This is a genomic window from Acinetobacter sp. Lyrl_1, assembly GCF_051948795.1.
GTDB lineage: Bacteria > Pseudomonadota > Gammaproteobacteria > Pseudomonadales > Moraxellaceae > Acinetobacter > Acinetobacter towneri.
The window spans coordinates 1-44,717 of sequence record NZ_JAYJLK010000019.1 but is presented as its reverse complement, the minus strand read 5'-3'; the positions used below and the strand labels follow the sequence as shown (position 1 = coordinate 44,717).

Genomic DNA, 44,717 nt, shown 5'->3' with positions numbered 1-44,717 from the left:
CAATAAAAAAGGGCAGTTTGCCCAATTTTATTTTTCGATGTGTTTGTATTCATCTTGAGAGTGTCAGTTTAGTTTGATGACATTGCCACTTTAATTTTTTCCATGGCATTTTTTTCGAGCTGACGAATACGTTCTGCTGAAACATTATATTCTGCTGCCAATTCATGCAGGGTCGATTTATCATCATCTAACCAGCGACGCTGCAAAATATTACGTGAACGATCATCCAACTGCTCCATAGCTTCATGCAGAGCAGAAGTGCTTTGTTCTTCGTAGTCTTCGTTTTCGACTAAACGTGCAGGGTCGTAACGGTTATCTTCCAAATACAATGCAGGTGCAACATAAGTTGAACCTTCATCGTCATCATCGCCCTGTGCTTCAAAAGCTGCGTCATAAGCCGTTAAACGACCTTCCATTTCCAAGACTTGTTCTGCAGTCACATTTAAGTCATTGGCAATAGATTGTGCTTCTTCAAGCGTCAGTTTCTTGCTAGATTTTTTGAGGCTACGCAAATTAAAGAACAATTTACGCTGTGCTTTGGTGGTGGCAATTTTAACAATACGCCAGTTACGAATAACATATTCGTGAATTTCAGCTTTAATCCAATGCACGGCAAATGACACCAAACGCACGCCCATATTCGGGTCAAAGCGTTTCACGGCTTTCATTAAGCCCAAGTTGCCTTCCTGAATTAAATCGCCCTGCGGTAAACCATAGCCCGCATAACTTCGTGCAATATGCACCACAAAACGTAAATGCGACATGACCAACATTTTGGCCGCGTCTAAATCTTGATCGTAATAATAACGCTCGGCTAACTCTTTTTCTTGTTCAGCCGTTAAAATAGGAATTTGGTTAACAGTACTAATATAAGCCCCGAGGTTTACCCCTGGTGCAGATAATGACAGGGGCATCAACTGATTGCTGCTGTCACTCATGAGATCTCCTTATAGGATTGGGTAGGTAAAATAACCGATGTCTTTATCTTAATGCCAATATTCTACTTAAATAAGTAAAATTGGTGTAGATATGTAAATCTTTATAGCAATAAGCGGCGAATATTAAGTCATTAAAACAAATGAACAATCAAATAGATGCACTTATTGCGATGATTTTGGCTTGGCAACATCAATCACATAATGAAACTCTGTTGCCGAAATCTGGCTTGCTTCACAGCTGTATTGATGTAACTGACAATAACGCGCCACATCTTGCTGGCTGTGCGGATCAGATGACTTCAATAAAAACCGTGCAGAATCTGAATGTTTAAGGGCACGTTTCAGCATCAATAAAGGCATAGGACAAGGTTGTCCCATGGCATCAATCACTATGATAGGTTGTTCAGCATCACACAGCATTGAAGTAAAATTTCGCCTTAAAAAACAGAATGATCATATTAGCAAATTCGCTCACAAATCCCAAATAAATTTCATCTGAAGCATCCAGACTATTCATTGCGCGGCTTACTGCGCATAAGGGCAAGAGAATTGGCTTATTTTGCGAGATATTTGCAATAAAATTTATAGATCAAAATTGTGCTAAGTCACTTAACAGAAATAAAAATTTTCTATTTGTTCAACTCGTTTCAAACTGAACAAGATAAATCAAAAAAAATCTATTAATTGTCATAAAGCCGTGTTAAGCTCGATGCGTATTTAGGATTTTAGATAGACAATCGTTGTTTGTCGCCCTATTACAAATGGATGTAACCGGGATTTTGTTAATAGTTATACAGAATGATTACAAGCTTAGAAATAAAAATATTTTTAAACTTTGTTTGCTCTGCTGTTTGCAACACCGGGTGGTCCTTCTTTTTAATCAATGAGGATTAACTTATGACAGCTCGTGAACAAGGCGTAGTTAAATGGTTCAACGACACTAAAGGCTTTGGCTTTATCCAACGCAATGGCGGCGACGATGTATTCGTTCACTTCCGTGCGATCCAAGGTGACGGCCACCGTTCACTTCGTGACGGCCAACGTGTTGAATTCAGCGTAGTAAAAGGCCAAAAAGGCTTCCAAGCTGAAGAAGTACAGCCATTAGACTAATCACTCGATTATTCTAAAAAAACGCTCCAATCCTGATTGGGGCGTTTTTTATTTGTATTTCTGTTTATAATAGGTCAGTTTTTTGTCTGTATAAGTTCGAGCACATATTTATGTCATCTGGTTTTGAAACCTTAAATTTACATCCGCAATTGAAACAGGCTATTGATGCTTTGGGTTTCAAGGAAATGACGCCAATTCAGCAAAAGGTTTTAAAATTTACTTTGGCTGGACATGATGCCATTGGTCGTGCGCAAACAGGTACAGGAAAAACTGCTGCCTTTTTAATTAGTGTGATCAACGATTTATTGAATAACCCAATTCAAGGACAGCGTTATCGTGGTGAACCACGTGCATTGGTTTTGGCACCTACACGCGAATTAGCTTTGCAAATTGAAAGTGATGCAAAAGACTTAACCAAATTTACCGACTTAAATGTGGTGACTTTGTTGGGTGGTGTAGATTTCGATAAGCAAAAGTCACAACTCAATAAAAACTTTGTCGATATTATTGTTGCGACACCAGGGCGCTTGATTGATTTTGTAGAACAAAAAGAAGTTTGGCTCGATCAAATTGAATTTTTAGTGATTGATGAAGCAGACCGCTTGTTGGATATGGGCTTTATTCCATCGGTAAAACGCATTGTGCGTTATTCACCGCGTAAGGAACAGCGTCAGACGTTAATGTTCTCGGCAACTTTTAGTTACGATGTATTGAATTTGGCACAGCAATGGTTATTTGAACCAGTTACGGTAGAAATTGAACCTGAAAAGAAAACCAATGCTGATGTTGAGCAACGAGTGTATATGGTTGCCAAAACCGACAAATATAAATTGCTTGAAGAAATTTTACGTGATGAGCCGATTGAAAAAGTCATGATTTTTGCCAATCGTCGTGATCAGGTGCGTAAGCTTTATGATCATTTAAAGCGTGATGGCTATAAAGTGGTGATGTTGTCAGGTGAAATTGCCCAAGACAAACGCTTAAAAATGCTGGATCAGTTTAAAAATGGCAAACATAACATCATGATTGCAACAGACGTTGCAGGGCGTGGTATTCATGTCGATGGTGTTTCGCATGTGGTGAATTTCACTTTGCCTGAACAGTCAGATGATTATGTGCACCGTATTGGTCGTACAGGTCGTGCAGGTACACGTGGTGTGAGTATTAGCTTCTTGTCGGAAGATGATGCGTTCTATTTACCAGAAATTGAAAAAGCTATTGGTCAAAAATTGCCATTAACACGTTTAGATGGTTATTGCTAATTACTCATTTAAGCTATTTTTTAGTTTAAATCCTGCTGTTCTTAGTTTAAAAGTCGCTCTCAGTGGAGCGACTTTTTTGTATTTGCTTCTTATGTCGTGCTGTAATAATTTACTTTGCCTGACATCTAAAGGTCAGCACAGTTTGATAATCATCATCACGGGCAATATCAGTATTACGTCCCGCAATTGTACCTAAAACAGTTGCTGCCGCCTGAATCATTTGTCCCGTTTGCTCATCGACTACACCTTTGAGTGCGCCGTTATAAGATGTTTTTTCATCAACCAAGACTGGAGCGGCACGAGTACCACAGGTTTTATTGGCAGCTGTAATTGCATTATTTTTGGCAATAATATTACTTTTACCTAAACCTGTGACTTCATATAGGTTGTTTTCTTTTTGAATGGCAAGAGAATTATTTGGCGTGGTGGCACATGCGGTTAAAAGTGCAAAAACGGCAAGGCTAGAAAAGGCGACTATTTTTTTCATATCTACCTCGGGGCTAAAACGCTGTAGCGCGTATTGTTTGTTGATGATATTTCAATTCAAATGTGTAGAGATTGAAAATAACAATTTGATCTAGTTGAACATAATCTGGATGGTTTTAGATGTAGACACTGTATAGGCTGTGTTGATAATTCGTCATTCATTTATACACATCAAACCCAATCCATAATGTATTTTCATGCTCTTAAACTATAGATGAATGCGTCAAAGCATCATTGTTTAGATGTGCTGAGCAGGTTCATCTTAAAAGTGCAGACATATAGACCCTAATCAGAATCTTGCAAATAAGCATACGGAAATAGCGCAATTTTTTGAGTTTATGCTAATCTTAACCGAGCTTTTTGAAATAGTTATATAAGTCAATGACGGATACAGCGGTAGAAATCGTTCATCAAAATATTCATCAACGTCAGTCTACGGGGCAGTTAGTTGAACCTGCACCAAATACTGAGCAGCTAGAAATGGCTTTTCAGGCAGCTTTAACCGCACCAGATCATCATCGTTTAAAACCTACGCGCTTTGTGGTGATTACTGCCGAGCAACGTGCAGCATTTGGTGAGTTACTTTCTCAAGCCTTGGCAGACATGGGCGAAACCGATGCGGTTCAGTTGGAGCGAGTGAAACAGCATCCATTTCGTGCGCCACTTTTAGTGTTGGCGTTAACACAATTTCAGGATCATCCAAAAGTGCCATGTTTTGAGCAGACTTTAAGTACAGGTGCTGCGGTACAGAACTTTTTATTGTCTTTGCAGGCGCAGGGTTTTGCCAGTATGTGGCGCAGTGGTGCAGTCGTTGAGTCAAACTTGCTGAAACAAGCTTTAAACTTAAATGCAGATGATTTAATTTCAGGCATTATTTATGTGGGAACAGCAGCCAAAGCCATTCCTGCCCGCACTGAGTTGAATACGCAAGCTTATGTTCGTTATTGGAACGCATAAGTCTTTATTTTTTAGGATATAACAATAATGTCAGAATTAAATTTTACCGATTTGGTTGAACCTGTTGCAGTAGATCGAAAAACTGCGTTACGTATTACAGTATTGGGTGGTGGCAGTTTTGGCACAGCAATGGCCAATACAGCAGTGCGTAATGGCTGCGACACGATGATTTGGATTCGTGATGAAGCAACTGCCAAAGAAATTAATGAAACGCATATTAATCGACGTTATTTGCCAGATTTTCAGTTGGAGCAGGGTTTAAGAGCCGTTTCAGATTTGGAAACTGCAGTTCGTGACCGTGACATTATTTTAGTGGCTATTCCAAGTCATTCTTTCCGTGATGTGTTGCGTCAAATTAAACCTTTTATTAGTGCGCAAGCAGTGGTGTCTTTAACCAAGGGTATTGAAGCCAAAACCTTTAGTTTTATGAGCGATATTATCCGCGAAGAATTGCCTGAAGTGCCGTATGGCGTATTGTCTGGCCCAAACCTTGCTAAAGAAATTGTGGCGGGGCAGCCTGCAGGTACGGTCATTGCCAGTCATTCTGAATTGGTGCGTTATGCAGTGCAGCAAGCTTTACACAGTGCATTATTCCGTGTTTTTGCCAGCGATGATGTGAATGGTGTGGAATTAGGCGGTGCGCTAAAAAATATTTATGCTGTGGCAATGGGCATGGCAGCCGCTTATAACGTGGGTGAAAATACTAAGAGTATGATTTTAACCCGCGCTTTGGCAGAAATGAGTCGTTTTGCGGTTAAGCTTGGTGCAAATCCATTGACCTTCTTAGGGTTGTCTGGTGTCGGTGACTTATTTGCAACGTGTAGCAGTCCATTGAGTCGTAACTATCAAGTGGGTTATGCATTGGGCAAAGGCAAAACTTTGGAACAAGCCACAGAAGAATTGGGGCAAACAGCCGAAGGGATTAATACCATCGTGCAAGTGCGGGCGCGCTCGAATGAATTAGATGTGTATATGCCAATCACTTGTGCGCTTTATGAAGTGATTTTTGAAGGTGCGCCGCCTATGAATATTGCACTGTCTTTAATGAAAAATGGACATCGCAGTGATGTGGAATTTGTCTTGCCGCATCATCAAGTTTAGTTTTACATCCATAAAACTGCGCCACAGTAGGTAAAAACTTGCGTGGAATATGACAGTTTGGTGAACTGAATTGTCATATTCTCAGGTTATACTGAGCGCATAATTTGAGTTAAATTGACACAACTTAATGTGTATCATCCTATAAGGAAATTCTATGCAACTGACTCTTGTTCGTCATGGTGAAGCCGCTCCTGCGATTATGGGCAATGATCATCAGCGCCCATTGACTGAGCGTGGTCATATACAAGCACAAGAAACGGCAGATTATTTAAAAAATATCATTCAGCCCGATGTGTTTGTAGTCAGTCCTTTACTGCGTGCACAAGAAACTTTGGCACATTTGCAGCAATATTTTAAAGATGTGCCTGTGGTGGTCTGCAATACCATTAAACCTGAAGATGATGCAAAAGTTGCTGTGGAATGGTTGTCACAATTGCCGTATGAGTCAATTGCAGTGGTGTGTCACATGAATGTAGTGGCGCACATGGCAGAGATTTTGACTTCAGAATCATTCCATCCCTATCATTTGGCAGAAGCACGGATTTATGAGCAGGCAGTAATTGCTGCGGGGCTTTCAACCCAAATCAAAAGTTTTATTCCAAACGCATAAAATAAATGTATAAAGTTAAATATAATTCAACGGTAGAACGATAATAATGCTGTATTTATGGATGCCAGAAGCCAATGGGGTTTGGCAATGGTCAAATGGGGAATACTGGACAGAGGCAGATAGTCTTGATGCCTTGATTCAGGCATTGCAGGCTTTTCAAGGAAAAGATGCTGTGGTGTTTTTCCCAAGCCGTGATGTGCAAATCATGCAACAAACTTTGCCTAAAGCTCAATATAAACAATTGGGTACCGATGGCGTGAAGTATTTATTAGAAGAATATACCGTATTGCCAATTGATGCGATGCAGGTGGTTCATCATTTTCAGCCACCTGAGCAAATAACCGTGCTGGGAGTTGCCAAGCATAGTATTGAAACCTATTTGCATGTATTAAGTTTGTTGCCAGTTAAAATCAGTGCATTGTTACCTGATTTTTTAATTTTGCCGCAACCTGAACCAGGGCAAACGGTGATTGGAAATATTTGCGGACGCTTGTTGGTACGTGAAAGTGAATTTTTAGGTTATTCAGTTGATGATCTGGCACTTTATCTAGATTATCAAACTGCAGAACGAAACTATAAAATCACCAACTTTAGTGCAGAACAAATGCAAAGTATTGAAGCATTTGCAACACAAGAACAATTAGAAAGCTTTCATTATGTAGTACCTGCATTAGTGAAAGCCAAACAGCATCCATTCAATATGCTGCCAAAATCCAAGCAAGACACGGGTGTTTCAGGTTATTGGAAAGCCTGTGCAGCAGTATTTCTTGGGATTTTAATTGTACAGTTTAGCTATGATGCACTGCGTTGGAGCAAACTTAAAAAAGTAGCAGATCAAACAGCGGTTCAAGCCATAGAACAATATCAATATTGGTTTGGTGCAAATAGTCGTATTACCGAGCAAAATATTCAAAGCCAGTTTGAAAGTCAGGTACGCATGAGTAAAAATGCAGATACTCAAGCGCTGCAATTGCTCAGTCGTGTTGGCCCTGTGTTGATGCAAAATCAAATTGTGGCTAATCGTGTGAGTTTTGATGCCAATATGTTGAACATGGAATTGAATGCTAATTCGGCAGCGACCTTGCAAGCGCTCACTCAGCAATTGAATCAGCAGGGTTTTAAGGTCGAGCTGGGTAATATTCAGCCGAGCGCGTCAGGTGCAGTAGGATTGGTGAAAATACAATAATGAAAGCCATGGAAAAAATGTCGACTTGGTTCGATCAACGTATTGAACTGGTGCAAGATTATTTAGATCGTTTAAATACACGTGAGCGTGTTTTGGTGGTGTTTACCACAATCTTTGTGATCGTTGCTGCGGTGGGTTCTGCATTGTGGTATATGCATGCCGCAGCCGAAAAACAGCAAAAACGGGTGAATGATCTTAAAGATTTGGTGGTGGTGATGCAAACTCATGCAGTCACCATGAAACCAGCTAATGATGCTCAACTCAGTGCAGCCGATAAAATTCAGCGTGTGGCTCAGCAACAGGGTTTATCGGTTGCTTCGCAGCAAAGTGGTGACAAGATGCAACTTGTAGCGAGTCATGTCAATTATGCCGTGTTGGCAAATTTTTTAACCCAATTGGCGCAAATGGGTTTAAGTATTGAAAAAATGGAATTAATTTCTGAAGCAGGGCAGATTAAATTAACAGCGACAGTCCAGTAAAGGTTAAAAATAAAGTCCGAAACTCGGAAAATAAACCCATGTCAAGCATAGCGTTTTGACTGGGCTAAGCCTATAATATGGCGACTTAGAAAGCAGTAGACTTTTGCAGATATGTTGTATTCTCTAGCCCGCCCGTTGTTATTTTCTTTAGCACCAGAGCGTGCACATGAGCTGACACTATCACTATTGAAATCGAGCCATAAAATGGGCTTGATGCGTCAAAAGACTGTAGCGAAACCTGTGACGTGTATGGGAATTGAATTCCCTAATCCAGTAGGTTTGGCAGCAGGTCTAGACAAAAATGGTGCGTATATTGATGCCTTGGCTGGTTTAGGCTTTGGGTTTATTGAAATTGGCACCATTACGCCACGTCCTCAAGCGGGCAATCCGCATCCACGTTTATTCCGTATTCCGCAGGCCAAAGCCATTATTAACCGTATGGGTTTTAATAATGATGGGGTCGATCAGCTGATTGAAAACGTCAAAGCGGCAAAATTTAAAGGCATTTTGGGGATTAATATTGGTAAAAATGCCGATACGCCTGTTGAAAATGCGGTAGATGATTATCTGATTTGTCTAGAAAAAGTCTATAACTATGCCTCTTATATTACTGTAAATATTTCATCACCCAATACCAAAAATTTGCGCAGTTTGCAAAGTGGTGATGCGCTGACTGAATTATTGCAAACCCTCAAACAGCGTCAGTTGGAGTTGGCCGAAGAACATCAACATTATGTGCCGTTGGTCTTAAAAGTTGCTCCAGATTTAGACCCTGAAGATATTCAGTTTATTGCCAAGCAATTATTGCAATTCAAAATTGATGGCCTGATTGTGACCAATACCACTTTGTCGCGTGAAGGCGTAGAAAACTTGCCGCATGGCGATGAAGCTGGTGGTTTATCGGGCGCGCCTGTGTTTGAAAAAAGTACTGCATGTTTGGCAGCATTTTCAGCAGCACTGAAAGGTGAAATTCCTTTAATTGGTGTCGGTGGCATTTTGTCGGGCGAACAAGCGGTTGCCAAAAAAAATGCAGGTGCAAGCTTGGTTCAGGTGTATAGTGGTTTAATCTATGCAGGTCCTGAGCTGGTTCAAGATTGTGTGAACGCCTTATAACTTATGAATACCATTGATATCGTTATTCTGATTCTCTTGCTTATTGGAGGGTTGAACGGTTTGCGACAAGGATTTATTAAAGCCTTTGCGAACTTGGTAGGATGGATTTTTGCCCTAATTGTTGCGGCAAAATATGCAGTTGTCCTAGCACCTTCGATGACAGCACTCAGTAGCGATCCTGTGGTACAAAAAATTGCAGCCTTTGCATTTATTGTCTTGGTAATTGTGGTACTGACCTGGATTGTAACCGCTGTTCTAAATGGTGTTTTAAAGAGCTTGAAGCTTGGCCCATTAAATCGTTTGGCAGGCGGTGCATTTGGTACCTTGAAAGGCTTACTCATTGTCCTTATTACCATTCAAGGCATTGGTCCTTGGGTCGAAAGCTCGCCTTATTGGAAACAGTCTAAATTTGTACAAACTTTATTGCCGTATGCACCGTGGGCAACAGAACTGTCCAAAGACGCTGCCAATGAGGCTTTACAGCACATCAAGTCGAAAGATGCCGCGCCATCTTCCGACATCGCATCTGACGCAAAAGAAAATCGCTCTGGCGCAGATGGCTCAACGAATAATCCTTTTTATTAATCCCTAGCTGGTCTGCGAGGTTGCTATGTGTGGAGTTGTTGGTATAGCTGGTAAATCACCTGTTAACCAAATGTTGTTTGATGCATTAACGATGTTACAACATCGTGGACAGGATGCAGCTGGGATCGTAACTTGCCACAATGGGCGTTTGTTCTTGCGTAAAGATAACGGTATGGTGCGTGATGTATTCCATACACGTCACATGCGTGCGTTGCAAGGTAATTATGGTATTGGGCACGTGCGTTATCCAACTGCAGGTTCATCAAGCAGTGCCGAAGCGCAGCCATTTTATGTGAACTCGCCGTACGGGATTACTTTGGCACACAATGGTAATTTGACCAATGCCGAAGAAATTCACGAAGATCTGTTTAAAACAGATTTACGTCACATGAACACCGATTCTGACTCAGAAGTGTTATTGAACGTATTTGCACATGAATTGCAAAAACGTGGCAAATTAAACCCAACTTCAGAAGATATTTTTCATGTGATCAGCCGTGTGCATGAGCGTTGTAAGGGTGCTTATGGCGTTGTTGCTATGATTACAGGTCAAGGATTGGTTGGCTTCCGTGATCCAAATGGTATCCGTCCATTGATTTACGGTTCACGTGAAACTGAACAGGGCATGGAATATATTATTGCATCAGAATCTGTGGCAATTACTGCACTTGGCTTTAAAGTTGAACGTGATATTGCGCCGGGTGAAGCGATCTTTATTAATGACGCAGGTGAATTATTTACCCAGCAATGTGCCGCTAAACCTGAATATCGCCCATGTATTTTTGAATATGTATATTTTGCTCGTCCAGATGCGACCATTGATGGTATTTCAGTGTATAAAGCGCGTTTGAAAATGGGTGAAAAACTGGCGCATAAAATTACCCAAGAGTGGGGCGAGCAACACGATATTGATGTCGTTATTCCAATTCCAGATACATCACGTACATCAGCTTTAGAATTGGCAAATACTTTAGGGGTTAAATTCCGTGAAGGTTTTATGAAAAACCGCTATATCGGACGTACCTTTATTATGCCAGGTCAGCAATTGCGTAAAAAATCAGTGCGCCAAAAACTGAACCCTGTAGAGCTTGAGTTTAAAGGCAAAAATGTACTGTTGGTGGATGACTCGATTGTCCGTGGTACGACCTGTAACGAAATTATTCAAATGGCACGTGATGCTGGGGCGAAAAAAGTATTCTTTGCTTCTGCAGCGCCAATGGTGAAATATCCAAACGTGTATGGTATTGATATGCCAGCCAAAGATGAATTAATCGCGTCTAACCGTAATGTCGAAGAAATTCGTGAAATTATTGGTGCAGACCGTTTAATTTTCCAAGATTTAGAAGATTTAAAACAAGCCGTTCGTACCCATAAAGTACCGCATTTAACTGAATTCGATTGTTCAGTATTTGATGGCGTGTATGTAGCTGGCGGAATTGACGAAGCTTATCTGAATGATCTTGAGCAAAAGCGCAACGACTTGGCTAAAAAAGGCAAAGATGGTTATATTGATGTCAATATTGATGCCGCGTCAGTAGACTTAACTGGTGTAAAAGAGAGTTAATTTTTTTTCTGATCAGCTCAGTGAGAAAAGCGGGAAATTCCCGCTTTTTTCATTTATGATGGTGGCTCAAATACAATGTAATTCAGGATGTTTACATTGAGGTCTGTGAGTAGTTACTTGATTAAAAACAAAAATATGATTTGGTCTGCAATTTTATGTTTGGTTGCAGTCGCTTTGACCCTGTTTATCTTAAACACAGTTTTGGGTCTGTTGGTCTATTATGTCGATTCAAGCCAATCCATCTATTGGCACAGTCTAAGCCCATACTGGATTACGGTCTTGGTGCTGATTATGACGGTATCCGTTATTTTGGAATTTTACGTTTTTCGCTCAGGTGGTCATTCTTTGGCAAAACAATTGGGTGCGCGTCGTTTAACCCAGTTCGAAAGTACCCCAGAAGAAAGTACCGCACTTAAACTGACCGAACAATTGGCCGATACCTTTCAAATCCCAGCGCCTACTGTATATGTATTGCCCGATGAAATAGGGGTAAATGCCCTCACTGCAGGCTTTAGTCATAAAGATATTGTGATTATTTTGACTTGGGGTGCTTTGCAAAACTTGGATGAGCAAGAGCTTTATGGACTACTCAGCCATGAGTTTAACCATATTTTAAGTGGTGAAACCATTGATAATACCAAGCTTAAAATCCTCTACAGTAGCCTAACCACGTTTAGTAAGTGGGGCAGTAGCATCGCCAAACTTGGCTTTGGACAACATCGTGATGCACCGCCACATAAGTTAGCGACTTTTTTTGTTGCTGTAGGTGGTGGTATCTGGTTGTTTGGTAGCTTGGGCGTGTTGATTACCCGCTTAATTAAATATATTAGTCTAAGCGGACGTACCTTTAAAAATGATTTAAAAACCAAACGTTTGATTCAAAATAATGCCAATATTCAAACTTTGCTGCGAATTTATGTGCATCATGCAGGGTCGCAAATTCATAGTGAATATTCAGAATCTATTTCCCACATGTGCTTTGCTAACTCGCTCAGTCCGCAAAGCTGGATGAACATTCATCCAAGTATTGAAGCCCGTATTTTTGAGCTTGATCCAACCTTGGTACAAGACTTACAGCTAGAAAATTTGAAGCGTTTACGCAATCAGCCTTTGTTTAGCCTATTTCGCTCGTTAGAAGAAATGAATGCTGAATATTATGCGCCGTGGAGTTCACCACAACCTTTGCCTTTGCTGCGCTTATCGCCAATTAGCTTTGCAATTAATGATGCAATTAAGCCCCTCAAGCCTGAAATTCGTAATAACATGCCGCGCCCAGAGTTGATTCAGCGTGCCTTACAAACGGCAACGGGTTCGCGTGAGGTGATTGTTGCTATTTTAATGATTCGCCAATATCGTGAATTTATTCCTGCTGAAGCAGAAGTCAGCCGTGCAATTGTAGATGCTTTATTAAATTTGGATGGGCGAGTACATATCTCGATTTTCCATGAAGCATGTAAAAATATTGGTGGTATGCCGCTGAGTATCGCACGGCAGTTTTTAACCAAATTGGCAAAAATCATTCAGGAAGATGGTGAAATTGGTTTGTTAGATGCTTTGCTGCTTGAACGAATCAAGTTTGAATTAAACTTACTGCCTTTACATACACCTGCAGCGTTACACGAAGTTAAACCGCAAATTGTACGTTTAATCGATGCTTTATTGCATGTGCAGCAAATTAATAGTGTTAATCAGTTAGATGTACGTGAACGTATTTTAGAACGTGTTTTAACTGCAGATGAATTGATTGATTATGAAGAAATTTCAGATGAACCGATTGATTTATCAGAAATTTTAAATGATATGGCAGGTTTGCTGCTGCGTGATCGACTGATGGTGTTAGGCATTGCTGAAATTTGTTTGTGGAATGACCGTATTATCACCCAAGATGAATTGGATGTTTTGGAGTTGCTCTATTGGCGTTTAGGTTTTAAAACCGAAGAAATTGTCGAGCAAATGCAAAAACAAAACAGTTTGATGATTGTGTGACACTGATTGACTAGGTGTGTTTAAAGCAAGTTTTCTGGATCATCTAAATAGATCAGATTGGGTTAAAGAAAGCACAGCATCGTGCGACCTTTCTAGGTAGAATAGGTGCTATCTTGCATGTTGTTCTGTGATAAATACGTGCAGCGAAAAATTAGATGGGTGATGATAAACATGATGGGGCATCAGCGTGACATTTTAGCCAGTTTGGGAATCGATATTTGGGTTTCCAGAATGGCTGTGTCTCAAACTTTGCCACAATCATCGGTTTGGCGCGACCAAGCTGCACCTGAAATACACAGCGAAATTATTGTTCCTGCTACAGTACCTCAACAATTAAAACAACAACAGCCGATTATTCACGAAAAGCCTAAGCAAGAACCATCTCCGCAACATACGACAGTTGAAGCGGCCGCGCCAGAAGTTGTTCCTGAAGCGCGTGTCATGCTGCAAATTGAAGCATTTAGTATTGAAGCTTTGCAGTTGCCACATTGTGTCATTTTGGTAGAAAGCACTACCTTGAGTCAGGAACAGCAACAATTGTGGCGTAATATTCAACATGCGCTACAGGCCGAATATCACGTATTGCAATGGCCTTTTGCTTTAGAAGTATTACAAGACGGCATCGGGGTAGAAAATTATGTGCAAGGTTTTGTTGATGTCTTGAGCACAGATAAAAACATGCTGATTTTAGGTCAATTACCACATTTTAAATCTGAACAATGTTTGCATTTAGCCAGCTTGCAAGAGATGTTAGATCAACCGCTGTTGAAAAAAAGTCTGTGGGATGCGATACAAATCACATCGTTACAGCCTAAAGCCTAAGTCAATTCAGATATTTAAAACTCTACATATACAAGCAATTGTAGACACGAAACAGGGATAATCATGCGTAAAAAAGTGGTAGTGTTTAGTCAAATTGATGCAGAAATTTTAAGTAAGCTAGAGCAAGATTATCAGGTGGTGCAGGTCAGCCCGAAGTTGGGTGACGTGAATCAACAGTTGCTTGAGCATGTGCAAGATGCGGATGGCATGATTGGTGCAGGGCGCTTGCTTAATCAAAGCAACTTGCATACTGCGACTAAACTCAAAGTGATTTCGAGTGTAAGTGTCGGTTACGACAACTATGATGTAGATTATTTAACCCAACAAAAGATTAGTCTTTGCCATACACCGCATGTCTTGACTGAAACCACAGCAGATTTAGCCTTTACTTTATTGATGAGTGCAGCACGACAAGTGCCATATTTAGATCGGTGGACTAAACAAGGGCAATGGAAACGTACCGTGGGTGCAGCGCAGTTTGGACAGGATATTTATGGTAAAACCATTGGTATTGTAGGTTTGGGGCATATTGGTGCGGCTATCGCACGGCGTGCATTTCATGGTTTTAATATGAAGGTGGTGTACCACAATCGTCGTGAAAAAATGGAAGTGGCGCAGGCATTCAATGCGGAATATTTAAGTCTGGATGAATTGCTGCAACAGTCTGATTTTGTGGTGCTGGCAGTCGATTTAAATGCAGACTCTAAAGCCTTAATTGGTCAGCGTGAACTTGATTTAATGCAGTCACATGCAATTTTGGTCAATATTTCGCGTGGTTCAGTCATTGATGAGCAGGCACTTATTCAGACCTTAGAAGCAGGCAAAATTTTTGCCGCGGCTTTGGATGTCTATGACAAAGAACCACTGCAAGAATCGCCATTATTTGAGTTAGATAATGTCGTGACTTTGCCACATATTGGTTCGGCAACCGCAGCAACTCGAAAAAAAATGGCAAATTTGGCCTATAAAAATTTGGTTGATGCGTTGGAAGGGCGTTGTCCGCAATATGTGGTCAATCCTGCATGCTATACGCTTTAAAGTTAAAGATGATTTGGTAAAAATTGATAACACATCATTGCAAATGCGTTCATTTTTCAATGTTATAGTGAATCATTATGCAAGATATGTATTTGAGATCATCCATTGAAACGTCTATTACTGATTTGCGGTTTGAGTTTTGCCAGTATTGCGACAACCCAAAGTGCCAATTTAACCACCACACCACAATTTAATGTGCCTGAAATTGGCAGTGGTCTGGGGTTAATTGATCAGCAAAAAGAACGCAGTATTGGTGAAAAAGTCTATCGGAAAGTGCAGCGTAAAATGCCTGTCACGCAAAACCCGTGGTTGGAAGATCAATTAATCAATACATTTTCGCATCTACTCAGCCAAACTCAATTAGGACAACCGATTGGATTGCTGATTATCAATGATCCACAAATTAATGCCTTTGCTGTGCCGGGTGGTTTATTTGCGTTAAATACAGGTCTCATTAATTCTGCCCGTAATATGGATGAAGTTGCGGGCGTGATGGCGCATGAAATTGCTCATGTGTCGCAACGTCATTACAGCCGATCCCAAGAGGCATTTAAAGGACAGGGTTTGTTGGCACTGGCTGGGGTTGTGGTTGGAGCATTGGTTGCCTCACATGCCGATGGTGATGCAGGCGCAGCGGTGATGATGGGTTCTCAAGCCGCTTTAATGGATCAGCAATTGACTTATAGCCGTAATCAGGAACGTGAAGCAGACCGCATTGGCATGCAATATATGTATAGCGCAGGCTATAACCCACAAAGCATGGCAGACTTTTTTGAGGTGATGCACCGTACTACGAGTCGAGTGAGCTTCTTACCTGACTTTTGGTTTACCCATCCCTTAACCACAGAGCGGATGAGTGAGGCGCGTTTACGTGCCAATCAATTGCCACCAGTGCCAACCTCGCTGCGTGATGAAGACTTTGAGATTTTAAAGTTATATAGTTTGGTGGTTTCGCAGCAGGCGACAGAACAGCAGCTTAAAGCATTTGCAACCCGTAACCATTTTGCGGCGAATTTGGCTTTGGCTTATTTTTATAGCCAGCAAGGCGATTTTGTTTTGGCGCAACAAAGTATAGATCAGGCCAAAAGTCACAATCGTTTACATAATTTATTGACACTTATTCAAACTGACATTTATTTAGGGCAAAATAAAATTGATTTAGCGCTCAAAACAATTGGTTCACCTGCGCGAATTATGCCTGAAAATCGTGCGCTGAATTATAAATGGGCCGAGGTTTTGATTCGTCAAAATCAAACTACGCAAGCAGAAAGTATTTTGAAGGATTTCTTGCAAAAAAATCCACGTGATTTATCGGCATGGAATTTAATGCAGCAAGCGGCAAATGTAGACCGAAGCTCTGCATTACGCACGGTAAATGTGTTACGGTATCGTGCAGAAGTACAGTATTGGTCAGGTTGGGAAGAAGAGGCAATTAAATCATTACTGCACGCGCAGCGTTTAGCCAAAGACAATCAGGCGATGTCGGCAAATATAAAAAACCGTGTGACTGAAATGCAAAGAGAACGACAGTTAAAAATATAAGTCGGGCGTACATACGGTGGCATAACAATAAAGAAAAGGAGTTTAAGAATGATTGAGGGACAATGTTTATGTGGTGCGGTGTATTACCGTTACCATGCCGAAATTGAAAAAACAATATTATGTTTTTGCCAGCATTGCCGTCGTGCGCAAGGCGGTATTATGGGATGGAATAGTCCAGTGGCACGCGAACATTTTGAAGTGGTGCGTGGCTTAAAATATCTAAAAGAATATTTTCATAGTCCCAATAAAGCACGGGTATTTTGTCAGGAGTGTGGCAGCCCGATTTATTCTTATCGGCTAGATTTACCCGATATTATTCGCTTACGCTTAGGGACAGTGACTCAAGGCAAAGTTCCCGAACCATGTGAGCAAGCATTTGCGCAATACAAACCCAACTTTTTGGCAATTGAGTCGTGTGAATAGTTATTCACCGAATATACAATGCTAAAATAGAACTTGAGTTGAAACGACCCTGACTTGAAAATGAAAAAATATATTTATTTATGCCTTACTTTGGGGATGACCTTGCAAAATGTCTATGCTGCGAGTGCAGAGCAGTATGTGTTGGCTGTTGAAGAAATTAATGCGCAATATAAACAAGATACCCGACAGTTTTTACGAGGCTTAAACCCACAACAGCAGGGTTTTAATCCGCAGCAACAGCAGCAGTTTTGCGGCATTGTTAGTCGTTATGTTGATCGTTTATATCAGGCAGCAGATGAAAACCGTGCCTATTTGGATCGTCGTTATCAGAATATTAATAAACAGGACGTGATTCAGCAGGTCAGCACATCTAAAGAAATGCAATTACTGAAAAAATATCAAGTGAACTGCGATTTAAAGTAAAAAGTTAAAGCAGAAGTGTCTAAGGGTGAATAGATAATCTATCTCATCCTAGGTTTAGCATTTTACTTAATAGCATTAGATAGAAAGATTAAAGCGGGCTTAATCTGACATTTAAATCAGTGTTCGGAGAAGCACAAATTTGGGGTGAGCTAATTAGCTTAATTTGGCTTTAATTTTGGCAGATACTTGAGCAGGATCGGCGCGCCCGGCTATGAGCGGACGCAGAGAGTTCATCACCTTACCCATATCTTTCATGCTAGTAGCTTGTTGCGCTTCAATGGTTTGCGCAATCATGGAATCAAGTTCTTCCTCAGTCATAGCTTCTGGTAGAAACTGAGATAACACCTCAATTTCGGCTTGTTCCTTACTAGCTAAATCTTCTCGGCCAGCGCCTTCAAAGGCTTTAACCGATTCTTTACGTTGTTTAATTTGCTTTTCAATGACCGCAAGAACCTGAGCATCGTCAAGCTCTTTGCGCTCATCGACTTCGATTTGCTTAATTGCCGCCTGTAGACTACGAATTACCGTTAACTTATCCATTTCTTTGGCGCGCATTGTCGCTTTCAAAACGTCAGTAATTTGGTTTTTTAAAGTCGTCATCATTTAATCCAGACAGGCAATCACAAATTAATTAGTAAAGGCGAGTAGTACGTACTGATTCACGCGCCAATTTCTTTTGGTAGCGTTTAACAGCAGCAGCTTTTTTGCGCTTACGTTCTTGAGTTGGTTTTTCGTAGAATTCACGCTTACGTACGTCAGCTAAAACACCTGCTTTTTCGCAAGAACGTTTGAAACGACGGATAGCTACGTCTACTGGTTCGCCTTCTTTCAATTTAACTTGTGGCATGAAGAATCCTCATTAAGTTATGGATAAGATCTGGGCGAAATTGCCCACGATCACAAGTGAAGGTCAGTATTTTACTCATTTACATCTCATATCACAAGTCTATAATAGGTTTCGCAATAGAATTGATACAGGTTATAGGCAATTTAATGATCGTTTTAGGCTTAGAAACATCTTGTGATGAAACAGGACTTGCACTGTATGACAGCGAGTTAGGTTTGCGCGGGCAAGTACTGTATAGCCAAATTAAATTGCATGCAGAGTATGGTGGTGTGGTACCCGAACTGGCTTCACGTGACCATGTGCGCAAACTTATTCCTTTAATCAATCAATTGCTTGAGCAGAGCCAAGTCAAAAAATCTGAAATTGATGCAGTGGCTTATACCCGTGGGCCGGGGCTAATGGGCGCACTCATGACAGGCGCATTATTTGGACGAACTTTAGCTTTTGCCTTAAATAAACCTGCAATTGGGGTGCATCACATGGAAGGGCACATGCTTGCACCATTATTGTCTGCGACACCGCCAGAATTTCCGTTTGTCGCTTTATTGGTTTCGGGTGGACATACACAGCTCATGGCAGCTTATGGCATTGGCCAATATGAATTGTTAGGCGAGTCGATTGATGATGCTGCAGGCGAGGCTTTTGACAAAGTTGCCAAAATGATGGGTTTACCGTATCCGGGTGGGCCAAATATCGCCGAACTAGCTGAACAAGGCGATGCCAAAGCTTTTGAATTTCCACGTCCAATGTTGCACCAAGGCTTAGAATTTTCATTTAGCGGTTTAAAAACTGCGGTTTCAGTACAAATGAAAAAGTTAGGTGATGAAAACCGTGATGCCGATATTGCGGCAAGTTTCCAAGAAGCGATTGTTGATACTTTGGTGAAAAAATCGGTAAAAGCTTTAAAACAAACAGGTTTAAAACGCTTGGTGATCGCGGGTGGGGTGAGTGCAAATACTCGGTTACGTGAGCGTTTAGAAGCAGATTTAGCTAAAATTCGTGCAACGGTTTATTATGCAGAACCTGCATTGTGCACCGACAATGGTGCAATGATTGCTTTTGCGGGCTATCAGCGTTTAAAAGCAGGGCAGCAAGATGGTTTATCGGTTACGACTACACCACGTTGGCCGATGACGGAGCTTACCAATCCAACTGCGGGTTAAGTTGTTCGTAGCATAAAATCAATCAGAGGCAATAATCTGCCTCTGACTTTATATGCTAAATTTTTACATTAATATTAGAAACGAATACTTAAAACTTAGCGAATTGCGTCCATTAAACCTTTGGTAAGATCTTTCATCATGCCTTGCATCACAGCATTCCCCGCATTGTTGCAGTTTTCTAATTTTTTACCTTCTAGTGATTTACCTTGATTGGCTATTTCTTCGCACTTCTGCAAAACTTTTTTAGCCTCATCTAAGTTCTCAGCATAATATTCTTGCGTTTTCACTTGTGTACATGCTGTAAGCGTTGTGATTAAACTTACCGTTATTAACAAATTTTTAAATTTAAACATTATTTTTTAACCGTTGTTTGTTTTAAAGAGATTACATCTTAAGCGAATAATGGGTTCAGAAAATAATACAATGGACTAAAGTTGATCTTGTTAACTAAAATTAAATAATTGTAATATAAGTATTTTTTAATAATTTTTCTGAAATTTTATAGTCATATTCTATCCCAAACTTTATTTCACGTATTGGTTTCAAATAGAACTGCTTTATTTTTTTTGTGCACTCATCCTACAATTTATAGAAATCCATAAAGTAGCTGACAGCAGTATTTAAATCTGTGAATCCTGTCCAATTGTTGTGTTTTCAACTTTAAACTATGATTTTTGGTAGATATTTAATATAAAACCAATTGAGATAAACATGCGATTTAAAAATACATTTTGCATTATTTGTGTGATGGGGATGATGGTATTGACCGCTTGCGAAGGGGCTGAGTCAATACAGCAAAATATAAATAGTACAGAAAATCAGCCGAGTTCAGTGACAGCCCAACAGGTCGAAGTACCGACTCGTTTGACTACTGCAGCAACTCATCCTTCGGCTATCACACCTGAAGCGACAGTACCGCAAGAAGTATATGTAGGAGAGCCGACTGTGGCAGAAATGCAGGCGCATGGCGAAGAATTTTATAAAGACACATTGGCACGGATTGCTGCAGAACAAGGTCAGTAGTCGCTCAGTCATTTAGCGCGTTTAAATAGAGTGGGTTGCTGACTATCTTCTATATGCAAACAACCCATTAAAATATTTAAAGTGCTTTAAGTTGCTGCGAGCCAATCCAGTGTTTAGAAAATTGATAGGCAGCACGCCCTGAACGCTGTCCACGTGCCTGACACCATCTTAATGCTTCTGCACGTACTTCGGCAGTCATTGGCATTTCGGCTTTGTGTAAATAATGCTCCACAATTTCTAAATATAGATTTTGATCCATTGGATAAAACGACAGCCATAGACCAAAGCGATCAGACAGTGAAATTTTCTCTTCAATTGCTTCTTGAGGATGCAACTCAGTATATTGCGGTACATCTACACGAGTGACAGGTGTATTTTCATGCATAAATTCAGGTAATAGATGACGTCTGTTACTGGTTGCATAAATAATAAAATTACTGGAACCTGATTGTAATGAACCATCTAAAACACTTTTTAAACTACGATAATTTTCATCTTCTGCGTTAAAAGCTAAATCATCACAGTAGACAATAAATTTTTCAGGACGATGCTGAATGATTTTTTGAATTTCTGGCAATTCAGACAAATCATCGCGTTCAATTTCAATTAAACGTAATCCTTGATTGGCATACTCGGTCAATAGGGCACGTACAATAGATGATTTTCCCGTACCGCGTGAGCCTGTAAGTAACACATCATTGGCAGGTAAGCCATTTAAAAACTGCAAGGTGTTTTGAATGACTTTTTCTTTTTGCTTTTCGATGCCTTTTAAATCATCTAAATCAATTTTTCTTGGTTGTTGAATCGCTATCAATTGTCGATCTTGCCATTTGAATGCGATGGCGGAAAAGTCGGTTTCTTGTTTTAAAGCAGGTAAACTTTGCTGTAGTTGTTGGAGTACATGAGAAAGTGATAATAAGATGTTGTCGGGTAAATCTAGGTTTGCCATGATAATTCAGCTTAAAAAATGCAGATCAGATTGCTACACTTTAAGACTAGCGCAATTGACCTAGATTTGACAATCAAAGTGTGAATCGAGTCATTGACGCGTATTACAATTTTTTAGATATTGTTGTGTATAGTAGGCATAGGCAAGCGTAGTGCTGCGAATAAACCAACGGATTGAGGAATGCTATGTTATTTAAAGATTTCACCGAAGATGTTAATCCGCATCAAGCCTATCGCATAAAAAAACTCAAGCGCCAAATTCAAAATGCCGAATCGTATGAAGAATGGAAAAGTATTGCCATTCGTATAGATGAAGAAACTGGTGCGCAAGAATGGAAATATGACAACAGTTCGCCATATTTTGATGCGGAAATTATCTCGCATCGTTTAAATTTATTACGCCGTTATCGCACCACCGAACGCAGTCACGATTTAATTTATATTTTGCGTGAAGGTTTAACTTTTGACATCGCCAATATTGCCCATCCGATGTTGTTTACTGCAACCTATGTGGGTACTAAAAAAATTATTGAAGATTATGTGGATGAAGTCAGTAAAAGTTTGGCTTTTGTCGCTTCAGATGAATGTCAGGCTTTAACCAAAGTAGAAAAAATAGAGTTTTTTCAGCAATGCCAAACTGCATACGGACAACCTGCCTTGATGTTCTCTGGTGGGGCAACGCTAGGTTTGTTTCATACAGGTGTTTGTAAGGCCTTACTTGAACAGGATTTAATGCCTAAAGTGCTGTCGGGTTCGAGCGCGGGTGCAATAATGACTGCAATGCTAGGCATCGCAAAACCTGAAGAAGTACAGCATATTTTGGGTGGTGAGTCATTTTTCCACGAAGCATTTCAGTTTAGACAAATGCGCGAAATTCTTAAAGGCAATGGTGGAATTGCCGATGTGCATTATTTAAAAAAATTCCTGATCAAAAACTTGGGCGATACCACGTTTGAAGAAGCTTTTCAAAAATCAGGTTTGCATATTAATGTGGCGGTTGCGCCTTATGATGCATCGCAAGACTCACGCATTATGAACAGCTTCACTGCGCCAGATTTGTTGGTTTGGAGTGCGGTGTTGGCCTCGTGTGCTGTGCCAATTTTATTTCCACCAGTACGTTTAACCAACAAGCGTTATGATGGCGAACACACTCCATATATGGGTAAAACCCGTTGGGTGGATGGCAGTGTGCGTAGCGATTTCCCACAGGAAAAAATGGCACGTTTGTATAATATTAACTACACCATCGCCAGTCAGGTCAATCCGCATGTAGTGCCTTTTATGCAGGATGATATTAAGCGTTATCGTAAAGATATGCTGAGTTGGCCAGAACGGATTATTCGTCGTCAGGGCAAAGTCATTAGTCGTGGGGTAATGGATTTTGTACGTGAGCGCGCAGGAGCTGTACCGCCAGTGCGTCGTTTGCTAGATCATGGCTATGGCATTGTCGATCAACGCTATTATGGTGATGTGAATATTGTAGGAAGCTATAACCTGCGTCATTACAGCTATATGTTGCAAAACCCGAAACCACATTTATTTAAAATTTTACAGCGTGAAGGCGAGCGTGCGACTTGGCCGAAAATTTCATCAATTGAAACACATGCACGTGTCGGTAAAACTTTGCAACATTGCTTAGAGTTATTAAATGCAGCTCAAATAGAGGTATCCACCGAAGTCGCAGCAGAAATGCGCACTGGCGCAAGTGTTGTTTAATGTTTTAAATTTGGATGTTCAACAGTTAGATACTGCGCAGTTCGAGCTGCGCAGTAAAGCGCAAAGTTTGCAATATGGTCGGCATATCTATCGTTTTGAACATCAAGGGCAGTTTTATTGGCTGAAAGCCCAACAACAAGGTGTTCATGCGACAGTAGAGCAGGGTTTTGCACAAGAATGGAACTTTTATAAACAGTACGCGCAATCATCATATTTATCTTTTTTATTGCCATGTGAATTGATGGATGCTGCACCCATTCATATTCAGTCGCAGGGTAATTCACATGACATTTCATCGCATTATTCACAGGTCTATTCACGTGCTTTAATTTTACCTGAAGCGCAAGCTGTTTTTGTGATGGGTAATTTACCTGAATATACAGAAGCGATTAAACACATATTTTTGCGTGTCTTTGAAGCAGTGGAAGCATTACATCAATTGGGTTGGATTCATGCTGACTTAAAAGCTGAACATATTGTGCAGTTGGATGGGCAAATCAAACTGTTAGATTTTGAGCAAGTACAGCAAATTGCAGATATTCAATGTCAGGGGATGACTGCAACGCCACGTTATATGGCACCAGAATTATTTCACGGACAGCTCAAAACTGCACAAAGTGATATTTATGCTTTAGGCATTATTTTTTATGAATGGTTAACGCAACAACGCTTGCAGGCAAATAGTTACCACGATTGGGCGTATTTACATTGTCAAAGATTGCATATCCAACTTTCTACGCATCTACAAGCATTTTTACCACTGCTGAATCACATGTTGGCAAAGTCCTATTCGCAGCGTGCAACGAGTATTGCAGAGTTGAAATTATGGCTTAGTGGCTGAATATGCTTAAGAAAAAATCAAAAAATAGTTTTTTGTTTTTTATTTAAACAGTCATTGTGCTTTTTTATAAAAAAGGCTTGTCATCAGGAAGTGATCTCTATAATATACACAGCCATCGGGGACGTGGCGAAATTGGTAGACGCACTGGATTTAGGTTCCAGCGCCGCGAGGTGTGAGAGTTCGAGTCTCTCCGTCCCCACCACTTAAATATCAAGTCAGCTTGATTTTAAGTTACAGAGGATTGGTGTAATGGTAGCATGACGGTCTCCAAAACCGTTCGTCAAGGTTCGAATCCTTGATCCTCTGCCAAATTAAAATCCAACAACTCAGTTGGTACCCGATGTTGGGGACGTGGCGAAATTGGTAGACGCACTGGATTTAGGTTCCAGCGCCGCGAGGTGTGAGAGTTCGAGTCTCTCCGTCCCCACCATACATTAAAGAGCAAGGCAATGACCTTGCTTTTTTATTGCCTGTTATTTTAGCTTTAAATCATTGCATCTCTTTGACAAGGCTTAGATGTATTTTAAGATTTAAAGTTCAGTATAAAAAAAAGCCCATAAACAGGTTATGGGCAAGATCATCTTTAAGTGTTGATGAAATACGATTTGAATTTTTATTTTTGCATCCTATCAAGTTCAACCGTTATCGCATACTTATCTATATTGTATAAGTACTTATGCTTTTAAATGGTCTTCAAATTCCTCGCCTAATTTCATTGCTAAAGCATTACCAGAAAGCTCGCAAGTGACCAAACCATATTCTTTTTGAAAGCTAAATGTGAAACCGTGACCATCCGCCAAATTTTTGACTGAATAACCTAATTTTTCTAACCAAATACGAAACGCAATTAAATTTTTTGCTTTAACAACTTTTTTCACGAGAGAACTCCTATCCATTTATTTAATTATTAATAGGGATATTTCTTGAATTTTTAAAGGGCAGAAATGTATTTCTTTGACATTTTTTTCACTGATTTTTAGAAATCTAAAGTCCTTTTAAGCAATTAGAATATTTTAAAAGAATTATTTATTTGTAAATTATTGATATTTATTATTTTAATTGAGGTGGCATAATTAATTTTAAGTTCTTAAATGTATTGCCAAAAGATGACTTAGAAATATTTTGTTAATGATTTTTAATTTTAGGCTGTATTTATTTTCAGCATTAACACATAAAGATTATCCATTTTTTATGCCAAGCTTTAATTTAATGCAATGGAGATTAGTATGGAGCATGTCGGTACCTAATAGACATTAGCTTATACTATGGTTGAGTTTGAAGATTTGGGAAATAGACATGACCGCACAAACAATTCAACAGCAGGTGGAGTGCATGGTGAAGCAGATGCAAAATCAAGGACTAGAGCCTGTTGCTGTGATGCTTGGGCATGAAGATTGGTTACTGTTTTCCTCACAATCCAAAGTGGATTATACGCCTTTTGGCAGCGCACGCCGTTATCAGCTTGCATTGTCCAATTTGCTGTTGGTGCGGGTCGATGAAATGAATGCTGTGCGTGTGGTGACGCAAACTCAATTAGATGAGTTTGCTGCCAGTAATCAGATTTTATAATCCGAGAGAAATATCAGATGCTTTATGATCAAAGCATCAATTTAAAAGTTGTCTTTGAGTTCACGTAATTTCTGAAACTCTTCGACACTTTCGGCTCTTAAAAATGGATTGGTTTCCAGTTCTAGTTCGATGCTGCTTGGCAAAGTGGGTTGATTAAGCATGCGTAAACTTTCAATTTGTTGATAACGCTCTTGAATGGCAACATTGTAGGGTTCTACATGCAGTGCAAATTGTGCATTCGCCAATGTATATTCATGGGTGCAATATACTCGGGTACGCGGAGGCAGCGCTGCCAAGCGGTTTAAAGATTGATACATTTGCAAATATGTACCTTCAAAAACACGCCCACAGCCCATCGCAAATAAAGTGTCGCCACAGAACAATACATCCAACGCATCTATAAAATACACAATATGCCCCAAGGTATGTCCCGGAACGGCAATAACATCGACCTGTAAATCATGAAAATTGATATGGTCTTGGTTTTGTAAAGGATGCGTGATAAACGGAATTTTGCTCAATTCTTCACGTGGCCCATAAACAGGTAAATTACGTTCTGCAATGAGTTCAGGCACACCGCCAATATGATCTTGATGCCAATGCGTCAACCAAATTTGCGCGATCTCTAAACCAAGATTTTGGCAAAAATCTTCAACAGGTTTGGCATCGGTAGGGTCAACCACCACCACTTGTTTGCTGGCACAATGTTCAAGCAACCAAATATAGTTTTGTGATGGTTTTTGCGCATCAATAAGATGGACTTGGTAGTGCATGCTCAATTCCTGAAACTTAATCGCTTGTGGCTATTACAGCATGCTTTTGCGGGCGTGTAAAAGTGTATCCCCAAGTGTCAGGTTATCGCTTTGCTGTGTTACTGCTTGATGATGGACCAAAGATGTAAAGATAAAATAGAAATAAATTAAAATCCATAAAAAATGCCGTAATTAACACGGCATTTTAAAACAGAGATTCGGTTTGATCTTAGCGGATTTTTGCCAAGAAACGACCTAAACGTGTCATTGCTTCACGTAATTCATTTTCTGCAGGCAAGAACACGACACGGAAATGATCAGGCGTTGGCCAGTTAAAACCTGTACCTTGAACCAATAAAACTTTTTCTGCTTTGAGTAAATCGAGCATTAACTTTTCGTCATCTTCAATTGGATAGACGTTTGGATCAAGTTTCGGGAAGCAATACATTGCACCCTCAGGTTTGACACAAGACACGCCAGGAATGTCGTTCAGCATTTCCCATGCAATGTTACGTTGTTCGTATAAACGACCACCCGGACGAATCAAGTCATTGATAGACTGATAACCACCCAATGCTGTTTGAATCGCGTACTGCGCCTGATGGTTGGCACACAAGCGCATAGACGCCAACATGTCTAAACCTTCAATGTAGTCTGCAGCGCGTGATTTATCGCCTGTAATCGCCATCCAGCCTGAACGGAAGCCCGCAATGCGATACGATTTAGACAAGCCATTAAATGAGATACAGAGTTGATCACCCGCTAAAGCTGCAACCGCAACATGCTCAATGCCGTCATAAATAATTTTGTCGTAAATCTCATCGGCAAATAAAATTAAGTCATATTTTTTTGCCAATGCTACAATTTGTTCCAACACATGACGTGGATAAACCGCACCCGTTGGGTTATTCGGGTTAATAATGACAATACCGCGCGTATTTGGCGTGATTTTGCTTTCCATATCGGCAATGTCTGGATACCAAAAGTTTTCTTCATCACATTTGTAGTGAATAGCAGTACCGCCCGATAAATTCACTGCCGCAGTCCAAAGCGGGTAGTCAGGCATTGGTACCAGCATTTCATCGCCATCGTCCAACAAGCCTTGCATCGCCATAACAATCAGTTCAGACACGCCGTTGCCTATATACACATCATTGACATGCATATCGAAAATGCCTTTTTGCTGATAGTACTGACAAATCGCTTTACGCGCAGGGAAAATCCCTTTGGAGTCGGTATAACCAATCGCATTAGGCAAGTTCAATGCGACATCATTAATAATTTCCTGTGGCGCTTCAAAACCGAATGGGGCAGGGTTGCCAATATTCAGTTTAATAATTTTATGACCGGCCTCTTCCATTTCATTGGCCGCTCGTAACACAGGTCCGCGAATGTCGTAGCATACATGCTCAAGTTTTGATGATTTTTTTATTTCGCGCGGAGTCGTGTTACCTAGTACGGACATAGTTCCATCCAATGATTAGAAGATAAATAAATTATAGATTACTGAAATATCACAATCTATGCTGAAATTTAGCTAGATATTTTGCAAGGTCTAGCGTAAAAATGGAAGTACTGAAGCATGACACTGAATGTCAAAGATTTAAAGGAGTTAGTGATGGGAAAACTCAATAAAACAGACCGAGAATGGCAAAGAGAGTTATCACCAGAGGAATTTCGGATTACACGTCAAAAAGGCACGGAGCCTGCTTTTACGGGGAGATATTGGAATACTAAACAAGAGGGGATTTATACCTGTCGTTGTTGCGGTACAGCGCTATTCTCATCTGAAACAAAATATGACAGCGGTAGCGGTTGGCCAAGTTTCTATCGTCCAATCCAGCCTGGGGTGATTGAAGAACATCAGGATGGTTCGCATGGCATGCAGCGTACTGAGATTGTTTGTCATCATTGTGACGCACATTTAGGGCATGTTTTTGATGATGGTCCACAGCCAACAGGATTGCGCTATTGTGTCAATTCGGCTTCTTTAGAACTCAAAACACAAGAAAAAAATGATGAGGGAAATTATCCATGACCAACATTTATCAGTTTGAAGCTGAGTTGTTAGATGGACAAAATAAAGCCTTTAGCGATTATGAAGGGAAGGTTTTGTTGATTGTAAATACAGCCAGCAAGTGTGGTTTTACGCCTCAATTTGCGGGTTTGGAAAAGTTATACCAACAATATAAAGACCAAGGTCTGGAAGTTTTGGGCTTTCCGTGCAATCAGTTTGGTGGGCAAGATCCAGGCTCCAATGAGCAAATTGGGAGCTTCTGCCAAAAAAACTATGGTGTCAGTTTTCCAATGTTTAGCAAAATTGATGTGAAAGGTCCTGAAGCACATGCGATTTTCCGTTACCTGACCAATAACAGTAAAGGTATTTTGGGCAACGGAATTAAATGGAATTTCACCAAGTTTTTAATTGGCAAAGATGGCAAGGTGTTGAACCGTTTTGCTCCGACCACAAAACCTGAAGATTTGCAGGCGGAAATTGAAAAGGCTTTACGATAAAGGCTTGCGCTTGTGCAAGTAAGATAATTAAGGCGATCAGATGATCGCCTTAAATTTAATTGAAATCATTAACTTATAAAATCGCTTTAAGACGTTGAATTACTTGTTCACATTGCGCCAAATCTGCAACCAAAGCTAAGCGAACATGGTTTTCACCCGGGTTACCTTGTGCGGTTTCACGAGATAAATACCGACCTGGCAGCACTTTAATATGGGCTTTTTCCATCAATATTTTGGCAAAATTTTCATCATGGTCGACTTTGAGCCAGTAATAAAAACCTGCATCTGGTTTTTTTAATGGCAGTAAATGCCCAAGTTCCGTTTGGAATAATTCAAACTTGGCGCGATATTGTTGACGATTATCTTCAACGTGCTGTTCATCATCCCAAGCTGCAATAGATGCCAATTGATGTTGTACAGGCATTGCCGCACCATGATAGGTACGATATTGCAAATAAGGTTTTAATAAGTTGGCATCGCCCGCAACAAAGCCTGAACGCATGCCGGGTAAGTTTGAGCGTTTAGACAAAGAATGGAATACGATGCAGTTTTTGTAGTCATCGCGTCCAAGTTCGGCACAGACTTCCAGTAAACCTGTAGGCGCTTGGTCAAACCATAATTCTGAATAACATTCATCAGATGCAATGACAAAATTATATTGATCTGACAGGGCAATCAGCTTTTTAAATTGTTCTTTTGAAAGGACAGCACCCGTTGGATTTCCCGGTGTACAGACAAATAATAAAGCAGTTTTTTCCCAGACTTTTGCAGGTACAGCATCAAAATCACCCAAGTAATTATTGTCTTCGGTGCAATTGATGAAATAGGGTTGAGCACCTGCCAATAAAGTTGCTCCTTCATAAATTTGATAAAACGGATTGGGCATCACTACATAAGGCGCATCTTCACGTCGAATCAAGGCTTGTACAAAGGAAAAAATCGCTTCACGTGTACCTGAAACGGGGAGTACTTGTGTGTCTGGGTTAACTTGCTTTAAATGAAAGCGTTGTGTCAGCCAATGGGCAATGCTGTGACGTAATTCAGGCAGACCTTTGCTGTTCGGATAAGTTGATAAATGCTGAAAATTATCAATAATGGCCTGTTTGACAAATTCAGGTGCAGGATGTTTAGGTTCGCCAATAGACAGTGGAATTAACGGCAAATTTGCAGGTTGTACGTCCTGAAATAGTTTGTTTAACTTTTCAAAAGGGTAAGGATGTAATAAGGACAAACTTGAGTTCATGGATGTTCCGTAAATTGAAGTTAATGTTGACCACAGACCTGATTAGAGGCCTCATCTAAAGCAGCTTTGAGCTGGATTGCAAAGGTATCTGCTTCAGATTTTGTCATTGGGTTGCCATCTTTTTTGGTGACGAAGAAAATATCTTCGGCACGTTCGCCCAGGGTGGCAATTTTGGCGGAGTGAATATCTAAGCCTTGCATCATAAACAAGCCGCCAATTTTGGCGAGTAACCCGGGATGATCTAGTGTGGCAATTTCGACCATGTTTTGATTCAGCGCTGCATTGAAAGTCACTTCTACTGTATTTTCAATGTCAAAATGACGTAATTGACGCGGAATGCGGCGTTGCATCAGACCCGGATATTTATCTGACTGGCTCAAGGCATTCACTAAAGCCTCAATCACCATTTCTTCACGTTCAGGGTCTGTTAAGAGTGTGCCAAAACGGTCTAAGACCACGTAAGTATCCAAACTAAAGGCTTTGGTCGCAGTAATAATTCGTGCATCCTGAACGTCAAGGTTCATGCGGTCTAAAATAGCGACAGTTGTGGCAAATAGGTTGGGTTGGTCTTGCGTGTAAATAAAGATTTGTACTGCGTCTTGTGCTGATTTTCGGTGCGCGCGCATGAGCACTAATGGTGCAGGATTATCGCCATGCTCCAAAATCGCGCGGGTATGCCATGCAATTTCATCGGCAGATTCTTTAATAAAGTATTCATCGCCCAGTTCTTGCCAGACTTTTTCAACAGCACTGAGTTCAAAATCTTTAACCAGTAACTCGCTTGCCGCAAATTTGGTGTCTTCAATCAGCATTTGATAATCGACGGGACGCCCAAGTCCTGAGCGAATGACATCACGCGCTTGCGTATAAAGTTGGCGCATTAAGGATGCACGCCATGAGTTCCAGAGTGTTGGATTAGTCGCATTAATATCAGCAACCGTTAAGGTATAGAGATAATCTAAATGCTCCATATCTCCCATTTTTTCGGCAAATTCCTTGACCACATCGGGGTCAGAAATATCTTTTTTCTGTGCTGTGACTGACATCAACAAGTGATTTTTGACTAACCATGCCACAAGGTTACATTCACGTTCAGTAAATCCGTGTTTACGGCAAAACTCAATCGCATCTACCGCACCAAGTTCACTGTGATCACCACGACGACCTTTAGCAATATCATGGAAAATCGCAGCCAAATAAATAATGTCACGACGGGCTAAACGCTGAAATACCGAACTGACCACAGGAAAATCTTTCGCGAATTCAGGTTCTTTGAAGCGGCTTAAATTGCGGAGTAATAGTAAAATGTGCGCATCGACTGTATAAATATGGAATAAGTCGTATTGCATTAAACCTGTAATTTGACCAAAAGCGGGGATGTAATTGCCCAATACACCTAAGCGTTTCATAGTCACCAAGGTATTATACAAGCGGTGCGGTGAGCGCAAAATTGCCATAAACAGCGCTTGATGCGTTGGATCATCACGGAAACTTTGGTCAATACGCTTGGCTGCAAGTGTCAGCAGGCGCAGTGTTCGTGCGCGAATTCCTTCAATTTCAGGACGATTGGCCAATAAATAGAAAATTTCTAAAATTGCGCTTGGTTTTTCTGAGAAAATTTTGTGGTGCTGCACGGCAAGTTTGCCATCGACCAGTTTAAAATTTTCATTAATTTCTTCAATGTTACGTTCATAATTAGGCAAACGCGGGGTAATGACCGACTCATTAAAATAGGCCAGCAACATTTCATTTAAAGTGGAAACTTGCTGTGCAGAGCGATAATAACGCTTCATAAATTGTTCAATCGGGTAATTTTGCGGTTTACCTTCTTCTCGAACATAGCCAAAAGTTGCTGCAATATCTCGTTGATAATCAAACAATAAACGGTTTTCATCACGTTTGGTTAAACGATGGAGATGATGACGGATTTCCCATAAAAAGCTTTCGGCTTCTTCGAGTACACCCAATTCAAACTCTGAAATAAAACCTAAATGCACCAAGTCGTAAATACGATTGACGCGAAAATGGCGTTTGGCAATCCAGCCAATTTGGTTGATGTCACGAATACCGCCCGGAGCATTTTTAATATCAGGTTCTAAATTACTTTCGGTGTCATTGTGCTGCGCGTAACGCTTGCTTTGCTCCTCCATTTTGGCATCAAAAAAGGTTTTATCCGTCCAAGTTTGCGAAACAATACGACGCGGCCATTTGGCAAGCTGCTGATTTCCTGTAATTAAACGCGCTTCAATCAAGGCAGTTGCAACAGTTAAATCACTGGTTGCCTGAATCACACAGTCTTGAATAGTCCGCACGCTGGTGGCAGGTTTGAAGTTGCCAACATCCCATAAAGACGAAATAAAGGTCGAAATAAGTTGTTCTTGTTCTGCTGTAATTGCATCTTCCGATAACACCATAATATCGACATCTGAATAGGGCAGCATTTCTTTGCGCCCATAGCCACCTACCGCAAATAGGCTTAAATCGGTTTTGTCTAATTCAGCATGTTGCCATAAGAAAGTGAGCGCTTCATCAATCAGGTTAGAACGCGCCAAAATCACTTCACGAATGGATTGTCCATTTTCAAAACATTGTTGTAGCTGATTTTCGACATCGGTGCGCCATTGGTTAATGGCCTGAATGTCATGGTTGCTTTTTACATAATTCAGCAAGGGTAATGTAATGATCATGGACAATTCCGTTATGCAATGACGAGCTTAATTTTGATTTTCGTTTAAATGAACACGAACAGTGTCCGCAGTCTGCTGAGCTAGCTCACGCGCTTGCTCTGTGGTTTCTGCTCGCGCAGTGGCAACGCCCATACGACGACGTTCAAAACCTTCAGGTTTGCCAAATAAACGTAAATCTGTATCGGGATGTGCTAATGCAAGATTCAGGCCAGAAAATGAAAGATTTGTTGCATCGACACCTGCATAAATCACTGCACTGGCTGCAACGCTATGGCGTGTGGTATTGACAGGTAAGCCTAAAATCGCGCGGGCATGTAATTCGAATTCACTTTGGAATTGTGAAGCCAATGTCACCAAACCTGTGTCGTGTGGACGTGGAGAGACTTCACTGAACCAGACTTTATCGCCTTTCACAAACAGCTCTACACCAAAAATACCGCAACCACCTAAGGCAGTAGTCACTTTGTGTGCAATTCGTTTGGCTTCAGTCAAGGCAGCATCACTCATGGCTTGAGGTTGCCAGCTTTCTACATAGTCGCCTGCATCTTGACGGTGACCAATTGGGTCGCAATATGAAGTTTCGATCGCACCAGTTTCTGGGTTTTTAGCACGTACGGTTAATAAGGTAATTTCAAAATCGAAGTCAATTTGTGATTCAACAATCACAGTGCCTTGATTGACGCGCCCGCCAGTCTGGGCATATTCCCAAGCTGCATCAACTTCATCAAAGCAGGTGACACGCGATTGTCCCTTGCCTGAAGATGACATCACAGGCTTCACAAAGTTTGGATAACCAATGTCATCACATGCAGCGCGGAAAGATTCGAGAGAATTGGCAAAGCGATAAGCGGATGTCGGCAAACCTAATTCTTCTGCAGCCAAACGACGAATGCCTTCACGGTTCATGGTCAAATTTACCGCTTTGGCAGATGGAATCACTGTTGCAATATTTTGCGCTTCAATTTCAAGTAAAACTGATGTCGCAATCGCCTCAATTTCAGGCACAATTAAATTAGGTTTAATTTTTTCAATCAGTTGTTTTAATTCTGTGGCATCTGCCATGTTTAAAGTATAAGCATAATGTGCGACTTGCATGGCTGGCGCATGGTCGTAGCGATCGGCGGCATGTACTTCTACGCCTAAGCGTTGCAGTGAAATTACCACCTCTTTACCGAGTTCCCCTGAACCCAATAGCAAAACTTTAAAAGCAGAAGATTGAAGGGGAGTACCAATGGTCACGCTCATGTGAATCGTCCTTGCTAAAGTGGGCTTTTAGCATAGCAGAACTGTTCCATGAGTTAAGCCCTGTTTGCAACAAAATCATGATTTTGTCATCTACTTATATTGCATTCAGTGCTTTAAAGCAGTTAAGGCTGAATCCTGAAATAGATCATTTGGACGATTCAACCTCTAAATTTCAGCAACATTAGAACGAAAATGGCACATAAGTATAAATTAAACCATAGGTGATGGCTGCGGTAAGCGTGGCAGGTACGATTTTCTTAAACTTAAAATACAAACCTGTCAGCACTAAAAAGCCAATCAACATCGCAAAACTTTTATTGGGTGTTTCAAGCAAAGGTGGCAAGGTTGCAACCACGAGCATAGAGCTAATTGCGGCTATACCAATGCTGCCCAAAGCGATTTTAAGCCATAAAGCACCACGTTGCTGTGAGCCTTGTTGAAACTTTTGAATCACAAAAAATGGCCCAAAACGTGAGGCGAAGTTTGCGATACCGACCATAATACCGACCAAAATAATTTCTAAACTCATGATTTTGCTCCTGTATGTTCAGGGTCGGGTTGTTTTAAAACATAGTGTTTAAATAATCCCGCCAAAATACCTGAAGAAATCCCAATAAAAATTGCAGCAGATAAGTCAATAAAATAACAAGCTACGGCAGATACTAGAATGGTGATTCCCACGACAAAGGTGTGTTTCTTTTCAAATGCTGCCAATAAGAAGCTAAGGAATAAAGCGGGCAGTAAAAAGTCGAGCGCCGCTTGCAAAAACTGTGGCATTTTAGTGACTTGATCGGCAAATAATCCGCCTAACAAAGAGCCTAATGCCCAAGACAACCAACTAAATAAACTCAGTCCAAGCATCCATGATTCAGACCATTCCTGACGGCGCTGTGACAGTTTAATCATGCCTGAGGCAAAAACTTCATCGGTCAGACCCCATGACCAAATTGCAGTTTTTTTTAGGTTTAAACGATCTTGAATCAGGTTTTGTAAGGCCGGGCCGTAAAGTAAATGTCGAATATCCAAGGCGATTACCGTTAATGCGGTCATCCAGATTGAAGTTCCACTGCCCAATAAGGCAACGACTAAAAATTGACTCGCCCCTGCATACATCGAGCAAGATAAAAATAAGGCTTCCCATGCGCTAAAGCCGAATTGAGTTGCAGAAACACCAAAAGCAAAAGAAACAGGCAGATAGGTGAAAATAATCGCCTGACTATCTTTTGCACCTTGCCAAAAACTTGCTGCGGGCGCAGTTTGAATATTGTGTACGGACACGACACACCTTGTGGGAGAAAGTTGAACGATGGGTCAAATGAAGATTGTGTATTATACTTGAATTCATTAGCATGATGCCGAATTGTTTGTATGGGCGAACCGATATGTTGAAATTGAAAACACCTGTAATCCTGCTTGCTTCAATGTTATGCAGTAGCCTGTTATTGCAAGCGTGTAGCAATGACAACAACCCGCAAAAAACAGTAGAAATTAAGCCTGCGCCAAAACTCACCAATGATGCGACTGTGTATGCGCAAGCCGCGTGGGAATTAATGAATGAAGTTGAGCCGTACGTGTATCGTAAACAGCGTAACTTAATTGAAGATAAAGTCCGCAAACCTGCCCGTAAACTAAGTACCGACTGGCGTATTAATGTCAAAATGACCGACTCTGTAACGGAAGGGAAATATGCGCTGTGTCGTAAGGCTTTGACCAGTTTGGAAATTTGGGCACGTGCGACGATTGACAGTTCAAGCAGTCTTGCACAAAAACAAGCTGATTATGAACGGGATAAAAAACAATGTGCTGATGCTTTGGCGCATCCTGAATTGGGCAATACTGACCCGAAACAAAAGGGCAATGTGGTGCAGTCTTAATTGAGGTTGTTCTGCATTAATGTGATGCGGAATCGCCCATAAAAAAACCTCGATGTAAGCATCGAGGTTTTTTTATTGAATCAATGCTCGGCTGTAAGCATTGTTCTAAAACTAAACATAAAAACAATTAAACATTAAAACGGAAGTGTAAAACATCACCGTCTTGTACGATATAAGTTTTACCTTCCAAGCGCCATTTACCTGCTTCTTTTGCACCTGCTTCGCCGTTGTATTGTACGAAATCCTCATAAGCAATACATTCTGCGCGGATAAAGCCTTTTTCAAAGTCAGTGTGAATTACGCCTGCTGCTTGTGGTGCAGTTGCACCTACTTTCACTGTCCACGCGCGGACTTCTTGTACGCCTGCAGTAAAGTAAGTTTGCAGACCTAACAGCGCATAACCTGCACGAATCACTACGTTCAGCCCTGGTTCTTCCATACCAAGAGCTTCTAGGAATTCTGCACGGTCTTCATCTTCAAGTAATGAAATTTCGGCTTCAATTTGGTTGCATAAAGGCACCACAATCGCATTTTCTTCTGCAGCAAGTTTTTTGACTGCATCTAAGTGCGGGTTATTTTCAAAGCCATCTTCTGCCACGTTCGCAATATACATGGTTGGTTTTAAGGTTAATAAACCAAAACCACGAACCAATTTGCGTTCATCGTCATCTAAATTGGCTGCACGTGCAGGCTTGCCATCATCCAGTAAAGGTTGGATTTTTTCTAAAACGGCTTTGGTCGCTACGGCTTCTTTATCGCCACCTTTGGCAGATTTTGCTAAGCGTGTAATGGCTTTACTTACCGTTTCTAAATCGGCCAAAGCAAGTTCGGTATTGATGGTTGCAATGTCATCTAATGGGTCAATTTTACCATTTACGTGAATGACGTTTTCATCTTCAAAGCAACGAACTACATGCGCAATCGCATCGGTTTCACGAATGTTGGCAAGGAATTGGTTACCTAAACCTTCACCTTTAGATGCACCTGCAACCAAACCTGCAATATCCACAAATTCCATCGTGGTTGGTAATACACGTTGCGGATTTACGATTTCCGCCAATTTGTCCAAACGTGAATCTGGCACAGGTACAATGCCTGTATTTGGCTCAATGGTACAGAACGGGAAGTTTTCCGCTGCAATTGCAGCTTTGGTTAAAGCATTAAAAAGCGTAGATTTACCAACGTTTGGCAGGCCCACAATACCACAATTAAAACCCATGAATAACTCACAACGTGTTATTTAAAAATTAGGCACGATTTTACATGAAAGGGCAGATAAAGTCAGGTCATCGGACAGATGTTTCTCCAATCTAGCGTGCTTGATGCTGTACGTTGAATTTCTTTTCGGAATTGATTTTGAATTGCTGACTGTTTCGCCTGAATTTTGAATAAAAAGTACATTGTAATTATAAGAGGCTATGACTAAAGTATGACAAGCAAAGTATTGATACTGCTTTGGATATCAAAATTTTAAATATGGAGATTTTATGCGCATCTTATACCAGTTTCCTTTGTCTCATTTTTGTGAGAAAGCTCGCTGGTTATTGGATCATAAAGAGTTAGATTATGATGCGCAAAACTTAATTCCAGGCGTGCATCGCGCTTTTGCCCAATTAAAAACAGGGCAAAATAAATTACCTATTTTACGTGATCAAGATCGCTGGATAGCAGATTCGACTCAAATTGCTTTTTATCTGGACGATGTTTATCCCGAACATGCCTTGTTGCGTAGTGATGCCGAACAATATAAACATGCATTGGCGATAAATACTTTGGCTGATGAATTGGGCCAGCATGTGCGTCGTTGGGGATTGGCGCATGCATTATCTGAAAGTGAAGAACCTTTGGAAATTTTAATTGGCGAAAAAGGCTATTTGCGTCAATTTTCTAAATATTCCAAGCCAATTATTAAAGCCTTGGTGTCTAAGGGCTATCAGCTCGATCAAGATAAAGTTGCAGAATCTAAACAGCGGATGGATGAATTAATTGTCATTTTAAATCAGCATTTGATTGATAATTACGGGCGTTATTTTGTGGGTGAGCGTTTAGGTTTAGCCGATATTTCAGTGTGTTCGATGCTTGCACCTATTTTGGAAATTTCTGGAACGCCGTGGGAAAAAGAACATGATGAAGTGATTTCTGAAGAATTTAAAGATTATAAAAAATATTTGCTGGATTTACCTTTAGGGCAATATGTTTCTCGTATTTATCAAACTGAGCGTAATGCACGTGTAGATTGGCGCGGTATTTAAATGTTATCGCCTCAGATAAAATACGCGCAATCTGCGCGTATTTTTTTGGATACTGATGTATAAAATCTAGAACTAAGAGTTAGAACAAAGAATTTAAGTTATTCAAATCAAAATTCTGTACCAAGTTTGGCAGGGTAGCTAAATCAAATTGTGTATCAGATGTTCCACCAGTTAAACCACCAAGCGCATCGCCTAAAGCAGGAACTAAGCTATCAATATTGATCTCTGAACTGGTTGTGGAGGATGCACCTTGCAGTAAGTCGCTGATGTTAAAATCTGAACCAGAAATTAAGTTGTCAAAACCATCACTCAAGCCATCTAAGCTGAAACCACCAGTTGTATCTCCAGTCAGATTATTTAATAAACCACCTAGATCAAAGTCACTTGCAAGCTGACCTTCAGGATTAAGCAACGCAAGAATTGGTTCTAGAGCAGCGATATCTAGACCACCTAAATCACCACCGATGTTACCGCCAATTAAGCCGCTTGCCAGTTGCGCAATTTGTGCAATATCAAGATCGCCATTGCCTTGCATTAAACCGCCTACTAATTCAGCAATGACCGCGATATCCATACCGCCTAAACCGCCACCGATATTGCTGCCAATCAAGCCGCTTGCCAGTTGAGCAATTTGCGCAATATCAAGATCGCCATTACCTTGGATTAAGCCACCTACAAGTTCTGCAATGACCGCGATATCCATGCCGCCTAAACCGCCACCGATGTTGCCGCCAATCAAACCACTAACCAGTTGAGCAATTTGTGCAATATCAAGATCACCATTGCCTTGCATTAACCCGCCTACCAATTCAGCAATCGCTGCGATATCCATGCCGTCTAAATTGCCAGTATTGCCGCCAATTAAACCACCAACCAGTTGTGTGATTGCAGCCATATCGAGGTCACTATTGCCCGAAATCAAACCGCTGACCAATTGAGTAATTTGAGCAATGTCAAGATTACCTGTATTGCCACAGATTAATCCATTCACTAATTGGGTGAGTTTCGTAATATCTAAATCACCTGCATTGCTGCCAATCATGCCGCTGAGTAAGTTGGTGATGGAAGCGATATCGAAACTACCACTATTGGATTGTGTCAGTTTGCTAATTAAGCTGGTGATATCTAAGTTGGTATTTGAGCTTGAAAATTGGCTGATTAGATTGGTTAGGCTAGAACTATCTAAGCTGCTGCCAGAGAGTAAACTTTTTAATAAAGAATCTAGGGTAGGTGTGGTCGAGGTCGAACTAGTCAGGCTGCCAAGCAAACCAGAAAAGGTATTGCTTAAAGAGCCACCACTTAAGAGTCCATCGAATAAAGAGCTGGTCTGAGTTTCTACGGTAAATACAGAGCTAATTTTATTTTCAGCAAGCTTAGAGATTTAAAAGCCATGACGATTCCTTGTGTTTTTATTGGTTTTGTTGTGCTGCATTGTGCTTATTGTCGAGCGCATCTGTTTTAATACATTTCTATACACTTGTAAAAGATAGACGGTCGGGATTGTGAAAATGTATGAGTAGATTCGTTGTTTTGTTGAGTTTTTTTAATTTAAAAATTTGAAAATCAATAAATTAGAAAGCTGTTCCGTTTGTCTGTTAAGTTGTTCAAAACGATAAGCGGTGATCTGTTGAATCATAAACATTTTGTTTTAATAATGGAAAATAATTTTCGATAAAGATGCTTAGTCTGCAAAATAATTTAAGTATAATGGCAGCATGAGTTTAAATTTTAGCTGATTAGATTGAGTGCTTGAAAAATGGAATTAGATCGCTACGATAAGCATATTTTAGAAATTTTAAGCAATGAAGATGTCAATTTGAATGAACTTTCCGAGCGGGTTAATCTGTCGGTAAGTTCGGTGCATCGCCGTATTAAAAGTCTGATCGATCATAAAATTATTTCAGGTTTAAAGCGTGAAATTAATTATCAAAAACTGGGCTTTAGTTTGCATGTGTTGTTGCAGGTGTCTTTGAGCAAACACGATACCGATATTTTTGCCAAATTTTTGGATGAATTGGAAAGCATTCCTGAAGTGATACGTGCATTTTTGGTGACAGGACAGACTGCAGATTTTATTGTAGAGGTTGTGGCACGAGATATGGAAAATTACAGCGAAATTTTATTAAAACGGATTGGTAAAATTGAGCATGTGGCAGGTTTGCATTCTAGCTTTGTGATTAAAGAATATGATGTTTTAAACTGTCATGGTTTATTAAATAAAGTTTAATTTATTAGAATCTTAGAATTATTTTGACTGGATCTATAAAAAAACGCACGAGAACGTGCGTTTTTAGGAATTGCAGTTAGACCGATTATGCGTCTAATTGTGCTAAAACTTCATCAGAGAATTCAACGTTGGTATATACGTTTTGAACATCATCTAAATCTTCAAGCATATCAATCATTTTCATAATTTTTTTCGCTTGATCGATGTCTGTAATTTCTGCTTTGGTCGATGGACTCATAACCACTTCAGCATTGTCAGATTTCAAACCTGCTGCTGTTAGCGCATCTTGAACTATACCAAAAGCTTCTGGCGTAGTAATAACCAAAATGCCATCTTCAGACACTTCAATATCTTCTGCGCCAGCTTCTAAAGCCACTTCCATCACTTGATCTTCTAAAGATGAATCTTCAAATGAAATTTCACCACGTTTGGTGAATAGGAATGCTACAGAACCATTGGTGCCTAAGTTACCGTCAGTTTTAGAGAAACAGTGACGTACATCTGGCACGGTGCGGTTTAAGTTGTCTGTCATGGTTTCTACAATAACCGCAACACCACCTACACCATAACCTTCATAGGTTACTTCTTTAAGATCGTCGTTATCTTCACCGCCTGCACCACGCTGGATGGCACGGTTAATGACGTCACGTGTCATGTTAACTGAAAGTGCTTTTTCCACAACAGCACGTAAACGAGGGTTACTTGCCGCATCTGGACCGCCGAGCTTTGCAGCAGTTGTTAATTCACGAATAAATTTGGTAAACAACTTACCACGACTAGCATCTTGTTTGGCTTTACGATGCTTAATGTTGGCCCACTTGGAATGACCCGCCATGCGAACTATGCTCCTTACAGATTGGCAGTATGCCTATCAAAATTGCGCCCATTCTAACATAAGCCCTTTTTTTAGATAAAGGGCAGAGTTTTAGGTTTTTTAAGTGTTGCTTTGAGTTGTTTTTGGCTCAGGAATGACAATATCTAAGCCCACTTGTTCTTTATATAATTGTTGGATAAGTGCCATATCGTGATCTAAATCTGTCGGATAGATTTTGCCAAAAATCCCACCTTGTTTGGTTTGTGAGTTGGCATACATTAAAACGATAGGCACATTGGCTGCTTTGGCAATATGCCAAAAACCTGTACGAATTGGCTTGCGGGCTTCACCTGTTTTTGCGCGAGTTGCTTCGGGTGCGATGACCAAATTGAAATGTTCATTTTGATCAAAAAGTTCGACCATTTGCGACACAATATCTTTGTTAGATTTACGGTCTACTGGAATACCGCCGACTTTTTCTAAAATAGGTTTAAGTGGCCCTTTAAAAAGCTCTTTTTTGATTAAAGTATGGATTTTAATATCATAAATTTGGAACAGAGCAAGCGAGAGGATTGCATCCATCATTGAGGTGTGTTCAAAACCGACGATCACTTGTTTGTTTTCGAGGACGTTGGGTTCTACCTGATATTGCCATCCTGCAAGTTTGAATGCGGATTCGCCTATAAATTTTTTCAACATAGATGTAACAGCTGATGAATCTGGAAATGCATAATTTCTGCTTGTTTTATATAAGAGTCAACAGAAAATTGTTTGAAATATAGCAATCTCAAGTGATGCAGTTGATATAGCGTTATATCTTTTATTGGTTTTAACTCTAAATACTTTGTTTTTAATATTAAAAATATATGAATTGAGAGAAATTAAGTCTTAAATTGAGCAAAAATGCACTATTCAAATGATTTGTAAATCATTAGACTTTGGTCGTAATTAGCTATGATTCTATTCATCATTTCACTATTCCACGCATCATGGAAGGATACTAAAGTGGCTTATTTGACGACTTTTCTTGTGGCATTGACTGTGTTGTTATTGGTCTTGGTATGGTCAATGTTTGAGTTGTTTTTAGAAGTGCGTAAAGAGAAGCGTTTAAAGTTGCATCGGGCAATGTTTCGGAAAGTGAAGGTGTAGTTTTTATATTTCAATAATAATCAAATTCGTCTGCTGACTATCTATACAGCAATTTCTGAAAATGGCTTGTGTTTTTAAAAAATCTTCGCTAGTATTCTTTGCGCTTGAACTTGTTGAAATATAACAAATTCAATTATAGGGCCTATAGCTCAGTCGGTTAGAGCAGCGGACTCATAATCCGTTGGTCGACAGTTCAAGTCTGTCTGGGCCCACCATATAAAACAACCACTTACGTGTACTAATCGTAAGTGGTTTTTTTGTTTTTGCAAGCTAGTAAGCAAATGGTAAGCAGATGAAATCAACTTAAACAAACAGTTTTTTGTATAGTTCTTCTAGGTTTGGATCTGTGCTTGGAATGAAGTCTTGAAGTTTCGGGTGAATGCGGAAATCTGCTTCGGCTTTTGTAGATATCTCTTTAACTTCACTAGACCAGTTTTTCCTTCTGTATTCTCGCCAATTTAATTTAATTTTGAGTGGTCGACTGTATCCTTTTAATTCTATAAGGAAGATCTGATCACATAATTCATCAAATAAAAAGACATGTGAACGATGGAAGTGAGGATTTCTTTTTAGTAATAACTCTAATGAATTGATGAGGAGTGAACAGCAATCATTAGAAAGAGCGGTACTATTAATGGTTACTCCCCAGTGATGCAATAAATACAATGCACATAGGCTGTCGAGTGAGCCATAGCTTGCTATATCTTTTAAGCAACTCTTATCAAAGTCTTTAATACGTCCATTGGATGAAATGAACTCTACGATATGGCGAGGTAAAGTAGCTAATACTGATAATATAAGATCTTCATCAAATGTTTGATACTTCAAGATTTTCCATAGAGGATGGTTAATAATATTAGATGAGCCAGTACATTTAGATTCAACATTATTTATCTGGTATTTTTGTGGTGTGGATAACCCACATTTATACTTTGTAAATAAGTTCTGTACCTTGTAATCTTTGTGGTATCCATAAAAAAATTTCTCCATATCATAATCATTTTTATATTTCCCAAGGCTTACTAACTGATTATAAAAAAAGTCATACCAACTTATTGTTTTTGCAAAATCTAACCTAGTTCTTCGCGGGCGGCCCATGTATCACTCTGACTGACTAAAGTACAACTTATCTTAACTGAAAATTTAGAAAGAAAAACATTATTTTGCAAAGTATTATTCCAAATTGATTTGTGGTGTTATGACTCTAAATCAACAAGGACACAAAAAAATGTCATTTAAGCATAAACATAGGCCGATTACAGATGATCGACTTGTACTAACTACTAAAGAGACAGCTAGGCTCTTAGGGTATGCAGAACAAACTTTACGTAAGTGGGCTTTATATGAAAATGGCCCAATTAATCCTATTAGATATGGACGTACTCTTCGCTGGAGTAAGGCAGAAGTCTATAAATTTGCCCGGGTGAAAGAAGACTAATTTTGAAGATGGTATGGACTAATTGCTCATACCTATTTACTAGGTTTCAACATGCAAAAAAAATCATTTGAAGTTCTGATCAAACTCAGAGCAGTTTTGATATTAGATTTACCAGACTTTATTCGAGGTTTTATCTTGAATCTTAAAAACAAGTTGGATGCTTACATCAAAAGAATTCTTAACACGGGGGCGAAATCGAATAAAGCCGTTGATGAATTTGAGGTCCTAAAATGGTTAATCGATAAAACTTCTTTAGATTTGGAACAGATTCCAAAGCACAAACAGAAACATGTGCATGCTGTGCTGTTTACCTGTTTTTTTACTCAATTGTCCGAAGCCTTAGGTCTGCGGTTATCACAGTATATGCGATCGGATCCAAATCTGCAGCGTCATGTTCAATTGAGTGCCAGCACCTATAAAAAATACTTCAAGTTGCATAAAGACTTGAACCTCAAGTTAGAGCAAAACCAAATTTTCAATTTTTACCCTAAAAAATTATGGTGATTTTATGAGTCAAAATGATAAATCTTCAGTGTTAGACGAAGAAACCAAATTATTGGAAGAATGGGTCAATCAGTCCCTGAGCGAAAAAAAACAAATTTTGAATCAGCTCCTTGCGCAAGATCAGCAGGCACAGGAACTGTATGCTGCTGCTCACAAAATACATGTGGTGATTAAAAATAATCGGATAGTGACACAACAGAAATTATTAGCAGGCTTAACGCAATGGACTAAAAGTGCATCTATAGGACAACTAAGCGACCAACAAAAAGCAGCATTCATCTATTCC

The 44,717-nt window shown here is 40.2% G+C and carries 49 protein-coding genes, 4 tRNA genes and 1 pseudogene; 34 read left to right on the top strand and 20 right to left on the bottom strand.

The annotated features are described in order from the left end of the window. Window positions 1-68: 68 nt before the first annotated feature. Both rpoH and VF675_RS07905 read right to left on the bottom strand, forming a co-directional pair. Window positions 69-938, bottom strand: a complete 870-nt coding sequence (gene rpoH, locus VF675_RS07910) for an RNA polymerase sigma factor RpoH (RefSeq protein WP_004971496.1) — start codon at window positions 936-938, stop codon at window positions 69-71. 162 nt (window positions 939-1,100) lie between these two features. Further along, entirely contained in the window at window positions 1,101-1,358 is a 258-nt protein-coding gene (locus tag VF675_RS07905) for a sulfurtransferase TusA family protein (RefSeq protein WP_179996549.1), read from the bottom strand. A 477-nt stretch (window positions 1,359-1,835) separates the two neighbouring features. Between VF675_RS07905 and VF675_RS07900 the strand changes: the two genes are divergently transcribed. After that, window positions 1,836-2,048, top strand: coding sequence for a cold-shock protein (locus VF675_RS07900; RefSeq protein ID WP_004648643.1), 213 nt, complete (start codon window positions 1,836-1,838; stop codon window positions 2,046-2,048). Between the two features lie 110 nt (window positions 2,049-2,158). Beyond that, the gene (gene rhlB / locus VF675_RS07895) at window positions 2,159-3,310 is read left to right on the top strand and encodes an ATP-dependent RNA helicase RhlB (protein WP_004971493.1); all 1,152 of its coding nucleotides are present in this window, start codon (window positions 2,159-2,161) and stop codon (window positions 3,308-3,310) included. Between the two features lie 109 nt (window positions 3,311-3,419). Here the strand turns inward: rhlB and VF675_RS07890 are convergent, their stop codons facing one another. Then, window positions 3,420-3,797, bottom strand: a complete 378-nt coding sequence (locus VF675_RS07890) for a hypothetical protein (RefSeq protein ID WP_004971490.1) — start codon at window positions 3,795-3,797, stop codon at window positions 3,420-3,422. Between the two features lie 380 nt (window positions 3,798-4,177). Between VF675_RS07890 and VF675_RS07885 the strand changes: the two genes are divergently transcribed. The 14 genes from VF675_RS07885 (at window position 4,178) to VF675_RS07820 (ending at window position 17,625) form a co-directional block, all read left to right on the top strand. Next, complete coding sequence (locus tag VF675_RS07885) at window positions 4,178-4,753, top strand: nitroreductase family protein (protein ID WP_104851808.1); 576 nt, start codon at window positions 4,178-4,180, stop codon at window positions 4,751-4,753. Between the two features lie 27 nt (window positions 4,754-4,780). After that, window positions 4,781-5,854: an NAD(P)H-dependent glycerol-3-phosphate dehydrogenase gene (locus VF675_RS07880; RefSeq protein WP_178318507.1), complete on the top strand. Its 1,074-nt coding sequence runs from the start codon at window positions 4,781-4,783 to the stop codon at window positions 5,852-5,854. Between the two features lie 154 nt (window positions 5,855-6,008). Next, window positions 6,009-6,464: a SixA phosphatase family protein gene (locus VF675_RS07875; RefSeq protein ID WP_004971483.1), complete on the top strand. Its 456-nt coding sequence runs from the start codon at window positions 6,009-6,011 to the stop codon at window positions 6,462-6,464. Between the two features lie 46 nt (window positions 6,465-6,510). Then, window positions 6,511-7,650: a type II secretion system protein GspL gene (gene gspL, locus VF675_RS07870; RefSeq protein ID WP_179989334.1), complete on the top strand. Its 1,140-nt coding sequence runs from the start codon at window positions 6,511-6,513 to the stop codon at window positions 7,648-7,650. Further along, the gene (gspM, locus tag VF675_RS07865; protein WP_440205028.1) at window positions 7,650-8,129 is read left to right on the top strand and encodes a type II secretion system protein GspM; all 480 of its coding nucleotides are present in this window, start codon (window positions 7,650-7,652) and stop codon (window positions 8,127-8,129) included. The genes gspL and gspM overlap by 1 nt, the downstream gene beginning before the upstream one ends. A gap of 111 nt (window positions 8,130-8,240) precedes the next feature. Continuing rightward, window positions 8,241-9,242, top strand: coding sequence for a quinone-dependent dihydroorotate dehydrogenase (locus VF675_RS07860; protein ID WP_004971477.1), 1,002 nt, complete (start codon window positions 8,241-8,243; stop codon window positions 9,240-9,242). A 3-nt stretch (window positions 9,243-9,245) separates the two neighbouring features. Next, window positions 9,246-9,827: a CvpA family protein gene (locus VF675_RS07855; RefSeq protein WP_004971476.1), complete on the top strand. Its 582-nt coding sequence runs from the start codon at window positions 9,246-9,248 to the stop codon at window positions 9,825-9,827. Between the two features lie 25 nt (window positions 9,828-9,852). Continuing rightward, on the top strand, window positions 9,853-11,391 hold the full coding sequence (gene purF / locus VF675_RS07850) for an amidophosphoribosyltransferase (RefSeq protein WP_096902526.1): 1,539 nt from the start codon (window positions 9,853-9,855) through the stop codon (window positions 11,389-11,391). A 96-nt stretch (window positions 11,392-11,487) separates the two neighbouring features. Next, complete coding sequence (locus VF675_RS07845) at window positions 11,488-13,377, top strand: M48 family metalloprotease (RefSeq protein ID WP_179995362.1); 1,890 nt, start codon at window positions 11,488-11,490, stop codon at window positions 13,375-13,377. 171 nt (window positions 13,378-13,548) lie between these two features. Beyond that, window positions 13,549-14,199, top strand: a complete 651-nt coding sequence (locus VF675_RS07840; RefSeq protein ID WP_180080213.1) for a hypothetical protein — start codon at window positions 13,549-13,551, stop codon at window positions 14,197-14,199. 63 nt (window positions 14,200-14,262) lie between these two features. Beyond that, window positions 14,263-15,237 (top strand): 2-hydroxyacid dehydrogenase, encoded by a 975-nt coding sequence (locus tag VF675_RS07835; RefSeq protein ID WP_440205027.1) that lies wholly within the window; start codon window positions 14,263-14,265, stop codon window positions 15,235-15,237. Window positions 15,238-15,342: 105 nt separating this feature from the next. Beyond that, a complete protein-coding gene (locus VF675_RS07830; protein WP_440205026.1) occupies window positions 15,343-16,779 on the top strand; it encodes a M48 family metalloprotease in 1,437 nt (478 codons plus the stop codon). A 48-nt stretch (window positions 16,780-16,827) separates the two neighbouring features. Next, window positions 16,828-17,202 carry a GFA family protein gene (locus VF675_RS07825; RefSeq protein ID WP_096902524.1) on the top strand — a complete coding sequence of 125 codons (375 nt, stop codon included), beginning with the start codon at window positions 16,828-16,830 and terminating at the stop codon, window positions 17,200-17,202. A gap of 60 nt (window positions 17,203-17,262) precedes the next feature. Continuing rightward, the gene (locus VF675_RS07820) at window positions 17,263-17,625 is read left to right on the top strand and encodes a hypothetical protein (protein WP_004971462.1); all 363 of its coding nucleotides are present in this window, start codon (window positions 17,263-17,265) and stop codon (window positions 17,623-17,625) included. Window positions 17,626-17,778: 153 nt separating this feature from the next. Here the strand turns inward: VF675_RS07820 and VF675_RS07815 are convergent, their stop codons facing one another. Together VF675_RS07815 and rpsU are read right to left on the bottom strand one after the other, a co-directional pair. After that, window positions 17,779-18,225: a GatB/YqeY domain-containing protein gene (locus VF675_RS07815; RefSeq protein ID WP_096902523.1), complete on the bottom strand. Its 447-nt coding sequence runs from the start codon at window positions 18,223-18,225 to the stop codon at window positions 17,779-17,781. Between the two features lie 31 nt (window positions 18,226-18,256). Next, window positions 18,257-18,472 (bottom strand): 30S ribosomal protein S21, encoded by a 216-nt coding sequence (gene rpsU / locus VF675_RS07810; RefSeq protein WP_001136722.1) that lies wholly within the window; start codon window positions 18,470-18,472, stop codon window positions 18,257-18,259. A gap of 146 nt (window positions 18,473-18,618) precedes the next feature. Here rpsU and tsaD point away from each other — a divergent pair, with 146 nt between their 5' ends. After that, a complete protein-coding gene (gene tsaD / locus VF675_RS07805) occupies window positions 18,619-19,635 on the top strand; it encodes a tRNA (adenosine(37)-N6)-threonylcarbamoyltransferase complex transferase subunit TsaD (protein ID WP_346781393.1) in 1,017 nt (338 codons plus the stop codon). Between the two features lie 95 nt (window positions 19,636-19,730). Here the strand turns inward: tsaD and VF675_RS07800 are convergent, their stop codons facing one another. Then, window positions 19,731-19,988, bottom strand: coding sequence for an EexN family lipoprotein (locus tag VF675_RS07800; protein WP_131261333.1), 258 nt, complete (start codon window positions 19,986-19,988; stop codon window positions 19,731-19,733). A gap of 358 nt (window positions 19,989-20,346) precedes the next feature. On the opposite strand from VF675_RS07800, the gene VF675_RS07795 reads away from it, so the two are divergent. Further along, window positions 20,347-20,658, top strand: a complete 312-nt coding sequence (locus VF675_RS07795) for a hypothetical protein (RefSeq protein ID WP_096902521.1) — start codon at window positions 20,347-20,349, stop codon at window positions 20,656-20,658. A gap of 76 nt (window positions 20,659-20,734) precedes the next feature. Here the strand turns inward: VF675_RS07795 and VF675_RS07790 are convergent, their stop codons facing one another. Further along, window positions 20,735-21,607: an ATP-binding protein gene (locus tag VF675_RS07790; protein ID WP_096902520.1), complete on the bottom strand. Its 873-nt coding sequence runs from the start codon at window positions 21,605-21,607 to the stop codon at window positions 20,735-20,737. Between the two features lie 185 nt (window positions 21,608-21,792). Between VF675_RS07790 and VF675_RS07785 the strand changes: the two genes are divergently transcribed. From VF675_RS07785 to VF675_RS07765, 5 genes are all read left to right on the top strand, one after another. After that, the gene (locus VF675_RS07785; protein ID WP_104851817.1) at window positions 21,793-23,322 is read left to right on the top strand and encodes a DUF3336 domain-containing protein; all 1,530 of its coding nucleotides are present in this window, start codon (window positions 21,793-21,795) and stop codon (window positions 23,320-23,322) included. Beyond that, window positions 23,312-24,163: a protein kinase domain-containing protein gene (locus VF675_RS07780; protein ID WP_004971453.1), complete on the top strand. Its 852-nt coding sequence runs from the start codon at window positions 23,312-23,314 to the stop codon at window positions 24,161-24,163. The genes VF675_RS07785 and VF675_RS07780 overlap by 11 nt, the downstream gene beginning before the upstream one ends. Window positions 24,164-24,280: 117 nt before the next feature. Next, window positions 24,281-24,365 (top strand) — tRNA-Leu (locus VF675_RS07775). 33 nt (window positions 24,366-24,398) lie between these two features. Next, window positions 24,399-24,472: transfer RNA gene (locus tag VF675_RS07770), tRNA-Trp, on the top strand. 36 nt (window positions 24,473-24,508) lie between these two features. Then, window positions 24,509-24,593 (top strand) — tRNA-Leu (locus VF675_RS07765). A 244-nt stretch (window positions 24,594-24,837) separates the two neighbouring features. On the opposite strand, the gene VF675_RS07760 is transcribed toward VF675_RS07765, so the two are convergent. Further along, on the bottom strand, window positions 24,838-25,041 hold the full coding sequence (locus VF675_RS07760; protein WP_004971452.1) for a hypothetical protein: 204 nt from the start codon (window positions 25,039-25,041) through the stop codon (window positions 24,838-24,840). Window positions 25,042-25,459: 418 nt separating this feature from the next. Here VF675_RS07760 and VF675_RS07755 point away from each other — a divergent pair, with 418 nt between their 5' ends. Next, window positions 25,460-25,732, top strand: a complete 273-nt coding sequence (locus VF675_RS07755) for a hypothetical protein (protein WP_440205025.1) — start codon at window positions 25,460-25,462, stop codon at window positions 25,730-25,732. Window positions 25,733-25,773: 41 nt separating this feature from the next. On the opposite strand, the gene gloB is transcribed toward VF675_RS07755, so the two are convergent. Together gloB and VF675_RS07745 are read right to left on the bottom strand one after the other, a co-directional pair. Beyond that, complete coding sequence (gloB, locus tag VF675_RS07750; protein ID WP_440205024.1) at window positions 25,774-26,505, bottom strand: hydroxyacylglutathione hydrolase; 732 nt, start codon at window positions 26,503-26,505, stop codon at window positions 25,774-25,776. Window positions 26,506-26,713: 208 nt separating this feature from the next. Beyond that, window positions 26,714-27,949: a pyridoxal phosphate-dependent aminotransferase gene (locus tag VF675_RS07745; RefSeq protein ID WP_004971448.1), complete on the bottom strand. Its 1,236-nt coding sequence runs from the start codon at window positions 27,947-27,949 to the stop codon at window positions 26,714-26,716. Between the two features lie 153 nt (window positions 27,950-28,102). Between VF675_RS07745 and msrB the strand changes: the two genes are divergently transcribed. Then, window positions 28,103-28,522 (top strand): peptide-methionine (R)-S-oxide reductase MsrB, encoded by a 420-nt coding sequence (msrB, locus tag VF675_RS07740; RefSeq protein WP_096902313.1) that lies wholly within the window; start codon window positions 28,103-28,105, stop codon window positions 28,520-28,522. Continuing rightward, window positions 28,519-28,998 carry a glutathione peroxidase gene (locus VF675_RS07735; protein WP_096902294.1) on the top strand — a complete coding sequence of 160 codons (480 nt, stop codon included), beginning with the start codon at window positions 28,519-28,521 and terminating at the stop codon, window positions 28,996-28,998. The genes msrB and VF675_RS07735 overlap by 4 nt, the downstream gene beginning before the upstream one ends. Before the next feature lie 73 nt (window positions 28,999-29,071). Here the strand turns inward: VF675_RS07735 and dapC are convergent, their stop codons facing one another. The 5 genes from dapC to VF675_RS07710 form a co-directional block, all read right to left on the bottom strand. Next, window positions 29,072-30,241: a succinyldiaminopimelate transaminase gene (dapC, locus tag VF675_RS07730; RefSeq protein WP_104851821.1), complete on the bottom strand. Its 1,170-nt coding sequence runs from the start codon at window positions 30,239-30,241 to the stop codon at window positions 29,072-29,074. A 20-nt stretch (window positions 30,242-30,261) separates the two neighbouring features. Continuing rightward, window positions 30,262-32,928 (bottom strand): [protein-PII] uridylyltransferase, encoded by a 2,667-nt coding sequence (gene glnD, locus VF675_RS07725; protein WP_180008169.1) that lies wholly within the window; start codon window positions 32,926-32,928, stop codon window positions 30,262-30,264. A 27-nt stretch (window positions 32,929-32,955) separates the two neighbouring features. After that, a complete protein-coding gene (gene purT, locus VF675_RS07720) occupies window positions 32,956-34,173 on the bottom strand; it encodes a formate-dependent phosphoribosylglycinamide formyltransferase (protein WP_225530883.1) in 1,218 nt (405 codons plus the stop codon). A gap of 181 nt (window positions 34,174-34,354) precedes the next feature. After that, window positions 34,355-34,702 carry an L-valine transporter subunit YgaH gene (gene ygaH / locus VF675_RS07715; protein WP_004971441.1) on the bottom strand — a complete coding sequence of 116 codons (348 nt, stop codon included), beginning with the start codon at window positions 34,700-34,702 and terminating at the stop codon, window positions 34,355-34,357. Further along, window positions 34,699-35,436 carry an AzlC family ABC transporter permease gene (locus VF675_RS07710; RefSeq protein WP_171062558.1) on the bottom strand — a complete coding sequence of 246 codons (738 nt, stop codon included), beginning with the start codon at window positions 35,434-35,436 and terminating at the stop codon, window positions 34,699-34,701. Before VF675_RS07710 ends, ygaH begins: the two co-directional genes overlap by 4 nt. A gap of 119 nt (window positions 35,437-35,555) precedes the next feature. Here VF675_RS07710 and VF675_RS07705 point away from each other — a divergent pair, with 119 nt between their 5' ends. Continuing rightward, the gene (locus tag VF675_RS07705; RefSeq protein WP_026438320.1) at window positions 35,556-36,047 is read left to right on the top strand and encodes a hypothetical protein; all 492 of its coding nucleotides are present in this window, start codon (window positions 35,556-35,558) and stop codon (window positions 36,045-36,047) included. 127 nt (window positions 36,048-36,174) lie between these two features. Here the strand turns inward: VF675_RS07705 and ychF are convergent, their stop codons facing one another. Further along, window positions 36,175-37,266, bottom strand: a complete 1,092-nt coding sequence (ychF, locus tag VF675_RS07700; RefSeq protein ID WP_004971435.1) for a redox-regulated ATPase YchF — start codon at window positions 37,264-37,266, stop codon at window positions 36,175-36,177. A gap of 268 nt (window positions 37,267-37,534) precedes the next feature. On the opposite strand from ychF, the gene VF675_RS07695 reads away from it, so the two are divergent. Then, on the top strand, window positions 37,535-38,299 hold the full coding sequence (locus VF675_RS07695) for a glutathione S-transferase family protein (RefSeq protein ID WP_004971433.1): 765 nt from the start codon (window positions 37,535-37,537) through the stop codon (window positions 38,297-38,299). Between the two features lie 79 nt (window positions 38,300-38,378). Here the strand turns inward: VF675_RS07695 and VF675_RS07690 are convergent, their stop codons facing one another. Then, the gene (locus VF675_RS07690; RefSeq protein WP_440205023.1) at window positions 38,379-39,566 is read right to left on the bottom strand and encodes a hypothetical protein; all 1,188 of its coding nucleotides are present in this window, start codon (window positions 39,564-39,566) and stop codon (window positions 38,379-38,381) included. A 489-nt stretch (window positions 39,567-40,055) separates the two neighbouring features. Between VF675_RS07690 and VF675_RS07685 the strand changes: the two genes are divergently transcribed. Beyond that, window positions 40,056-40,526, top strand: coding sequence for an Lrp/AsnC family transcriptional regulator (locus VF675_RS07685; protein ID WP_004971430.1), 471 nt, complete (start codon window positions 40,056-40,058; stop codon window positions 40,524-40,526). Window positions 40,527-40,611: 85 nt separating this feature from the next. On the opposite strand, the gene VF675_RS07680 is transcribed toward VF675_RS07685, so the two are convergent. Further along, window positions 40,612-41,361: a YebC/PmpR family DNA-binding transcriptional regulator gene (locus tag VF675_RS07680; protein WP_070155957.1), complete on the bottom strand. Its 750-nt coding sequence runs from the start codon at window positions 41,359-41,361 to the stop codon at window positions 40,612-40,614. Between the two features lie 99 nt (window positions 41,362-41,460). Beyond that, window positions 41,461-42,039, bottom strand: coding sequence for a 1-acyl-sn-glycerol-3-phosphate acyltransferase (locus VF675_RS07675; protein WP_104851825.1), 579 nt, complete (start codon window positions 42,037-42,039; stop codon window positions 41,461-41,463). A 306-nt stretch (window positions 42,040-42,345) separates the two neighbouring features. On the opposite strand from VF675_RS07675, the gene VF675_RS07670 reads away from it, so the two are divergent. Together VF675_RS07670 and VF675_RS07665 are read left to right on the top strand one after the other, a co-directional pair. Then, window positions 42,346-42,489, top strand: a complete 144-nt coding sequence (locus VF675_RS07670; RefSeq protein ID WP_154320842.1) for a hypothetical protein — start codon at window positions 42,346-42,348, stop codon at window positions 42,487-42,489. A gap of 138 nt (window positions 42,490-42,627) precedes the next feature. Further along, window positions 42,628-42,704, top strand: a tRNA-Ile gene (locus VF675_RS07665). Between the two features lie 88 nt (window positions 42,705-42,792). Here VF675_RS07665 and VF675_RS07660 read toward each other — a convergent pair. Then, window positions 42,793-43,587, bottom strand: coding sequence for a hypothetical protein (locus VF675_RS07660; RefSeq protein ID WP_440205022.1), 795 nt, complete (start codon window positions 43,585-43,587; stop codon window positions 42,793-42,795). Between the two features lie 100 nt (window positions 43,588-43,687). On the opposite strand from VF675_RS07660, the gene VF675_RS07655 reads away from it, so the two are divergent. The 3 genes and pseudogenes from VF675_RS07655 to VF675_RS07645 all read left to right on the top strand — a co-directional run. Continuing rightward, complete coding sequence (locus VF675_RS07655) at window positions 43,688-43,927, top strand: helix-turn-helix domain-containing protein (RefSeq protein WP_000174350.1); 240 nt, start codon at window positions 43,688-43,690, stop codon at window positions 43,925-43,927. A gap of 51 nt (window positions 43,928-43,978) precedes the next feature. Beyond that, a complete protein-coding gene (locus tag VF675_RS07650) occupies window positions 43,979-44,431 on the top strand; it encodes a transporter (protein ID WP_104794887.1) in 453 nt (150 codons plus the stop codon). 4 nt (window positions 44,432-44,435) lie between these two features. After that, a pseudogene (locus VF675_RS07645) lies at window positions 44,436-44,717 on the top strand (hypothetical protein); the annotation flags it as partial.

What these genes read in the sequence shown, in the direction of transcription:
- rpoH (WP_004971496.1), bottom strand. Translation starts at nt 938, where the DNA reads ATGAGTGACAGCAGCAATCAGTTGATGCCCCTGTCATTATCTGCACCA.
- VF675_RS07905 (WP_179996549.1), bottom strand. Translation starts at nt 1,358, where the DNA reads ATGCTGTGTGATGCTGAACAACCTATCATAGTGATTGATGCCATGGGA.
- VF675_RS07900 (WP_004648643.1), top strand. Translation starts at nt 1,836, where the DNA reads ATGACAGCTCGTGAACAAGGCGTAGTTAAATGGTTCAACGACACTAAA.
- rhlB (WP_004971493.1), top strand. Translation starts at nt 2,159, where the DNA reads ATGTCATCTGGTTTTGAAACCTTAAATTTACATCCGCAATTGAAACAG.
- VF675_RS07890 (WP_004971490.1), bottom strand. Translation starts at nt 3,797, where the DNA reads ATGAAAAAAATAGTCGCCTTTTCTAGCCTTGCCGTTTTTGCACTTTTA.
- VF675_RS07885 (WP_104851808.1), top strand. Translation starts at nt 4,178, where the DNA reads ATGACGGATACAGCGGTAGAAATCGTTCATCAAAATATTCATCAACGT.
- VF675_RS07880 (WP_178318507.1), top strand. Translation starts at nt 4,781, where the DNA reads ATGTCAGAATTAAATTTTACCGATTTGGTTGAACCTGTTGCAGTAGAT.
- VF675_RS07875 (WP_004971483.1), top strand. Translation starts at nt 6,009, where the DNA reads ATGCAACTGACTCTTGTTCGTCATGGTGAAGCCGCTCCTGCGATTATG.
- gspL (WP_179989334.1), top strand. Translation starts at nt 6,511, where the DNA reads ATGCTGTATTTATGGATGCCAGAAGCCAATGGGGTTTGGCAATGGTCA.
- gspM (WP_440205028.1), top strand. Translation starts at nt 7,650, where the DNA reads ATGAAAGCCATGGAAAAAATGTCGACTTGGTTCGATCAACGTATTGAA.
- VF675_RS07860 (WP_004971477.1), top strand. Translation starts at nt 8,241, where the DNA reads ATGTTGTATTCTCTAGCCCGCCCGTTGTTATTTTCTTTAGCACCAGAG.
- VF675_RS07855 (WP_004971476.1), top strand. Translation starts at nt 9,246, where the DNA reads ATGAATACCATTGATATCGTTATTCTGATTCTCTTGCTTATTGGAGGG.
- purF (WP_096902526.1), top strand. Translation starts at nt 9,853, where the DNA reads ATGTGTGGAGTTGTTGGTATAGCTGGTAAATCACCTGTTAACCAAATG.
- VF675_RS07840 (WP_180080213.1), top strand. Translation starts at nt 13,549, where the DNA reads ATGATGGGGCATCAGCGTGACATTTTAGCCAGTTTGGGAATCGATATT.
- VF675_RS07835 (WP_440205027.1), top strand. Translation starts at nt 14,263, where the DNA reads ATGCGTAAAAAAGTGGTAGTGTTTAGTCAAATTGATGCAGAAATTTTA.
- VF675_RS07825 (WP_096902524.1), top strand. Translation starts at nt 16,828, where the DNA reads ATGATTGAGGGACAATGTTTATGTGGTGCGGTGTATTACCGTTACCAT.
- VF675_RS07820 (WP_004971462.1), top strand. Translation starts at nt 17,263, where the DNA reads ATGAAAAAATATATTTATTTATGCCTTACTTTGGGGATGACCTTGCAA.
- VF675_RS07815 (WP_096902523.1), bottom strand. Translation starts at nt 18,225, where the DNA reads ATGACGACTTTAAAAAACCAAATTACTGACGTTTTGAAAGCGACAATG.
- rpsU (WP_001136722.1), bottom strand. Translation starts at nt 18,472, where the DNA reads ATGCCACAAGTTAAATTGAAAGAAGGCGAACCAGTAGACGTAGCTATC.
- tsaD (WP_346781393.1), top strand. Translation starts at nt 18,619, where the DNA reads ATGATCGTTTTAGGCTTAGAAACATCTTGTGATGAAACAGGACTTGCA.
- VF675_RS07800 (WP_131261333.1), bottom strand. Translation starts at nt 19,988, where the DNA reads ATGTTTAAATTTAAAAATTTGTTAATAACGGTAAGTTTAATCACAACG.
- VF675_RS07795 (WP_096902521.1), top strand. Translation starts at nt 20,347, where the DNA reads ATGCGATTTAAAAATACATTTTGCATTATTTGTGTGATGGGGATGATG.
- VF675_RS07790 (WP_096902520.1), bottom strand. Translation starts at nt 21,607, where the DNA reads ATGGCAAACCTAGATTTACCCGACAACATCTTATTATCACTTTCTCAT.
- VF675_RS07785 (WP_104851817.1), top strand. Translation starts at nt 21,793, where the DNA reads ATGTTATTTAAAGATTTCACCGAAGATGTTAATCCGCATCAAGCCTAT.
- VF675_RS07755 (WP_440205025.1), top strand. Translation starts at nt 25,460, where the DNA reads ATGACCGCACAAACAATTCAACAGCAGGTGGAGTGCATGGTGAAGCAG.
- gloB (WP_440205024.1), bottom strand. Translation starts at nt 26,505, where the DNA reads ATGCACTACCAAGTCCATCTTATTGATGCGCAAAAACCATCACAAAAC.
- VF675_RS07745 (WP_004971448.1), bottom strand. Translation starts at nt 27,949, where the DNA reads ATGTCCGTACTAGGTAACACGACTCCGCGCGAAATAAAAAAATCATCA.
- msrB (WP_096902313.1), top strand. Translation starts at nt 28,103, where the DNA reads ATGGGAAAACTCAATAAAACAGACCGAGAATGGCAAAGAGAGTTATCA.
- VF675_RS07735 (WP_096902294.1), top strand. Translation starts at nt 28,519, where the DNA reads ATGACCAACATTTATCAGTTTGAAGCTGAGTTGTTAGATGGACAAAAT.
- dapC (WP_104851821.1), bottom strand. Translation starts at nt 30,241, where the DNA reads ATGAACTCAAGTTTGTCCTTATTACATCCTTACCCTTTTGAAAAGTTA.
- glnD (WP_180008169.1), bottom strand. Translation starts at nt 32,928, where the DNA reads ATGATCATTACATTACCCTTGCTGAATTATGTAAAAAGCAACCATGAC.
- purT (WP_225530883.1), bottom strand. Translation starts at nt 34,173, where the DNA reads ATGAGCGTGACCATTGGTACTCCCCTTCAATCTTCTGCTTTTAAAGTT.
- ygaH (WP_004971441.1), bottom strand. Translation starts at nt 34,702, where the DNA reads ATGAGTTTAGAAATTATTTTGGTCGGTATTATGGTCGGTATCGCAAAC.
- VF675_RS07705 (WP_026438320.1), top strand. Translation starts at nt 35,556, where the DNA reads ATGTTGAAATTGAAAACACCTGTAATCCTGCTTGCTTCAATGTTATGC.
- ychF (WP_004971435.1), bottom strand. Translation starts at nt 37,266, where the DNA reads ATGGGTTTTAATTGTGGTATTGTGGGCCTGCCAAACGTTGGTAAATCT.
- VF675_RS07695 (WP_004971433.1), top strand. Translation starts at nt 37,535, where the DNA reads ATGCGCATCTTATACCAGTTTCCTTTGTCTCATTTTTGTGAGAAAGCT.
- VF675_RS07685 (WP_004971430.1), top strand. Translation starts at nt 40,056, where the DNA reads ATGGAATTAGATCGCTACGATAAGCATATTTTAGAAATTTTAAGCAAT.
- VF675_RS07680 (WP_070155957.1), bottom strand. Translation starts at nt 41,361, where the DNA reads ATGGCGGGTCATTCCAAGTGGGCCAACATTAAGCATCGTAAAGCCAAA.
- VF675_RS07675 (WP_104851825.1), bottom strand. Translation starts at nt 42,039, where the DNA reads ATGTTGAAAAAATTTATAGGCGAATCCGCATTCAAACTTGCAGGATGG.
- VF675_RS07660 (WP_440205022.1), bottom strand. Translation starts at nt 43,587, where the DNA reads ATGGGCCGCCCGCGAAGAACTAGGTTAGATTTTGCAAAAACAATAAGT.
- VF675_RS07655 (WP_000174350.1), top strand. Translation starts at nt 43,688, where the DNA reads ATGACTCTAAATCAACAAGGACACAAAAAAATGTCATTTAAGCATAAA.
- VF675_RS07650 (WP_104794887.1), top strand. Translation starts at nt 43,979, where the DNA reads ATGCAAAAAAAATCATTTGAAGTTCTGATCAAACTCAGAGCAGTTTTG.